The 56,092-nt window shown below is 68.9% G+C and carries 54 protein-coding genes and 4 pseudogenes (1 of these 58 cut by a window edge); 24 read left to right on the top strand and 34 right to left on the bottom strand.

The window, feature by feature from the left end; translation table 11 throughout:
* The 3 genes from WFK95_RS22435 to WFK95_RS22425 all read right to left on the bottom strand — a co-directional run.
* On the bottom strand, positions 1-404 hold the 5' end (the start) of the coding sequence (locus WFK95_RS22435; protein ID WP_336672041.1) for a DUF475 domain-containing protein. It extends 745 nt beyond the left edge of the window; 404 of the gene's 1,149 nt are visible here — the first part of the coding sequence; the start codon lies at positions 402-404; its stop codon lies beyond the left edge, outside the window.
* 95 nt (positions 405-499) lie between these two features.
* On the bottom strand, positions 500-1,075 hold the full coding sequence (locus WFK95_RS22430) for a TerD family protein (RefSeq protein ID WP_224652068.1): 576 nt from the start codon (positions 1,073-1,075) through the stop codon (positions 500-502).
* Between the two features lie 102 nt (positions 1,076-1,177).
* Complete coding sequence (locus WFK95_RS22425) at positions 1,178-1,753, bottom strand: TerD family protein (protein ID WP_224652065.1); 576 nt, start codon at positions 1,751-1,753, stop codon at positions 1,178-1,180.
* A 186-nt stretch (positions 1,754-1,939) separates the two neighbouring features.
* On the opposite strand from WFK95_RS22425, the gene WFK95_RS22420 reads away from it, so the two are divergent.
* From WFK95_RS22420 to WFK95_RS22405, 4 genes are read left to right on the top strand one after another with little or no spacing between them, the layout of a single operon-like run.
* A complete protein-coding gene (locus WFK95_RS22420; protein ID WP_336672040.1) occupies positions 1,940-3,244 on the top strand; it encodes a TerD family protein in 1,305 nt (434 codons plus the stop codon).
* Between the two features lie 43 nt (positions 3,245-3,287).
* Positions 3,288-3,908: an AIM24 family protein gene (locus tag WFK95_RS22415; RefSeq protein WP_224652119.1), complete on the top strand. Its 621-nt coding sequence runs from the start codon at positions 3,288-3,290 to the stop codon at positions 3,906-3,908.
* A 5-nt stretch (positions 3,909-3,913) separates the two neighbouring features.
* Positions 3,914-4,615: an AIM24 family protein gene (locus WFK95_RS22410; RefSeq protein ID WP_224652117.1), complete on the top strand. Its 702-nt coding sequence runs from the start codon at positions 3,914-3,916 to the stop codon at positions 4,613-4,615.
* Positions 4,612-5,379 carry an AIM24 family protein gene (locus tag WFK95_RS22405; protein ID WP_224652116.1) on the top strand — a complete coding sequence of 256 codons (768 nt, stop codon included), beginning with the start codon at positions 4,612-4,614 and terminating at the stop codon, positions 5,377-5,379. Before WFK95_RS22410 ends, WFK95_RS22405 begins: the two co-directional genes overlap by 4 nt.
* 13 nt (positions 5,380-5,392) lie before the next feature.
* Here WFK95_RS22405 and WFK95_RS22400 read toward each other — a convergent pair whose 3' ends face one another.
* The 3 genes from WFK95_RS22400 to WFK95_RS22390 form a co-directional block, all read right to left on the bottom strand.
* The gene (locus tag WFK95_RS22400; RefSeq protein ID WP_224652113.1) at positions 5,393-6,139 is read right to left on the bottom strand and encodes a DUF1542 domain-containing protein; all 747 of its coding nucleotides are present in this window, start codon (positions 6,137-6,139) and stop codon (positions 5,393-5,395) included.
* Between the two features lie 162 nt (positions 6,140-6,301).
* Entirely contained in the window at positions 6,302-7,399 is a 1,098-nt protein-coding gene (locus WFK95_RS22395) for an inositol-3-phosphate synthase (protein ID WP_336672039.1), read from the bottom strand.
* A gap of 11 nt (positions 7,400-7,410) precedes the next feature.
* Positions 7,411-7,947, bottom strand: coding sequence for a PadR family transcriptional regulator (locus WFK95_RS22390; protein WP_068526204.1), 537 nt, complete (start codon positions 7,945-7,947; stop codon positions 7,411-7,413).
* 229 nt (positions 7,948-8,176) lie between these two features.
* On the opposite strand from WFK95_RS22390, the gene WFK95_RS22385 reads away from it, so the two are divergent.
* The 3 genes from WFK95_RS22385 to WFK95_RS22375 all read left to right on the top strand — a co-directional run bounded on the left by WFK95_RS22385 (position 8,177) and on the right by WFK95_RS22375 (position 13,072).
* Entirely contained in the window at positions 8,177-8,575 is a 399-nt protein-coding gene (locus WFK95_RS22385) for a DUF5318 family protein (RefSeq protein ID WP_068526203.1), read from the top strand.
* 64 nt (positions 8,576-8,639) lie between these two features.
* Positions 8,640-11,390, top strand: a complete 2,751-nt coding sequence (locus WFK95_RS22380; protein WP_336672038.1) for a transglycosylase domain-containing protein — start codon at positions 8,640-8,642, stop codon at positions 11,388-11,390.
* Positions 11,387-13,072, top strand: coding sequence for a glycosyltransferase family 87 protein (locus WFK95_RS22375; RefSeq protein WP_443081586.1), 1,686 nt, complete (start codon positions 11,387-11,389; stop codon positions 13,070-13,072). Before WFK95_RS22380 ends, WFK95_RS22375 begins: the two co-directional genes overlap by 4 nt.
* A gap of 149 nt (positions 13,073-13,221) precedes the next feature.
* On the opposite strand, the pseudogene WFK95_RS22370 reads toward WFK95_RS22375, so the two are convergent.
* Together WFK95_RS22370 and WFK95_RS22365 are read right to left on the bottom strand one after the other, a co-directional pair.
* Positions 13,222-13,791, bottom strand: a pseudogene (locus WFK95_RS22370) (hypothetical protein); the annotation flags it as partial.
* Positions 13,792-14,355: 564 nt separating this feature from the next.
* Positions 14,356-15,198 carry a CPBP family intramembrane glutamic endopeptidase gene (locus tag WFK95_RS22365; protein ID WP_336672037.1) on the bottom strand — a complete coding sequence of 281 codons (843 nt, stop codon included), beginning with the start codon at positions 15,196-15,198 and terminating at the stop codon, positions 14,356-14,358.
* A 113-nt stretch (positions 15,199-15,311) separates the two neighbouring features.
* On the opposite strand from WFK95_RS22365, the gene WFK95_RS22360 reads away from it, so the two are divergent.
* Positions 15,312-15,860: a hypothetical protein gene (locus tag WFK95_RS22360; RefSeq protein WP_336672036.1), complete on the top strand. Its 549-nt coding sequence runs from the start codon at positions 15,312-15,314 to the stop codon at positions 15,858-15,860.
* 10 nt (positions 15,861-15,870) lie between these two features.
* On the opposite strand, the gene WFK95_RS22355 is transcribed toward WFK95_RS22360, so the two are convergent.
* Positions 15,871-17,361: an aldehyde dehydrogenase family protein gene (locus WFK95_RS22355; RefSeq protein ID WP_336672035.1), complete on the bottom strand. Its 1,491-nt coding sequence runs from the start codon at positions 17,359-17,361 to the stop codon at positions 15,871-15,873.
* 79 nt (positions 17,362-17,440) lie between these two features.
* Here WFK95_RS22355 and WFK95_RS22350 point away from each other — a divergent pair, with 79 nt between their 5' ends.
* The 3 genes from WFK95_RS22350 to WFK95_RS22340 all read left to right on the top strand — a co-directional run bounded on the left by WFK95_RS22350 (position 17,441) and on the right by WFK95_RS22340 (position 19,725).
* The gene (locus WFK95_RS22350; protein ID WP_336672034.1) at positions 17,441-18,430 is read left to right on the top strand and encodes an NAD(P)H-dependent flavin oxidoreductase; all 990 of its coding nucleotides are present in this window, start codon (positions 17,441-17,443) and stop codon (positions 18,428-18,430) included.
* A complete protein-coding gene (locus WFK95_RS22345; RefSeq protein WP_336672033.1) occupies positions 18,427-19,188 on the top strand; it encodes an enoyl-CoA hydratase-related protein in 762 nt (253 codons plus the stop codon). Before WFK95_RS22350 ends, WFK95_RS22345 begins: the two co-directional genes overlap by 4 nt.
* Before the next feature lie 66 nt (positions 19,189-19,254).
* Positions 19,255-19,725 carry a DUF805 domain-containing protein gene (locus tag WFK95_RS22340; RefSeq protein ID WP_336672032.1) on the top strand — a complete coding sequence of 157 codons (471 nt, stop codon included), beginning with the start codon at positions 19,255-19,257 and terminating at the stop codon, positions 19,723-19,725.
* A 101-nt stretch (positions 19,726-19,826) separates the two neighbouring features.
* On the opposite strand, the gene WFK95_RS22335 is transcribed toward WFK95_RS22340, so the two are convergent.
* Positions 19,827-21,998, bottom strand: coding sequence for a 3-hydroxyacyl-CoA dehydrogenase NAD-binding domain-containing protein (locus WFK95_RS22335; RefSeq protein WP_336672031.1), 2,172 nt, complete (start codon positions 21,996-21,998; stop codon positions 19,827-19,829).
* A gap of 33 nt (positions 21,999-22,031) precedes the next feature.
* Positions 22,032-23,240 carry an acetyl-CoA C-acetyltransferase gene (locus WFK95_RS22330; RefSeq protein ID WP_336672030.1) on the bottom strand — a complete coding sequence of 403 codons (1,209 nt, stop codon included), beginning with the start codon at positions 23,238-23,240 and terminating at the stop codon, positions 22,032-22,034.
* A gap of 112 nt (positions 23,241-23,352) precedes the next feature.
* Here WFK95_RS22330 and WFK95_RS22325 point away from each other — a divergent pair, with 112 nt between their 5' ends.
* Complete coding sequence (locus WFK95_RS22325) at positions 23,353-24,936, top strand: AMP-binding protein (protein ID WP_336672029.1); 1,584 nt, start codon at positions 23,353-23,355, stop codon at positions 24,934-24,936.
* A gap of 103 nt (positions 24,937-25,039) precedes the next feature.
* Here WFK95_RS22325 and WFK95_RS22320 read toward each other — a convergent pair whose 3' ends face one another.
* A complete protein-coding gene (locus tag WFK95_RS22320; RefSeq protein ID WP_336672028.1) occupies positions 25,040-25,984 on the bottom strand; it encodes an oxygenase MpaB family protein in 945 nt (314 codons plus the stop codon).
* Positions 25,985-26,111: 127 nt separating this feature from the next.
* Here WFK95_RS22320 and WFK95_RS22315 point away from each other — a divergent pair, with 127 nt between their 5' ends.
* A complete protein-coding gene (locus WFK95_RS22315) occupies positions 26,112-27,296 on the top strand; it encodes a TetR/AcrR family transcriptional regulator (protein WP_336672027.1) in 1,185 nt (394 codons plus the stop codon).
* Positions 27,297-27,306: 10 nt separating this feature from the next.
* On the opposite strand, the gene WFK95_RS22310 is transcribed toward WFK95_RS22315, so the two are convergent.
* The 12 genes from WFK95_RS22310 to WFK95_RS22255 form a co-directional block, all read right to left on the bottom strand.
* Positions 27,307-28,224, bottom strand: a complete 918-nt coding sequence (locus WFK95_RS22310) for an oxygenase MpaB family protein (RefSeq protein ID WP_224645560.1) — start codon at positions 28,222-28,224, stop codon at positions 27,307-27,309.
* A gap of 10 nt (positions 28,225-28,234) precedes the next feature.
* The gene (locus WFK95_RS22305; RefSeq protein ID WP_224645561.1) at positions 28,235-28,429 is read right to left on the bottom strand and encodes a hypothetical protein; all 195 of its coding nucleotides are present in this window, start codon (positions 28,427-28,429) and stop codon (positions 28,235-28,237) included.
* Complete coding sequence (locus tag WFK95_RS22300; RefSeq protein WP_224645562.1) at positions 28,429-28,644, bottom strand: hypothetical protein; 216 nt, start codon at positions 28,642-28,644, stop codon at positions 28,429-28,431. The genes WFK95_RS22305 and WFK95_RS22300 overlap by 1 nt, the downstream gene beginning before the upstream one ends.
* A gap of 18 nt (positions 28,645-28,662) precedes the next feature.
* Positions 28,663-29,550 carry a hypothetical protein gene (locus WFK95_RS22295; protein WP_336672026.1) on the bottom strand — a complete coding sequence of 296 codons (888 nt, stop codon included), beginning with the start codon at positions 29,548-29,550 and terminating at the stop codon, positions 28,663-28,665.
* A 14-nt stretch (positions 29,551-29,564) separates the two neighbouring features.
* Positions 29,565-30,524: an MlaD family protein gene (locus WFK95_RS22290; RefSeq protein ID WP_336672025.1), complete on the bottom strand. Its 960-nt coding sequence runs from the start codon at positions 30,522-30,524 to the stop codon at positions 29,565-29,567.
* On the bottom strand, positions 30,521-31,564 hold the full coding sequence (locus WFK95_RS22285) for an MlaD family protein (RefSeq protein ID WP_336672024.1): 1,044 nt from the start codon (positions 31,562-31,564) through the stop codon (positions 30,521-30,523). The genes WFK95_RS22290 and WFK95_RS22285 overlap by 4 nt, the downstream gene beginning before the upstream one ends.
* Positions 31,561-32,670: an MlaD family protein gene (locus WFK95_RS22280; protein ID WP_336672023.1), complete on the bottom strand. Its 1,110-nt coding sequence runs from the start codon at positions 32,668-32,670 to the stop codon at positions 31,561-31,563. The genes WFK95_RS22285 and WFK95_RS22280 overlap by 4 nt, the downstream gene beginning before the upstream one ends.
* Entirely contained in the window at positions 32,670-33,734 is a 1,065-nt protein-coding gene (locus tag WFK95_RS22275) for an MlaD family protein (protein ID WP_224645567.1), read from the bottom strand. Before WFK95_RS22275 ends, WFK95_RS22280 begins: the two co-directional genes overlap by 1 nt.
* Positions 33,722-34,741 (bottom strand): MlaD family protein, encoded by a 1,020-nt coding sequence (locus tag WFK95_RS22270; RefSeq protein WP_336672022.1) that lies wholly within the window; start codon positions 34,739-34,741, stop codon positions 33,722-33,724. The genes WFK95_RS22275 and WFK95_RS22270 overlap by 13 nt, the downstream gene beginning before the upstream one ends.
* A 1-nt stretch (position 34,742) precedes the next feature.
* Positions 34,743-35,912, bottom strand: coding sequence for an MlaD family protein (locus WFK95_RS22265; RefSeq protein WP_336672021.1), 1,170 nt, complete (start codon positions 35,910-35,912; stop codon positions 34,743-34,745).
* A gap of 4 nt (positions 35,913-35,916) precedes the next feature.
* Positions 35,917-36,774 (bottom strand): ABC transporter permease, encoded by an 858-nt coding sequence (locus WFK95_RS22260; protein ID WP_224645570.1) that lies wholly within the window; start codon positions 36,772-36,774, stop codon positions 35,917-35,919.
* A gap of 63 nt (positions 36,775-36,837) precedes the next feature.
* A complete protein-coding gene (locus tag WFK95_RS22255; protein WP_224645571.1) occupies positions 36,838-37,692 on the bottom strand; it encodes an MlaE family ABC transporter permease in 855 nt (284 codons plus the stop codon).
* 202 nt (positions 37,693-37,894) lie between these two features.
* Here WFK95_RS22255 and rpsF point away from each other — a divergent pair, with 202 nt between their 5' ends.
* The 4 genes from rpsF (at position 37,895) to rplI (ending at position 39,545) form a co-directional block, all read left to right on the top strand.
* Positions 37,895-38,179 carry a 30S ribosomal protein S6 gene (gene rpsF / locus WFK95_RS22250; protein ID WP_068570214.1) on the top strand — a complete coding sequence of 95 codons (285 nt, stop codon included), beginning with the start codon at positions 37,895-37,897 and terminating at the stop codon, positions 38,177-38,179.
* 29 nt (positions 38,180-38,208) lie between these two features.
* The gene (locus WFK95_RS22245; RefSeq protein ID WP_224645572.1) at positions 38,209-38,742 is read left to right on the top strand and encodes a single-stranded DNA-binding protein; all 534 of its coding nucleotides are present in this window, start codon (positions 38,209-38,211) and stop codon (positions 38,740-38,742) included.
* A 78-nt stretch (positions 38,743-38,820) separates the two neighbouring features.
* Positions 38,821-39,078 carry a 30S ribosomal protein S18 gene (gene rpsR / locus WFK95_RS22240; protein WP_068526176.1) on the top strand — a complete coding sequence of 86 codons (258 nt, stop codon included), beginning with the start codon at positions 38,821-38,823 and terminating at the stop codon, positions 39,076-39,078.
* Between the two features lie 14 nt (positions 39,079-39,092).
* Complete coding sequence (rplI, locus tag WFK95_RS22235) at positions 39,093-39,545, top strand: 50S ribosomal protein L9 (protein ID WP_336672020.1); 453 nt, start codon at positions 39,093-39,095, stop codon at positions 39,543-39,545.
* A gap of 64 nt (positions 39,546-39,609) precedes the next feature.
* On the opposite strand, the gene WFK95_RS22230 is transcribed toward rplI, so the two are convergent.
* Positions 39,610-40,110 carry a hypothetical protein gene (locus WFK95_RS22230; protein ID WP_224645574.1) on the bottom strand — a complete coding sequence of 167 codons (501 nt, stop codon included), beginning with the start codon at positions 40,108-40,110 and terminating at the stop codon, positions 39,610-39,612.
* 587 nt (positions 40,111-40,697) lie between these two features.
* On the opposite strand from WFK95_RS22230, the gene dnaB reads away from it, so the two are divergent.
* A complete protein-coding gene (dnaB, locus tag WFK95_RS22225) occupies positions 40,698-42,065 on the top strand; it encodes a replicative DNA helicase (RefSeq protein WP_224645676.1) in 1,368 nt (455 codons plus the stop codon).
* A gap of 360 nt (positions 42,066-42,425) precedes the next feature.
* Here dnaB and WFK95_RS22220 read toward each other — a convergent pair.
* The 3 genes and pseudogenes from WFK95_RS22220 to WFK95_RS22210 all read right to left on the bottom strand — a co-directional run.
* Positions 42,426-43,058, bottom strand: a pseudogene (locus tag WFK95_RS22220) (AAA family ATPase); the annotation flags it as partial.
* Complete coding sequence (locus tag WFK95_RS22215) at positions 43,055-45,202, bottom strand: helix-turn-helix domain-containing protein (RefSeq protein WP_336672019.1); 2,148 nt, start codon at positions 45,200-45,202, stop codon at positions 43,055-43,057. The pseudogene WFK95_RS22220 and the gene WFK95_RS22215, both read right to left, overlap by 4 nt.
* The gene (locus tag WFK95_RS22210) at positions 45,199-45,840 is read right to left on the bottom strand and encodes a TnsA-like heteromeric transposase endonuclease subunit (RefSeq protein ID WP_336672085.1); all 642 of its coding nucleotides are present in this window, start codon (positions 45,838-45,840) and stop codon (positions 45,199-45,201) included. The genes WFK95_RS22215 and WFK95_RS22210 overlap by 4 nt, the downstream gene beginning before the upstream one ends.
* Here WFK95_RS22210 and WFK95_RS22205 point away from each other — a divergent pair.
* The 3 genes and pseudogenes from WFK95_RS22205 to WFK95_RS22195 form a co-directional block, all read left to right on the top strand.
* Positions 45,794-46,177 (top strand): annotated as a pseudogene (locus WFK95_RS22205) (ATP-binding protein); the annotation flags it as partial. The gene WFK95_RS22210 and the pseudogene WFK95_RS22205 sit on opposite strands and share 47 nt — an antisense overlap.
* Positions 46,174-48,789, top strand: coding sequence for a TniQ family protein (locus tag WFK95_RS22200; RefSeq protein ID WP_336672017.1), 2,616 nt, complete (start codon positions 46,174-46,176; stop codon positions 48,787-48,789). The pseudogene WFK95_RS22205 and the gene WFK95_RS22200, both read left to right, overlap by 4 nt.
* A 465-nt stretch (positions 48,790-49,254) precedes the next feature.
* Positions 49,255-50,307: a hypothetical protein gene (locus WFK95_RS22195; RefSeq protein ID WP_068563588.1), complete on the top strand. Its 1,053-nt coding sequence runs from the start codon at positions 49,255-49,257 to the stop codon at positions 50,305-50,307.
* On the opposite strand, the gene WFK95_RS22190 is transcribed toward WFK95_RS22195, so the two are convergent.
* The 3 genes from WFK95_RS22190 to WFK95_RS22180 all read right to left on the bottom strand — a co-directional run bounded on the left by WFK95_RS22190 (position 50,282) and on the right by WFK95_RS22180 (position 51,931).
* Entirely contained in the window at positions 50,282-50,905 is a 624-nt protein-coding gene (locus tag WFK95_RS22190; protein ID WP_068570220.1) for a hypothetical protein, read from the bottom strand. The genes WFK95_RS22195 and WFK95_RS22190 overlap by 26 nt on opposite strands.
* Complete coding sequence (locus tag WFK95_RS22185) at positions 50,902-51,273, bottom strand: hypothetical protein (RefSeq protein WP_068526168.1); 372 nt, start codon at positions 51,271-51,273, stop codon at positions 50,902-50,904. The genes WFK95_RS22190 and WFK95_RS22185 overlap by 4 nt, the downstream gene beginning before the upstream one ends.
* 304 nt (positions 51,274-51,577) lie before the next feature.
* Positions 51,578-51,931, bottom strand: coding sequence for an Rv2640c family ArsR-like transcriptional regulator (locus WFK95_RS22180; RefSeq protein ID WP_068526167.1), 354 nt, complete (start codon positions 51,929-51,931; stop codon positions 51,578-51,580).
* A 95-nt stretch (positions 51,932-52,026) separates the two neighbouring features.
* Between WFK95_RS22180 and WFK95_RS22175 the strand changes: the two genes are divergently transcribed.
* Positions 52,027-52,488 (top strand): ArsI/CadI family heavy metal resistance metalloenzyme, encoded by a 462-nt coding sequence (locus WFK95_RS22175; protein ID WP_068526166.1) that lies wholly within the window; start codon positions 52,027-52,029, stop codon positions 52,486-52,488.
* Positions 52,489-52,656: 168 nt separating this feature from the next.
* On the opposite strand, the gene WFK95_RS22170 is transcribed toward WFK95_RS22175, so the two are convergent.
* The 3 genes from WFK95_RS22170 to merA are packed head-to-tail and all read right to left on the bottom strand — an operon-like array spanning position 52,657 to position 55,234.
* Positions 52,657-53,112, bottom strand: coding sequence for a hypothetical protein (locus WFK95_RS22170; RefSeq protein ID WP_126195754.1), 456 nt, complete (start codon positions 53,110-53,112; stop codon positions 52,657-52,659).
* Positions 53,109-53,771, bottom strand: a complete 663-nt coding sequence (merB, locus tag WFK95_RS22165) for an organomercurial lyase MerB (protein WP_074850279.1) — start codon at positions 53,769-53,771, stop codon at positions 53,109-53,111. Before merB ends, WFK95_RS22170 begins: the two co-directional genes overlap by 4 nt.
* 38 nt (positions 53,772-53,809) lie before the next feature.
* The gene (gene merA, locus WFK95_RS22160; RefSeq protein ID WP_068526164.1) at positions 53,810-55,234 is read right to left on the bottom strand and encodes a mercury(II) reductase; all 1,425 of its coding nucleotides are present in this window, start codon (positions 55,232-55,234) and stop codon (positions 53,810-53,812) included.
* A gap of 65 nt (positions 55,235-55,299) precedes the next feature.
* Between merA and WFK95_RS22155 the strand changes: the two genes are divergently transcribed.
* Positions 55,300-55,689, top strand: a complete 390-nt coding sequence (locus tag WFK95_RS22155) for a heavy metal-responsive transcriptional regulator (RefSeq protein ID WP_068526163.1) — start codon at positions 55,300-55,302, stop codon at positions 55,687-55,689.
* 46 nt (positions 55,690-55,735) lie between these two features.
* Positions 55,736-55,972: pseudogene (locus WFK95_RS22150) on the top strand (metalloregulator ArsR/SmtB family transcription factor); the annotation flags it as partial.
* Between the last annotated feature and the right edge of the window lie 120 nt (positions 55,973-56,092).

Raw genomic sequence — 56,092 nt, 5'->3', positions numbered from 1 at the left:
ATGCCGCCGAAGCCAGCGATCTGCGGGTGTGCGGCCTCGATCAGCGTCTGGTAGCTGGCGCTGCCGTCCGGGAAGTAGTGGGCACCGTCGGCCGGCGGGTTGAGCGCCAGATCGAGGGCCTGGGCGGGGTTCAGGCCGGCGGTGATCCACACGATCGCCAGCGGGAACACCAGCCGCATGCCGAAGACCGCGATGAGGATGCCGACCGTGAGGAACATGCGCACCCAGAACTGGCTCATGCGCTGCAGGACGGTCGCGTTGATCACGGCGTTGTCGAACGAGAGGCTGACCTCGAGGATGCCCAGGATCAGGGTGAGGATCAGGGCCTCGGGGCCGCCGTAGAAGAACGCGGCCACGAGGGCGGCGATCGTGACGAAGAAGGAGAGTCCGAAGATGCGGAACACATCGGCCTTTCGACTGAAGGGGTGCGGAGCGCGAGGACCCGGCGTGCGGGGGTCCGCTCGCCGGGTCTACGCGCTGTGGCTCGAGAGGTGCAGTACTAGACGTTGACGCCGTAGTCGCGAGCGATACCCGCGAGGCCCGAGGCGTAGCCCTGGCCGACGGCCCGGAACTTCCACTCCGCGCCGTTGCGGTACAGCTCGCCGAAGACCATCGCGGTCTCCGTGGAGGCGTCCTCGGACAGGTCGTAGCGGGCGATCTCCTGGCCGTTGGCCTGGTTCACCACGCGGATGAAGGCGTTGCGGACCTGGCCGAAGGACTGGCCGCGGTTGTCGGCGTCGTAGATCGAGACCGGGAAGACGATGCCCTCGACGTTCGGCGGGATCGCGGCGAGGTTGACCTTGATGACCTCGTCGTCGCCGTCGCCCTCACCCGTGAGGTTGTCGCCGAGGTGCTCGATCGAGCCGTCCGGCGTCCGCAGGTTGTTGAAGAAGACGAAGTTCTCGGGCGAGGCGACCTTCTTGTTGGCGTCGATGCCGATGGCGCTGGCGTCGAGGTCGAAGTCGGTGCCGGTGGTGGTGCGCAGGTCCCAGCCGAGACCGACGGACACCGCGGTGAGGCCGGGGGCCTCCTTGGTGAGCGAGACGTTGCCGCCCTTGACGAGACTGACACCCATACCTGGTTCCTCCTGGTAGCACGACGACGCCGACCGCCCCCGCGTGTGATTCGAACTATACCGACGTTTCGGATACCCGATCCGGACGAAGTTCGCGAAAGGTCAGATGTTCACGCCGAAGTCGCGGGCGATTCCCGCGAGGCCCGAGGCGTAGCCCTGGCCGATGGCCCGGAACTTCCACTCGGTGCCGTGCCGGTACAGCTCGCCGAAGACCATGGCGGTCTCGGTGGAGGCGTCCTCGGACAAGTCGTAGCGGGCGATCTCCTGGCCGTTGGCCTGGTTCACCACGCGGATGTACGCGTTGCGGACCTGGCCGAAGGACTGGCCGCGGTTGTCGGCGTCGTGGATCGAGACCGGGAAGACCACCGCGTCGATCTGCGGCGGCACGCCCGCGAGGTTGACGTTGATGACCTCGTCGTCGCCGTCGCCCTCACCGGTGAGGTTGTCGCCGGTGTGCTCGATCGAGCCGTCGGGCGAACGCAGGTTGTTGTAGAAGACGAAGTGCTGATCGTCGAGCACCCGCTTGGCGGTGTCCACCGCGAGGGCGCTGGCGTCGAGGTCGAACTCGGCGCCGGTGGTGCTCCGCGCGTCCCAGCCGAGGCCGACGGCGACCGCGGTCAGGCCGGGCGCCTCCTTGCTGAGCGAGACGTTTCCACCCTTGCTGAGGCTGACTCCCATGTGATTCCTCCCGAGAAAAAGGCGACGGCGCACCGCCGCCCGCTGACGTGGTCGCGAAATTCACAGTACGCGATCTCGGGCGCGCGGCGCCGGGTTCGACGGGGCCGCCCCGATGGTGAGCGACGTGTCACTCGCTTTTCACGTCCTTCCGCGCCGATTCGCCGGATTCTTGCAACAATCGACATCGTGACGTCACTCGCACGCGGTCAGAACGCGGCCCTGTCCCAGACCTCCGTCCCGGTCTCCATCTCCGGTGTCGCCCCGGGCTCGGTGGACTTGTTCGCCATCCAGGTCACCGACGACGGACGGGTCCGCAGCGACGCCGACCTGGTCTTCTTCAACAGCCCCACGTCGCCCGAGGGGGCCGTGCGGCTGACCGGACCGGACGTCCTCACCCTCGACCTCGCGCTGGTCCCGGCGTCGATCAGCACCGTCCGGCTCGCCGTCGCGCTCGACGACAAGGTGCCCGGGTCGCTCGCCGCCATCCCCGGGCTGAGCGCGCGGGTCGGCGCCGACGACTGCCCCGCCACCGGCCTGACCAGCGAGCGGGCCGCCGTGCTCGCCGAGGTCTACCGGCGGAACGGGGCCTGGAAGGTGCGCAACGTCAGCGCCGGCTGGGACCGCGGCCTGGTCGCCCTGCTCACCGAGCACGGCGTCACCGTCGACGGTCCGCCGCCCGCCGCCGCGCCGCCCGCGCCCCCGGCACCGTCGTACCCGCCCGCGCAGCCGGCGTACCAGCCCCCGCCGGCCCAGCCGACCTACCAGCAGTCGCCCGCGTACCAGCCGCCCGCGTACCAGCCGCCCGCCTACCAGCAGCCGCCGGCACCTGCGTACCCGCCGGCCCAGCCCGCCTACCAGCAGCCCCCGGCCCCGGCGCCGGCCGCGCCGCCGGTGAACCTCTCCAAGATCACGCTGACCAAGTCCGCGCCCACCGTCTCGCTGGCGAAGTCCTCCGAGCGGCCGACCGGCACCATGCGCGTGAACCTGAACTGGACCCAGGGCAAGAAGGGCCTGTTCGGCGGAGGGAACGCCGTGGACCTGGACCTGGCGTGCTTCTACGAACTCCGCAACGGCGACCGCGGCGGCGTGCAGGCGCTCGGCAACTCGTTCGGCAGCATCGACCGGCCGCCGTTCATCCAGCTCGACGCCGACGACCGCTCCGGCCGGTCCCAGGGCGGCGAGAACCTGCACATCAACCTGGCGCACCTCGACGACTTCGTGCGGATCCTGATCTTCGCCTACATCTACGAGGGCACACCGAACTGGGCGTCCGCGAACGGCGTCGTCACCCTTTTCCCGCCCGGCGGGCCCGAGGTGGAGGTGCGCCTCGACAACCCGGACCGGCGCGCCATCTCCTGCGCCATCGCGCAGCTGCACGTGGTGAACGGCGAGCTCACGGTGACCCGCGAGGTGCAATACATCCACGGCTCGCAGCGCGCCGTCGCCGAGGCCTACAACTGGGGGCTGAACTTCACGCCCGGGAGGAAGTGACGCCCCCTACAGTGGCGGCGTACGAGGACGGGGAGGGGAGCCCATGCAGCTGAGATCGAAGACGAAACGCGTCGTCGAGGCGCACCTGAACAACAGCTCGATCCGCGCGATCAGCGGCTCGATGATCGCCTACGAGGGCCAGGTCAGCTTCAAGTCGGCCGGCTTCGGCGGGGGCGACGGCGTGGTGGCCGGGCTCAAGCGCCGCGCGACGGGCGAGGGCCTCTCGCTCATGGAGTGCACCGGCACCGGGGTGGTGTACCTGGCGCAGGACGCGGCCACCGTCACCGTCGTGGACCTGAACGGCGAGACCCTGCAGGTCGAGTCCGAGCAGCTGCTCGCGCTCACCCCGCAGCTCTCGACCAACGTGACCTTCGCCGGCGTGCGCGGCGGGGCGTCCGGGCAGGGCCTGTTCACCACGACGGTGACGGGGCACGGCCAGGTCGCGCTGCTCTCGCTCGGCGGGCCGCTGATCCACCTCGAGGTCTCGCCGCAGTACCCCCTGGTAGTGGACCCCGACGCCTTCGTCTGCGCGCGGGGGCAGCTCTCGCAGTCCTTCGTGACCGACGTGTCGTGGCGGTCCGTCATGGGCCAGGGCGGCGGCGAGGCCTTCTCCCTGCGCTGGGACGGCTCCGGCGTGGTCTCGATCCAGCCGGCGGAGAGGTAGGCGCGGTGTTCACCAAGGTCAACGGCAAGGTCGTCTCGATCGACCTCACGCGCTCCGGCCCCGTCATCGCACGCCGCGGCGCGATGCTCTTCTACACGGGGAACGTCTTCTTCCAGCCGCACCAGATCCCCGGCATGGGCGGCGGCATGGGCGGCGCGCTCGGCGGCATCGCCGGGATGGCCGGCCGGATGATGCAGGGCGAGCACGAGGCGACCATGGTCGCGCAGGGCAACGGCACCGTGCACTACGGCTTCCGCGGCCTCGAGGTCGAGGTGGTGGAGATGCCGCAGGGCGGCGACCTCCGCGTCGAGGCCTCCCGGCTGCTCGCCTACACCCAGGGCCTGCAGGCCTCGATCGTCTCCACCTCCGCGTCGGGCGGGGGCGGCGGCGGGGGCGGCATTATGGGCGCGCTGCGGTCCGCGGCGAGCGGCGTCGCGACGGGGCAGGGCATGTTCACCACGCAGCTCAGCGGCGTCGGAGCTGCCGCGATCCTCGGGCATGGCGGCTTCATCACGCTGGAGGTCGCGCCGAACCGTCCGGTCACCGTCGACCCGCAGGCCTTCGCCGCGGCGCTCGGCCCGGTCCAGACCAACCTGCGCTCCACCGTGAGCCTACGGAACATGGGCCGCACCGGCGGCGAGGCCTTCCAGCTCGACTGCACCGGTCAGGGTGTCGTCTACGTCCAAGCATCGGAGCACCGCCTGTGAGCGAACTCGACACGGTGTGGAACCCGCACACCCTCCCCGCGGGCGGCGACAACGTCCCGGGCAACCAGTACTCGTACTGCATCGACCTGATCAAGCCCTGGTTCCTGTCCAAGGGCGCGATGATCGCCCACTACGGGCAGATGACCTTCACCTCCCTGCAGCACGGGCTGCAGGGGCAGCTGCTGCAGATGGTGGCGCAGCAGTTCTCGGCGCCGCTGTACCTCGGCGACTACGTCGTGGCCGAGGGCCACGGCAAGCTGATCATCGGCGACCGCGGCAACGACATCAACGCCTACGACCTCGAGGACAACGGCAACCTCACGATCCGCGCCGCGAACCTCCTGGCCTTCGAGCCGAACCTCTCACTGCAGCAGTCGATCGTGCCGGGCTTCGTCACGCTGATCGGCACCGGCCGGTTCCTCGCCTCGTCGAACGGGCAGGTCATGTTCGTCGAGCCGCCCGTGCGGGTGGACCCCGAGGCGCTCGTCGGCTGGGCCGACTGTCCCTCACCGAGCCACCACTACGACCAGGCGTGGGTGACGAGCTTCGTCGCCGCCGCGGGCCGCGCGTTCGGCGTGAGCTCGGGCGAGGAGCGGCAGTTCGACTTCACCGGCTCCGGCACGGTGCTCGTGCAGTCCAGCGAAAAGGTGCTCGACGACCGGCACGTGGTCCGCAACATCACCGGGCAGCTCCCCGGCCTCTCCGCCGGCGGCCTGCGCGAGATCAACGCGTCCGTTCAGCAGCAGCTGGGGCAGCAGCAATAGCCCGGGCCGGCGGTCAGAAGCCGCCGAAGTCGCCCCCGCCGAAGTCCCCGCCGCCGAAGTCACCGAATCCGCCCCCGTCGGAGCCGAAGTCGCCGCCCCCGTCGGCACCGGCGTCGGCGGCGCCGTCGACCCCCGGGTCGGCGAGGACGGCCGGGCCGACCCCGGCCATCCCGACGAACATCGAGCTGAACAGCAGGTAGCTGCCCATGCCCCAGGCTCCGGCGACGAGCGCGGGCTTCCACCAGGGCTCGCTGTACCAGCCCGCGGGCACCGGCCGGCCCGCGACGACGCCGCCGGGGTAGTAGTTCGGGGTGCGGTCCGACGGCGACGGCGAGGCGGTGAGCGCGCGGCCGTCGACGTCGACCGTCCGGTCCTCGGAGACGGAGCCCGCGGTGCGCTGGCCGTCGAGCTCGGGGATGGGCGGGCCGGGGTCCATGTCCATCGCGACCCGCGCGGCGCGCGCGTAGTAGAGGCCCTCGAGCGCGGTCTGCTTGGCGAGGCGGGCCTGCGCGGGCGTGTTCGCGCCCCCGACCTGCGCGCCGGCGGCTGTGTACCGCTCGCCCGCGTCGGCGAGCGCCTGCCGGGCGGCGTCGTTCGAGCCGACGAGGTTGTTCACCTGGCCGGCCAGCCGGTCGATGGCGGCGCGGGCGTCCGCCTGCGCGTCGGAGAGCGCGGTCGACCGGTTCCGGTTGCCGCGGATCACGAGCAGCACGATCAGGGCGAGGACGGCGACGGCGACGAGGATCAGCACGGGGTCCATGACCCGACGGTACCGAGATCGCCCGCTGCAAGGCTGACGAGAAGCTGTGCGATCCGGACTTTTCGCCCAGGGCGAAGGGGGTCGCTCGGGCACGACGAGGGCCCGCCACCCCACGGGTGACGGGCCCTACGACGGTGGCCGGACGTGCCGGCCGGGCGGGGACTAGTCCGCGCCGATGATGAACTCCTCGAGCTGCTTACGCGCGACGTCGTCGGCGATCTGCTCGGGCGGGGACTTCATCAGGTACGCCGAGGCGGGGATCACGGGGCCGCCGATGCCGCGGTCCTTGGCGATCTTCGCGGCGCGCACGGCGTCGATGATGATGCCGGCCGAGTTGGGGGAGTCCCAGACCTCGAGCTTGTACTCCAGGTTCAGCGGCACGTCGCCGAAGGCGCGGCCCTCGAGGCGCACGTACGCCCACTTGCGGTCGTCGAGCCACTCGACGTAGTCCGACGGGCCGATGTGCACGTTCTTGTCGTGCACCTTGCCCGAGAGCGGACCGGTCAGGTTCGACGTGACGGCCTGCGTCTTGGAGACCTTCTTCGACTCGAGGCGGTCGCGCTCGAGCATGTTCTTGAAGTCCATGTTGCCGCCGACGTTGAGCTGGTACGTGCGGTCCAGCGTGACGCCGCGGTCCTCGAACAGCTTCGCCATCACGCGGTGGGTGATGGTGGCGCCGACCTGGCTCTTGATGTCGTCGCCGACGATCGGGACGCCGGCGTCGCGGAACTTCGCGGCCCACTCCGGGTCGGAGGCGATGAACACGGGCAGCGCGTTGACGAAGGCCACGCCCGCGTCGATCGCGCACTGCGCGTAGAACTTGTCGGCCTCCTCGGAGCCCACGGGCAGGTAGGAGACGAGGACGTCGACCTCGTTGTCCTTGAGCGTCTGCACCACGTCGACACCCTCGCCCGGCGCCTCCTCGATGGTCAGGCGGTAGTACTTGCCCAGGCCGTCGAGGGTGTGGCCGCGCTGCACCGTGACGCCGGTGGGCGGCACGTCGGCGATCTTGATGGTGTTGTTCTCGGACGCGTTGATGGCGTCGGAGAGGTCGAAGCCGACCTTCTTGCCGTCCACGTCGAACGCGGCGACGAACTCGACGTCGCGCACGTGGTACGGGCCGAACTTCACGTGCATGAGGCCCGGCACGGTGGCGTCGTCGGCCACGTCCTTGTAGTAGTGCACGCCCTGCACGAGCGACGAGGCGCAGTTGCCCACGCCGACGATCGCGACGCGCACCTTGGTGGAGTTGTCAGTCACCGTTGTTCCCTTCAGTCGGTGTCGGTCTTCGCGTCGGAGCGGGATTCGGCGGCGATCAACTCGTTGAGCCACCGCACCTCGCGCTCCGTCGTTTCCAGTCCCAGCTCGTGCAACTGCCGCGTGTACGTCTCGCTGGTCCCGCCGGCCGCAAGGGCCCGGCGGAGTTCCTCGCGCCGCTCCTCGACCTGCCGGCGGCGACCCTCGAGGATGCGCAGCCGGGCCTGGGCGGGAGTGGCGGTGAAGAAGGCGAGATGCACGCCGAACCCGTCGTCCGTGTAGTTCTGCGGACCGGTGTCGGCGACCAGGGCGGAGAACCGCTCCTTGCCGGCCGGGGTCAGTCCGTAGACACGGCGCGCGCGGCGCTTCGACGGGCCCGGTCCGTCCTCCTCGGCGATGTACCCGGCGTCCTGCGCGCGGCGCAGGGCGGGGTACAGCGATCCGTAGGAGAACGCGCGGAACGGGCCCAGCAGTTCCGTCAGCCGCTTGCGGATCTCGTAGCCGTGCATGGGGGAGTCGTGCAGGAGTCCCAGAACTGCGAGTTCGAGCACTGCTGCCTCCTTCCGTGCGCGGCGTCGAGCGGCTGACGCGAGTGGATCTATCTCATCAATCGATCGGCAGTTGTATCGCGCCGATATATAGAACGATACCTCAGGGGTGAACCGACGATGAACGACAGGCGGCGCGACGCGGGCTCCGGGGCCCGCGACCGGGGCGGACGGTCCCGGGCGGTATGCCCTTGTCGCGGCGTCTCCCGGCCCGGACACGTACATTGGATCCGTGCGGACGCAGAGGCAAACGGTGGACTACGCGCTGCAGCGGCGATCGCTGCTCGCGTCGGTCAACGCCGGGCGCACCGCCGTCAAGGCGGTGTGCGACGCCGATCCGTACCTCTTGCGTGCGGCCAAGTTCCACGGCCGGCCGTCCGAGGTGCTCTGCCCGATCTGCCGCAAGGAGCAGCTGACCCTGGTGTCCTGGGTGTTCGGTGAATCCCTCGGCGACGCCTCGGGCTCGGCCCGGACGGACGCCGAGCTCAGCGAGATGGAATCCACACGGGTGGAGTTCTCCGTGCATGTCGTGGAAGTGTGCAGGTCGTGCAACTGGAATCATCTGGTGCAGTCGTACGTGGCGGGCCTACCGCCGCGACCGCGGCGCAAGCGCCGCGCGGCCCCCGGCTGAACGAGCGGCGGCCGGACCGGCACGGAACGTACGAGACGACGATGAGACGAGCGGAGAACCAGCGGTGACGAACCCGGGTGGCAAGGACGAGCGGAACGGGGCGGCCGGAGGGCCGTCGCGGCCCGGAGGCCCCACCCCGCCGGTTCCGCCGCGCCCCGCGACGCCGCAGGCGGCGCCCACGACGCAGTTCCCCGTGGTCCCGCCGAGCGGCAAGGACGCCCCGGCCCCGCCCGCCGCACCGACCCCGCCCGCCGCCCCGGGCGCGGGCCGCGCACCGTCGAGCCCGGCCCCGTCGAGCCCGGCCCCGTCGGGCCCGGGCGAGCCCCGCACCGCCTATCAGCCGCTCTCCGGCCGCCCCGTCGACGGTGCCGAGCTCGCGGCGGAGGCCGACCGCGGCGCCCCGTCGCGCCCGGCCGCGCCGGCCGAGCAGCCCGTCGTGATCCGCAAGGCGGCCCCCGCCGCGCCCGCCCCCGGCGGTGACGGACCGGGCGGTGACGGCCCCGGCGGCGATGGCCCCGGTGGTGACGGGCCGGGCGGCGGCGACGGTGACGGCCCCGACGAGCCGGACGACGGCGACCATGACGACTCCGACAAGAAGGGACTGCGAGCGCTCGTGAGCGGTTCACTGTTCCGACGCGTCGTGACCGGCGGCGTGGCCGCGGTCGCGCTGATCCTGGTGGTCGCGCTGCTGGCTTTCCTCGTCGGCTACTGGCGCACCGACGTGCCGCAGCCGGGCGAGATCCAGACCAATCAGGTCGCGACCATCGTCATGAAGGACGGCAACACGCCCATCGCGCGCGTCGTGCCCCCCGAGGGCAACCGCGAGATCCTGCCCGCGCAGGACATCCCCGACGTCATGAAGAACGCGATCATGGCCGCGGAGGACCGCGACTTCGCCACCAACCCCGGCTTCTCCCTCAAGGGCTTCGCGCGGGCCGTGTGGAAGCGCATCCCGGGCGTCGCCGGCGACGGCGAGGACGCCGGCGGTGGCTCCACCATCACCCAGCAGTACGTGAAGAACGCGCTGGTCGGCGACGAATCGTCGCTGTCGCGCAAGTGGAAAGAGCTCATCATCTCCACCAAGATGTCCAACTCCTGGTCCAAGGACGACATCATGGCGGCGTACCTGAACACGATCTACTTCGGCCGTGGTGCGTACGGCATCCAGGCGGCGTCGAAGGCCTACTTCAACGTCAACGCCAAGGACCTCAAGGCCGAGCAGGCCGCGCTCCTCGCCGGCCTCGTCCGCGGACCGTCGCTGTACGAGCCCACGACCCACCTGGCCGACGCCACCGGCCGCTGGAACTACGTGCTCGACGGCATGGTCGACATGAAGACCCTCGACCCCGCGCAGCGCGCCAAGCTGCAGTTCCCGAAGACGATCGCCCCGGGGCGCGGCGCCGGCGACGACCTGTCCGCGGGCCCGAACGGCCTGATCAAGACGCAGGTGCTGCGCGAGCTCAAGGACGCCGGCATCGACGAGTCCACGCTCAGCACGCAGGGCCTGAAGATCACCACGACGATCGACGCGCAGGCGCAGGCCGCAGCGGTGAAGGCCGCGGCGAACATGACCGAGAACCAGCCGAAGGACCTGCGCACGGCGATCGTCTCCGTCGACCCGAAGACGGGCGGCGTCCTCGCCTACTACGGCGGCAGCGACGGCAACGGCTACGACCGCGTCCAGGCCGGCCTGCAGACGGGCTCGTCGTTCAAGGTCTTCGCGCTGGTCGCGGGCCTGGAGCAGGGCATCGGCCTCTCCCGCGTCTACTCCTCCTCGCCGTTCAAGGCGCAGGGCGTCACGGTCAACAACTCCGACGGCGAGTCCTGCGGCAGCTGCAACCTGGCGACCGCGATGAAGATGTCGCTGAACACGGTCTACTACCGCCTCATGATGGACCTGAACAACCAGGCCCAGGACGTCGCCGACGCGGCGCACAAGGCGGGCGTCGCCGAGAGCTTCGGCAACATCCAGAAGACCCTGCAGCAGTCCGACGGCAGCGGCGTCGAGGGCGGCGTCGTCCTCGGCCAGTACCAGAGCCGCCCCATCGACATGGCGTCCGCGTACGCGACCTTCGCCGCCGAGGGGATCTACCGCGCGCCGCACCTGATCTCCAAGGTGACCACCGCCGACGGCCGCACGCTGCTGGACCGGCAGAACGATCCGGGCGAGCGCCGCTTCAGCAAGGACGTCGCCAACAACGTGACCGCGGCGCTGCAGCCCATCGCCTCGTACTCCAACGGCAACGGGCTCGCGGGGGGCCGCGCCTCGGCCGCCAAGACCGGCACCGCGCAGTACCAGGACACGGGCCAGAACAAGGACGCCTGGATGGTGGGCTACACCCCGTCGATCTCCACCGCGGTGTGGGTCGGCAACGACAAGGGCGGTCCGATCACCAACGGCTGGGGCGGGCCCATCTACGGCTCGGGCGTCCCGTCGACCGTGTGGAAGCAGACGATGGACGGCGCCCTCTCGGACACCGATTACGAGTCCTTCCCGACCCCCGGCATGATCGGCGGCCAGGCGGGCGTCCCGGTGGAGACCCGGGTGCGGCCCTCGTCGACGGGATCGGCGTCCGCGTCGGCGTCGGCGGGCGAGAGCGGGTCGGCGACCCGAACCGTGCCGGGCCTGCCCGGCGTGCCGCTGCCGACCTTCCCGTGGGACCCGACGACGCAGCCCGGCGGCGGCAACCCGACCAACCCCGGTGGGCAGACCACGCGGCCCCGGCCGGGCGCCGGGACCGGTAACGGCAACGGGACGGTCCCCGGCAACGGCGGCCGCACGGTGGCACCGCGGGTGACGAACCCGGTGCCGTGACGGAACCCCGCGCGACGGCCCCGGAGGCGGACGACGACGATCGCCTCCACGTCAGCCCCGGCCCGTTCGACCCGGCCACGGTCATCGAGCCGGACCGGGACGTGCCCAGTCACACGGATGCCGTCGCGCGGGACTTCTCGACGGTGCTCGGCGGCCCGGTGGGCGCGCACGCGCTCGTCGGCTTCCAGCGCTTCTTCACGCCGCTGCGCCTGATCCTGCTGGTGGCGGTGCTGTTCCTGGCCCTGGGCTGGACCACCAAGGCCGGCTGCCTGCAGCAGAAGTCCGACGGCGGGCAGCTGGTGCTGGACTGGTCGGGCAACCGGCCGTACGCCGCGATGTGCTACTCGGACACCGTGCCGCTGTACGGCGCGGAGCGCCTCAACGAGGGCCTGATGCCCTACGTGACCCAGTTCTTCGACACCGACCCCACGGGCGCCCGCCAGGAGCGCTACATGGAGTACCCGGTGCTCACCGGCATGTACCAGTACGCGTCCATGAAGGTCGCCAAGGTGTGGGTGACCCTGCACGAGAAGTGGGGCGTGCCCGCGGCGATCGAGGTGGTGCTGTTCTTCACCGTGGCCGCCGTCGGGCTGGCCCTGTTCTGGCTGATCGCCGTGTGGGCCACGACCCGGTTAGCCGGCGGCGCGGCCTCCCCGTCGCGCCCCGCCGCGCGCCGCCCGTGGGACGTGATGCTCATGGCCGCGTCGCCGCTGGTGATCGTGCACGCCTTCACGAACTTCGACGCGATCGCCGTGGCCGCGATGGCCGTGGGGATGCTGCTGTGGTCGCGCGAGAAGCACGCCTGGGCCGGACTGGTCCTGGGGCTGGGCACCGCGGCGAAGCTCTACCCCGCCTTCCTGCTGATCGTGCTGTTCTTCCTGTGCCTGCGCGCCGGCCGGCTGCGCCCCTGGTTCACGGCGACGGCGGTGGCGCTGGCGACGTGGATCGCGGTGAACCTGCCGATCCTCGTGGCCGCGCCGCGCGGCTGGTGGGAGTTCTTCCACCGCAACTCGATCCGCGCCGTCGACATGGACTCCATCTACGCCGTGATCAGCTCCTTCACCGGCGGCTGGGTGTTCGGCGGCCAGGGCCCGCGCGGCGGCGCCTCGTCGCTGGCGAACGGGATCACGCTGCTGCTCTTCGTCGCGGTCATCGCGGGCGTCGGCTATCTCGCGCTGAAGGCGCCGCGGCGGCCGCGCGTCGCGCAGCTCGCCTTCCTGCTGGTGGCCGGCTTCCTGCTGGTGAACAAGGTGTGGAGCCCGCAGTACTCGCTGTGGCTGGTGCCGCTGGCCGTGCTCGCGATTCCGCACACCCGGATCCTGCTCGCCTGGATGACCATCGACGCCCTCGTCTGGGTGCCGCGGATGATGTACTTCCTCGGCATGCAGAACAGGGGCCTGCCGGAGCAGGCCTTCACGGCCACCGTGCTCCTGCGAGACCTCGCCGTGATCGGCCTGTGCGCGCTGGTGATCCGGCAGATCTACCGGCCCGACGAGGACCTGGTCCGGTCGACGTTCCCGGGCCCGTACTCGCCGCCGCTCGACGACCCGGCGGGAGGCGTGCTCGACGGTGTGCCGGACTCCTCCTCGCTGCGCAGCCGCAGCGCGCAGCGCGGCAAGTACCAGATGAAGACCACCAGCAGGGCGGCCCGGCCCCAGACGCCGATCCAGACGCCCCACTGAACCCACCAGGTGATGGGCAGGTGGGCCGCGTGCTCGGAGAAGTAGTTCCACACCGTGAGCTCGAGGCTCAGGTCGAACAGCAGGTACGCCGCGATGAGCCGCCAGTCGACCTTGAGCAGGATGAAGAAGGGCAGCAGCCACAGCACGTACTGCGGCGAGTGCACCTTGTGGAACAGCATGAACGCGGCCAGGATCGCGCCGCTCACGCCGAGCCACGGGTACACGCCGGTGCTCCGGTAGCGCAGCCAGCCGTACACCAGCAGCGCCGCGATCGAGATCACGATGAGCAGCGGTGAGACGGAGGAGACGAAGGCGTCGTAGTCCTTCGGGTCGTCGAAGGCCTTGAGCACGCCCCAGTACCAGATCGAGTTGGTCGACAGGTCGGCCGTGCGCAGCTCCTGGAATTTCAGCGACGCCCGCCAGCCCTCGAAGCCGAAGACCATGAAGGGCACGTTGATCGCGACGGCCACCACCACGGCCGTCGCGGCCGTGGCCGCGGCGCCCACCCAGTCGAGCAGGCGCCAGTCGACGCGGGCGCGCCGCCCGGGACCGTCGGGCAGGGCGACGGTGCCCGACCTGCCGTGGGTGAGCACGTACAGCACCAGCGGCGCGACGAACAGGCCCGGATAGATCTTGAGGTCGAAGCCCACGGCGAGCACCGCGGCCGTGGCGATCGCGGGGATCCGGATCGACCCGCCGGTCCTGTCGGCCCAGGCCATGATGCCGAAGCCGACGGTCGCCGCGGCGACCACCGGTAGCTCCATGTTGTGGAAGGCGTAGAGCGCCAGCGGCGGCGCCACGGCCCACAGCGCGGCGGTGCGGCCCGAGACCTTGGCCAGCACCCAGCCGGTGAGCAGCCCGAACGGGGCCAGCAGCAGCGCCATGTGCAGGAGGAACTCGGCGTCGTTGTGCGCGCCGATCGCGCCGACCCAGAACAGGAGGCCGCTGAGCACGGGGTACTCGATGGCGCCGCCCTGCAGCTTGCCGTCGCCGTCGATCCAGCCGGTCAGGTACGGGAAGACGTGGTTGTTGACCTCGCGGCCCGTCCACAGGAATTGGATGTCGGAGTAGCAGATCCGGCCGGGCGTCGACGCGAAGCCCTCGGAGCGGCCGAACTCGTCGAAGGGCGCGCCGGTGCACTGCGCCTTGATCTGATAGCCGATGACGAGCGCGAGAACGGTGAGACCGAGCACGGTCCACGCCACCCGATCTGGGCGGAAACTGGGCCGGGACATGCGCCCCACCCTATCCGCCTGCGCGGACGGCCCAGGTCGACGGTGCCGTCACGATCCGCACGCGAGGAACTGCAGCGGGTTCGCGTTCCACACGCCGTGGATCACCAGCAGCGGCCACATCACGCGGTACCGCAGCCACAGGAAGCCCAGGAACAGCCCGCTCACGCCCTGGTTCGCGAGCACGTTCATCGCGTCCAGGGGTAGGTCGCCGGAGCCCTGGATGGCGACGTGCCAGGACGCCCACACCAGCGCGGAGAGCGCGACGGCCGCCCACGGCCCGAGCACCGCGTGCCAGCGGGTGAGCAGCCACCGCCGGTAGAACACCTCCTCGAGCAGCGCGTTGATCGCGAAGCCGACGAGCAGCAGGAGCGCCGCATCGAGCAGCGGCACCCCGGCGAGGAAGTTCTCGCTCCGGTCGCTCAGCGCCAGGTACACGGCCAGGTAGGCGATCACGGCGGGTACCGGCGTCCACCCGGCCCGCGCCGTCGGGTCCGGCCAGCGGCGGCCCCACCGCCGGTCGAGCGCGAAGACCGCGGCCGGCACCGCGAGCAGCAGCCCCAGCTTGAGCGCCGTGTACTTCGGCTCCTCGGGGCCGAGCACGATCAGCGCCGCCGCGAAACCGACGCCGCAGGCCAGCAGGATCCAGGCCTGGGGCCGCGGGTTCGACGGTGCGGCCGTCCCGGTCCCGTCCGCCGCCGTGCCGCGCGCGCGGACGGCGAGCGCGACGAGCAGGCCCGCGACCACCGGGGCCCAGGGCTGCCACCACGGGATCGTGTCCGGCGAGTCCGCGGTGTACCGCAGGCCGCGCCCCGTCGTCGCGGCGACCAGGGAGGAGCCGGCGATCGCGCCGATGCCGAGCACCGCCACCGTCCGCCCCGCCCACGCCTTCACGCCCCTACTGTGCGTGCGGCGACGAGGAATGTCCAGACCTGTGTTAACGATCTTGTGCCGCCGGTCGATCAGGGGGTAGCCGGATCACGGGGAGACGGTGGGGAAGATCTGTCATGCATCGATCGATCGGAATCGCCGCCGCGCTGCTGTGCGCCGCGGGCCTGGTGGCGGGGTGCGGGGACGACGGCCCGTCGGCCGCCCCGACGGTGACCGTCACCGCGGGGCCGAGCGCGACCGTGGGCGCGCAGGGGCCGGGCACGGGCGCACCGTCGGGCGGGACGACGGTGACCGCGACGGCCGGTACGACCCCGGCCGCCCCGACGCCGCTGCCGGTCACCGGCACGGGCGTCACCCGGGTGGTCACCGAGTCGGGGAAGACCACCTGCAACGTATACGCCGAGTACGTCGACTGCCAGTCGCCGGACTTCGGCCGCACCTACCGGACCGAGGCGGGGCAGCCGGCCACCGGCTTCCGTTACTCCGTCAGCGGGCTGGAGTGGCACTACGGCAACATGTCGGTCGCCACCCCGGCCACCACGGTCCGGTACGGGCACGTCTACACGGCGTCGGGGTGGACGATCGCGGCGTCGGCGGGGAAGACGGTGTTCACCCGCGGCACCCGCGGCGTGAGCGTGGACGTCGCGAACACCACGACCTTCTGAGCCGCGGCGCTCAGCGCCCGTAGAGGTGCTTGAGCATCATCCGCACGGAGTTCATGTCGCGCTCCTTGCGGGTGAAGGAGAGCAGGTCCATCGGGAGCGCGAACTTCTGTGCGGCCACGGACTGGGGCCGGCTGAACTCGCGGAGCCCGTCGGCGCCGTGGATCCGGCCGAAGCCGGAGTCGCCGATGCCGCCGAAGGGCAGCGCGGGCACGGAGGCGAAGGACAGGAACGAGTTCACCGCGACGGCGCCGGTCCGCAGCCGGCGGGCCAGTTCCTGGCCGCGGGCGAGGTTCTTCGTCATGATCGCGGCGGAGAGTCCGTACGTGCTGTCGTTGGCCTTGTCGATCGCCTCGTCGATGTCCTTGACGCGGGTGACCACCACCGTGGGGCCGAAGGTCTCCTCGGTGACGGCGGTCGAATCGTCCGGGACGTCGACGAGGAGCACGGGCTGGACGGTGCGCTCGCCGACGGACTCCCGGCCGCCGACGAGCGCGCGGCCGCCGCGGCTGAGCGCGTCGTCGATGTGCGAGGCGATGATCTGCAGCTGCTTGGGCATGGTCGCGGGGCCGTAGTCGACGCCGTCGGACTCGCCGCCGTGGATCTCGCGGGACGCGGTGGCCAGCTTGTCGACGAACTCGTCGTACCGGTCCGCGACGACGTACACCCGCTCGACGCCGGCGCAGGTCTGCCCGCCGTTGCCGTAGGCGCCGAACGCCGCGGCCTTGACGGCGCCGTCGATGTCCGCGTCGGCGTCCACGATCATCGCGTCCTTGCCGCCGCCCTCGATCGTGACGGGCGTGAGCGTCTCCGCGCACGTGGCCATGACGGTGCGCGCGGTGCGGGCCGAGCCGGTGAACGCCAGCTTGTCGACGCCCGCGCGACAGAGCGCGGCACCGGTGTCGCCGTAGCCGTGCACCACCTGGAGCATGGGCTGGCCGGGGCAGGCGGCGGCCCAGGTGTCGGCGAGGAACCGACCGACGGCCGGCGTCAGCTCGCTGGGCTTGAAGACGATCGCGTTGCCCGCGGCGAGGGCGTACGAGATCGAGCCCATCGGGGTGTAGACGGGGTAGTTCCAGGGCCCGATCACGCCGATCACCCCGAACGGCCGGTGCTCGACGGTGGCGGTCAGGTTGGCGCCCATCATGCCGGTGCCCACCTTGCGCCGGCCGAGCACCTTCTCGGCGTTCTTCGCGGCCCAGTCCAGGTGGACGATCGCGAGCATGACCTCCAGGAGCGCGTCGTCGTGCGGCTTCCCGGTCTCGGCGGCGACGACGCCGGCCAGCTCCTCGGAGCGGCGGGCGAGCTCGCTGCGGAAGCGCAGCAGCCAGTTGCGCCGGGCCTTGGGCTCGAGGCCGCCCCACCACGTCGCGGCGCTCCGGGCGGTGTCGACCGCGGCGACGACGGCCGCGGCGTCCGCGATGGGGAAGCGGGCGACCTCCGCGCCGGTGCGCGGGTCGGTCGAGATCAGGTCGCCGGTCGCGGTCTTCGACGGTGCGGTCATGACGGGTCCTCCAGGATCGGAACAGGTATCTGACGAATATGTTAGAGACTGTTCTCTCATCTGTGCTAGCTTTCGGAACATGTTCTCCACACGCTTCACCGAGCAGTTCGGCGTCCGGTACCCGATCGTCCAGGGCGGCATGATGTGGGTGGGCCGCGCCCGCCTCGTCGCGGCGGTCTCCGAGGCCGGCGGCCTCGGCATCCTCACGGCGCTCACCCAGCCCTCGCCGCAGGAGCTGCGCGAGGAGATCGCGCGCACGCGCGAGCTCACCGCGAGCCCCTTCGGCGTGAACCTCACGGTGCTGCCGACGATCGATCCGCCGCCCTACGACGAGTACCTGCGCGCGGCGGTCGAGTCGGGCGTGAAGATCATCGAGACGGCCGGCTCGAACCCCGCGAAGTTCCTGCCGTACCTCAAGGACAACGGCGTCAAGGTGATCCACAAGTGCACCAGCGTCCGGCACGCGCTCAAGGCGCAGGCGATCGGCGTCGACGCGGTCTCCATCGACGGCTTCGAGTGCGCGGGTCACCCGGGCGAGGACGACATCCCCGGCCTGGTGCTGATCCCCGCGGCGGCCGACGCGCTGGAGATCCCCATCCTCGCCTCCGGCGGCATCGCCGACGCCCGCGGCCTGGTCGCCGCGATCGCGCTCGGCGCCGACGGCATCAACATGGGCAGCCGCTTCCTGTGCACCATCGAATCGCCGATCGCGCCCGAGGTGAAGGCGCAGATCGTCGAGAACTCCGAGCTGGACACGAAACTCATCTTCCGCACGCTCGGCAACACCGCCCGGGTCGCCAAGAACTCGGTGTCCGTCGAGGTGGTCGAGACCGAGGCGCAGGGCTGCGAATTCGAGGACATCCGGCACCTCGTGGCGGGCGCCCGGGGCCGGAAGGTCTTCGAGGACGGCGACGTCGAGGCCGGTATCTGGAGCGTCGGCCTGTGCCAGGGCCTGATCCGGGACGTGCCCACGTGCGGGCAGCTCATCGAGCGGATGATCGCCGAGGGCTCGTCCATCATCGAGCGGCGGCTCGCGCCGCTGGCCAAGGTCGCGGAGGGGGTGGCATGAGCGAGGACTTCCGGCGCGTCGCGGAGGGCGGCGTCCTGACGGTGACCATCGACCGCCCGCAGCGCATGAACGCCTTCGGCATTCGCGCCGCGTGGGAGCTCGCGCGCATCATCGAGGAGGCCGACGCCGACCCCGCGATCCGCGTCGTCGTGGTCACCGGCGAGGGCCGGGCCTTCTCCACCGGCGCCGACCTGGCCGGCGAGGCCGCGGAGCCGCAGGAGGCGCTCGAGGCCGTCAACGCCTACATCCGGGCGATCGTGGGCGCGTCGATCCCGGTGATCGCCAAGGTGAACGGGCCCTGCGCGGGCATGGCGGTGGGCCTCGCGCTCTCGGCCGACCTGACCTTCGTCGCCGACACCGCGTACTTCCTGCTGCCTTTCGTGGGCATCGGGCTGCTGCCCGACGCCGGCACCACCGCGCTCGTGCCCGCCGCCATCGGACGCACCCGCGCGATGGGGATGGCGCTGCTGGGCGATCGGGTCTACGGGCCGCAAGCGCTCGCCGCCGGGATGGTGACCGCCGTCCACCCCGCCGAGGAGCTCGACGGTGCCGTCGCCGCGGCCGCCGCGAAGCTCGCGTCCGGCCCGCGGGAGGCCATCGCCGCCACCAAGCGCGCCGTCAACGCCTCCACCCTCGCCGGCCTGGACGACGCCCTGCGCCGCGAGACCGAGTCCCAGGTCATCCTGCTCAAGACCGAGGATCACCGCGAGGGCGTCGACGCCATGCTCAACAAGCGCCCCGCCCGCTTCACCGACTGAGCCGGGGCCGCGACGCCGTCTCCCGGAGTAGCATCGAATCAGGTGGTCACGAGCTCGGGGGATGCTATGACGTACGACCAGGTGGGCACACGGCGGGACCCGGAGGACATGTCGCTGCCGCTGCGCGGTGCGAGCTTCGGCGACGCGGTCCGGCGCTACGGGAAGGGCTACTTCCAGTACTCCGGACGGGCGTCGAAGAGCGAGTACTGGTGGCCGATGCTCGCGGCGGCCCTGGTGATCCTCGTGATCCTGGCGGTCGTCGCCGTCGCCGGGGCGCTCGGTGCCGACGGTGACGGCACGCCGCTGGTGGGCGTGGGCGGCGTCGTGGTCTTCGCGGTCGTCATCGTCTACGCGATCGGCGCGATCGCCCTCACCATGCGGCGCTTGCACGACATCGACCGGTCCGGGTGGTGGGTCCTGGCGATCTTCGTCGCCGGCTTCATCCCGGTGCTCAACATCGTCGCCTCGGTCGCGGGCATCGCGATCGGGCTCATCGACGCCGAGCCCGCCGGCGCCCGCTTCGACGCGCAGTCGTAGCCGGGGATCCGGTCTCCGCCGGACGGTCGCACAACGAAAGGTCCGGCACCACCCTGACGGGTGATGCCGGACCTCTCAGTAGTGCAGCGGCTCAGTGAGTCCTACTCGTAGGTCTCGCCGGCCTCGGCCTTGGCGACCAGGGAGGCGGGCGGGGTGAACTGCGCGCCGTACTTGGTCAGCTCCTGCGCGCGCGCGACGAAGGCCTTCGGGCCCACGGTGCCGTCCGGGGCGGTGTAGCCGTTGATGAATTGCAGCACGCCGCCGGTCCAGGCGGGGAAGCCGATGCCGAAGATCGAGCCGATGTTGGCGTCGGCGACGGAGTCCATGACGCCCTCGTCGAAGCAGCGCACCGTCTCGAGCGACTCGGCGAACAGCATCCGGTCGATCATGTCCTGCAGCGGGATGTCCTGCCCGGCGGGCAGGAGGTCCTTCAGCCCCGGCCACAGGCCGGTGCGCTTGCCGTCCACGTAGTCGTAGAAGCCGGCGCCGTCCTTGCGGCCGGTGCGGCCCGCGTCCACCATCGCGTCGACCACGGCGTCGCTGCCGTGCGCGGGCAGCGGGTTGCCCGCGGCCTCGGCGGCGGCGCGGGTCTCCTTGCGGATCTTCTGCGGCAGGGTGAGCGTCAGCTCGTCCATGAGCTGCAGCGGCGCGGCCGGGTAGCCGGCCTGCTGGCCCGCCTGCTCGATCAGCACCGGGTTCACGCCCTCGCCGACCGCCGCGATGGCCTCGTTGACGAACGTGCCGATCACGCGGGAGGTGAAGAAGCCGCGCGAGTCGTTGACCACGATCGGGGTCTTCTTGATCTGCAGCGTGTAGTCGATGACCTTGGCCAGCACCGCATCCGAGGTCTTGGCGCCGCGGATGATCTCGACCAGCGGCATCTTGTCCACGGGGGAGAAGAAGTGGATGCCGATGAAGTCCTCGGAGCGCTTGACGCCCTCGGCGAGGATGGTGATGGGCAGCGTCGAGGTGTTCGATCCGAGGATGGCGTCGGGCTCGACGATGTCCTCGATCTCCTGGAACACCTTGTGCTTCACCTCGACCGACTCGAACGCGGCCTCGATCACGAGGTCCACGCCGGCGAAGTCGGCGGGATCGACGGTGGGCGTGATGCGCGCGAGCAGCTCCGCCGACTTCTCGGCGGTGGTGCGGCCCTTGGTCAGCGCCTTCTCCTCGAGCTTCTCGGAGTAGGCCTTGCCCCGCTTGGCGGCGTCGAGGTCGATGTCCTTGAGGACGACCTCGATGCCCGCCTTGGCGGAGACGTACGCGATGGCCGCGCCCATCATGCCGGCGCCGATGACGCCGACCTTCTTGGCGGTGTACTTGTCGTAGCCGTCGGGGCGCGAGCCGCCGCCGTTGATGTGCTGCAGGTCGAAGAAGAACGCCTTGATCATGTTCTTCGAGACCTGGCCGGTCGCGAGCGAGATGAAGTAGCGGCCCTCGATCACGCTGGCGGTGTCGAAGTCCACCAGGGCGCCCTCGACGGCCGCGGCCATGATCGCGCGCGGCGCGGGCATGGGCGCGCCCTTGAGCTGCTTGCGCAGGTTCGAGGGGAAGGCGGGCAGGTTCGCGGCGATCGCCGGCGAGTTCGGCGAGCCGCCGGGGATCTTGTAGCCCTTGACGTCCCAGGGCTGCACGCCGCCCTCGGGGTTGGCCTTGATCCACGCCTTCGCGGCCGGGATCAGCTCCTCGACGGTGCCCACGACCTCGTGGACGAGGCCCACCTCCTTGGCCTTGGCCGGCTTCATGCGGGTGCCCTGCAGCAGGACGCCCATGAGCGCGCCCTGCAGGCCCAGCAGCCGCACGGTGCGGGTCACGCCGCCGCCGCCGGGGAGCAGGCCCAGGGTGACCTCGGGCAGGCCGATCTGCGAGCCGCGCGCGTCGGCGGCGATGCGGTGGTGCGTGGCCAGCGCGATCTCCAGGCCGCCGCCGAGGGCGGCGCCGTTGATCGCGGCGACGACGGGCTTGCCGAGGGTCTCGAGGCGGCGCAGCGCGGCCTTCATCGACTCGACGTTGTCGCGCAGGGTCGCGGCGTCCTCGGGCCGCGCCTGGCGGATCTGGTTCAGGTTGCCGCCGGCGAAGAAGGTCTTCTTCGCGGAGGTCAGCACGACGCCCGTGATGGAGTCCTTCTCGGCCTCCAGGCGGTCGATGGTGGCGCCCATCGACTCGCGGTACAGGTCGTTCATGGTGTTCGCGGAGCTGGAGGGGTCGTCCATCGTCAGGGTGACGATGCCGTCGGCGTCCTGTTCCCAGCGGATCATGTTCTCAGCCATGTCTATTGTTGTCTCCGTAGTCTTTCCGGCCGGTCAGAGGCGCTCGATGATGGTGGCGATGCCCATGCCACCGCCGATGCAGAGGGTGATCAGGCCGTAGCGGCCGCCGGTGCGCTCGAGCTCGTCGAGCACGGTGCCCACCAGCATCGCGCCGGTGGCGCCCAGCGGGTGGCCCAGCGCGATGGCGCCGCCGTTGACGTTGACCTGCTCGCGATCGAGCTTGAAGTCCTTCATCCACTTCATGACCACGGAGGCGAAGGCCTCGTTGAGCTCCCAGACGTCGATGTCGTCCTTGGTCAGGCCCGCGAGCGCGAGGGCCTTCTCGGTGGCCGGCGTCGGGCCGGTGAGCATGATCGTCGGGTCCGAGCCGGTGACGGCGGTGGCGACGATGCGGCCGCGCGGGGTCAGGCCCGCCTTCTTGCCGCCCGCCTCGTTGCCGATCAGCAGCAGGGCGGCACCGTCGACGATGCCCGAGCTGTTGCCGCCGGTGTGGACGTGGTTGATCTTCTCCACGGTGTAGTACTTCTGCAGTGCGACGGCGTCGAAGCCGCCCATCGCGCCGATGCCCTCGAAGGCCGGCTTGAGCTTGCCCAGGCTCTCGGCGGTGGTGCCGGGGCGGCGGTGCTCGTCGTTGTCCAGCACCGTCAGGCCGTTGAGGTCCTTGACGGGGACGACCGACTTCGCGAACCGGCCCTCCTCCCAGGCCTTCGCGGCGAAGGCCTGCGACTGCGCGGCGAACTCGTCGACGTCGTCGCGGGAGAAGCCCTCGATGGTGGCGATGAGGTCGGCGCCGATGCCCTGCGGCACGAAGTAGGTGTCGTAGTTGGTCGTGACGTCCTGGAACATCGCGCCACCGTCGGAGCCCATGGGCACGCGCGACATGGACTCGACGCCGCCGGCGAAGACGAGCTGGTCCCATCCGGAGCGCACCTTCTGCGCCGCGGTGTTGGTCGCCTCGAGGCCCGAGCCGCAGAAGCGGTTGAGCTGCACGCCCGCGACGGTGTCCGGCAGGCCCGCGGCCATCGCCGCAGCGCGCGGGATGACGCCGCCCTGCTCACCGACGGGGGAGACGACGCCGAGCACGATGTCGTCGACATCGGCCGGGTCGAGGGTGGGGAAACGGTTCTTGACCTCGTCGATCAGGCCGACGACGAGGTCGATCGGCTTGGTCGCGTGGAGCGATCCGCCGCGCTGCTTGCCGCGTGGCGTACGGATGGCCTCGTAGATGAAAGCGTCGGACACGGTGTTCCTTCCTGGTGTGCTGTCCGTTAGGGATGATTACAAGTGAATCACTATTCTCTAACTTTCGGCGATTCTGCTCCCGACGAACATGTTCTAGAACACAATCGCATACATGACCGCACTTGAGAACATCGCCTGGTTCCCCCGGACTGAGGAACCCCGCAGCTCGCAGCGCAACACCTGGAACAACAGCGTCCGCAACCACGCCGTCATGCGCGGCGATCAGGTGGCCCTGCGGTACCTCGACAAGGAGGTCACCTGGGCGGGCCTCGCCGAGCGGGTGGGGGCTTTCGCCGGCGCGCTGCGCGAGCGCGGCATCGGCGCCGGCGACCGCGTGCTGATCCTGGGCCTGAACCGCATCGAGTACGTCGAGGCGGCGCTCGGCGTCACGGCCCTCGGCGCGATCGCGGTCCCGGTCAACTTCCGGATGGCGCCGCCCGAGGTGGCCTTCCTGGTGCAGGACACGATGTGCAGCGCCGTCGTCTACGAGGCGCTCTTCGACCCGCTCATCGCGGGCGTCGCCGGGACCGGCGCCGAGTTCGGACTGCGCATCCGGTTCGACGGTGCCGACGAGGCCGCCGGCGCCCTCGGCTACGACGACCTCGTCGCGGAGGGCCGCCCCGACCCGCACGCCGACGTCCCCGAGGACTCCCCGGCGCTGATCATGTACACCTCGGGCACCACCGGCCGCCCCAAGGGCGCGGTGCTCACGCACGTCAACATGACCGCGCAGGGCTGGACCAACCTCGTCGCGCCGGGCGTCGTGGACCCCGACGCCGTGGGCGCCGTCGCAGTCCCCCTGTTCCACATCGCCGGCTTCGGCGTGCTGGCGACGGCCTTCCTGCAGGGCCTGACCTCGGTGATCTTCCCGCTCGGCGCGTTCGACCCGGCGCAGACCCTGGACGCGCTGGAGCGAGAGGGCATCACCAGCATGTTCATGGTGCCGATGCAGTGGCAGCTCGCGGTGAACGAGCAGAAGCAGCGCCCGCGCAACCTCAAGCTCAAGTTCGTGTGGTGGGGCGCGGCCCCCGCCAGCGAGACCCTGCTCCGCGAGCTCGCCACCACCTTCCCCGACGCCGAGATCTGCGCCGTCTTCGGCCAGACCGAGATGTCGCCCGTCACCTGCGCGCTCTCGGGTGCCGACGCGCTGCGCAAGTTCGGCTCCGTCGGCAAGGTGGTGCGCACCGTCGCGGCCCGGGTCATCGACTCCGAGGGCAACGACGTGCCGCGCGGCGAGGTGGGCGAGATCGTCTACCGCGGACCCAACATGATGTCGGGCTACTGGAACAACCTCGAGGCCACGAAGGAGGCCTTCCACGGCGGCTGGTTCCACTCGGGCGACCTCGTGCGGATGGACGAAGAGGGCTTCGTCTACGTCATCGACCGCGCCAAGGACATGATCATCTCGGGTGGCGAGAACATCTACTCGGTCGAGGTGGAGAACGCCGTCGCGGCGCACCCCGATGTCACCGAGGTGGCCGTGATCGGCAAGCCGGACGAGCGCTTCGGCGAGTCGGTCGTGGCGGTGGTGCAGCTGCGCGACGGTGCCGCGCTCACCGTCGAGTCGCTCTCGGAGTTCCTCAACGACCACATCGCCCGCTACAAGCACCCGCGCCACGTCGTCGTGATCGAGGCCCTACCGCGCAACCCCACGGGCAAGGTCACCAAGCCGGTCCTGCGCCAGCAGTTCGGCTGAGCTCCCGGTCCGACGGTGCCGTCCGGCCCCGTCGGACCGGCGACCGGGACGACAGAGCCGGGGTCCTCGAGCGAGGGCCCCGGCTCCGTCGTGCGGACTCGGCTCAGACCAGCCGACGACCGAACTTCGCGCGCAGGCGCATGTCGACGAGGAGCAGGTGGTACGGCAGGCGCCGCAGAGCGAGCGGGGTGAATCGGTTGCTGAAGGCGACGAGGCGCCACAGGGCGTCGAAGCGCCGCTGGTCGCGGTCGGTCCACTCGACCTCCATCGCTTCCCGGAACTTGGGCGCGAGGAAGCCGGCGGTGAGGAAGCGGTTGAACGACTTGACCGGCTGCGGCAGGTCGCCGACGAAGGTGAAATCGACCAACTGGCGCAGGTACTCGCGGGCGGGTCCGTCGGGGTTGATCTTCGTCGCGCACAGCTCGATCCACAGGGCGTCGAACTCGTCGGGGGTCGCCGGCCAGAGGTCGGCGGGGACCTGGAGCGTGGTGCCGAGGGGTGCCGCATCGCGGTAGAACAGCGCGCGCTGCTCCCGGTTCATGCGGCCGCGCAGCAGCTGGTGCGTGTCCTCGAAGCCGATGTACAGGCACATCGCCACCCACAGCTGCAGGCCGCGGTCCATGGCGTTGTACTTGACCGGGCTCGACGCGGTGCTGCGGACCTGCCGGTGCGAGGTGTTCACCGCCTCCCGGTAGCGCAGCTTGTCGGTCGCCGTCCCGAGCACCGCGACGGCGAGGTAGGTGATCGTGGTGCGGGTGCGCTTGACGGGATGCTTGTACAGCGATCCCGAGTCGACCTTCGACTCCATCACGCCGTAGCCGACGGGCTTGTTCACCAGCTGCATGATCACGTTGGCGGCGCCCGCGCCGAGCGAGGTCACGTCCGCCGCGTCGGACAACGTGGTGAGGACGTGCGCCGGGCGGACGGGCGTACTGACGGCGATGCGGTAGCCCTCCGAGACCGGGTCGACGGCGCGCGTGGGCGGTGCGGATGGTGCGGCGCCGGTCGCCGGGGCGGTCGTGGCGTTCGGCTCGGCGCTCGTGGTCATACGGTCCTCCCAGTTGTTCCACCGATTCGGTGTGTGAATGTTCACTTACTTATAGTGTTGACGGTACACCGCGGACGGGCGCGCGACAGTGAGTAGCCTCGATGCGGACGGTGGAAGAGGAGTTGACGTGACCCAGGCGCGGCGGAAGCGGCCCAAGGACCGGCGCGAGCAGATCGCGCGGGTCGCCGCTGAGGACTTCTCCCGGCGCGGCTATCACGGCGTCGGGATCGAGGAGATCGCCGCGTCGCTCGACATCAGCGGTCCCGCCGTCTACCGGCACTTCCCCAACAAGTACGCGCTGCTCGAGCACGCCATCACCTCGGCCTCCGATGCGCTGTGCCACGCCGTCGACGACGCGGCCGAGGCCACGGCGGGGAAGGAGCCCGGGGAGCGCGTGGACGCGATCGTCGAGGCGGCCCTGGGGGTCTCCTTCGAGCGCCGCAACACCGGGGGGCTGTTCCGGTGGGAGCAGCGCCTCCTCGAGGGCGAGGACCGGGCGCGGATCCGCGAGCAGCTCACCGCGATGATCGGCACCGTCGCCGATGCCGCGCAGCCCGCGCTCCCGGGCGTCGCCCGGGCCGAGATCGACCTGCGCAGCGTCGCGCTGATCAGCGTGACCGGCAGCGTCACCGCGCACCGGACGGTCCTGGCCCAGAAGCGGGCCGAGGCCGTGCTCGGCGCGGCCGCGCGGCAGGTGCTGGCGCTGCCCGCGCCGCGCGTGCCCTACACGGTCGCGCCGCCGGCCGAGCCCGCGCCCGAGGCGGGCCGCCAGGAGCAGGTGCTGGTCGAGGCGATCGAGCAGATCTTCCAGCACGGCTTCCACAACGTGAGCATGGGCAAGATCGGGACCGCAGCGGGGATCGTCCCGTCGGGCATGTACCGCTACTTCCCGAGCAAGGCCGGGATCCTGGTGAGCGCCCTCGATCAGGCGGCGGAGGGCGTCGCGGGGGCGATCGCGGAGGTCTCCACCTCGGTGCAGGACCCCGCGGACCGGCTCGCCGCGCTCGCGCAGGCCTACGTGCAGCTGTCCTTCCTGCGGTCGAAGCTGATGACCGTCTACTTCCGCGAGATCGGCAACGTCCCGGACGCCGACCGCAGCCGGCTCGCGGGCATCCAGCGGGCCAACATCGCGGCGTTCGCCGACGCGGTGGTCGCCGTGCGACCCGAGCTCACGTCCGCGGAGGCCACGTTCCTCGTGCACGCGGCGTTCGCCGTGGTCTTCGACGTGGGCCGCACCCGGCGCTTCGACACGGACCCCGCCTTCCAGGCCGAGGTGTACGCCCTCGTCTGCGCGGTGCTGTTCCCCGCCTGACCGCGCGCGCTCAGACGAGGGACTTGCCGGCGCCGATCCGCAGGCGCACCTCCAGCAACACCGATCGCGTCGGTCCGAACCGCAGGAACCGCGGGATGAAGCGGTTGACGAAGGCCACGAACGCGAAGAGGTTGTCGAACCGGCGCTGATCCGCCGCCGTCCACTCGACGTGCATCTGTTCCCGGAAGTACGGCGCGAGGAACCCGGCCGTGAGGAACTTCAGCAGGCCGCCGAACACCAGCCGCATCGGCCAGTTGATCATCCGCAGGTTCAGGAGATCGTCGATGTACGCCGCGATGGGCTCGTCCAGGCGGGTCTCGGCGCACGCGCGGACCCAGTACTCGTCGAACTCGGCGCGCGTCGCCGGCCACATGTCGCGCGGCACCTGCAGGGTCGTGCCGAGCGTCGCGCAGGACTGGTAGAAGCTCTCCGCCTGATTCTCGGGGAGCTTGCCGTTGAGCATCTGGTACGTGTCCTCGAATCCGACGAACAGGCACGAGGCGACCCAGAGCTGCAGGTTCCGGTCGAAGGCGTTGTACTTGACCGGGGCTCCCGGTTTCGACTGCACGTGCCGGTGCACCGCATTGACCGCCTCACGGTAGGCCTCCTTCTCCGCGTCGGTGCCGAGGATCGCGACCGCGAGGTACTGGGTCGTGGTGCGCGCGCGCTTCCACGGGTGCTTCATCAGTGCGCCGCTCTCCACCGGGGATTCCGCAACGCCGTGCCCCACCCCGGGGCTCATCATCTGCATCGCCACGTTGGCGGCGGCGCCCGCGAACCCCCAGAAGTCGAGCGCATCGGTGACCGCCAGCTCCCGCTTCGTGTACCTGCGGTGGGTGCTCGGTATCGCGATCCTGGTGCGCTCGAGGGTGAGTGGCGCACCGTCGGGCGAGCCGACGTCGCCGGCGGGGCTGGGCGAGCGTGACATGGCGGTGCTCCTATCGGGTCGGCGGGAGGGTCGCGAGGTGGTCGTTGAGCCGGACCAGCCCCACGACCGCGAGGGCGGCGGCCGCGAGAACGACGGCGACGAGCAGCAGCCAGGCCGCGATGCGGACGACGGCAGGCACCTGCTGCCGTCCGCCCAGGATCTTCACGTACTGGACCACCACGTCGATGATCCACACCAGGGCCATCACTGCATCGTCACGTTCGAGAAGAGCAGCACCGGCCAGCAGACGATGGCGCCGAGGAAGGAGATGATGCGATCGATTCCACTGAGGTTCCCGAGGTGGTCCATGTGCGTCAGCGACCAGACCAGGCCGATGATCCCGTAGGGGATGCCGACCAGGATCAGGAAGCCGAGGAACTCCGAGACCTTCATCTCGTAGTCGAGGAAGCGCTGCAACATCGTTCGTCCTCCGGACGGTCAGTTGGGGGTGCCCGACGGTGCCGGGAGTGCGGGCATGGTCGGGGTGGCGGGAGGCTGCGGGGTGGCCGCGGCGGACGGGTTCGCGGACGGTGTCGTGCCGGTGCCGCCGAGGCCGTTGAGCACGGCGTTGGGGTTCGCGGGATCGCCCGCCTCCGTGATGATCCAGTCGCGGTTCCGGTCGAGGCTCACCGAGTAGGTGCTGGTGCTGATGGTGCCCTGCGGGGCCTGGACGTTCTGCGAGGAGACGTCGACGGCGACCTTCACCTGATAGATGCCGTTCACTTCGGAGGTGGTCTTGGCGAAGGACGCCCGCCCGCTGGAGGTGAGCCGCAGCGGCGTGACCACCTCGCGCATGACGTCGAGGATCGAGTCGAACTTCTTCGCCAGTTCCGGTGTTACCCCGGCCTTCACGCCGTTGAGCCACGGGGTCAGGTCGCGGTAGTCCATGGTCGCCGCCTTCACGGCGTAGTCGGAGGCGATCTGCTCCGCCCGGGCGCGGTCCGCGGCCTCCTGGCGCTCGGTGGAGAGCGTCCGGGTCTGCAGATACAGGAGCACGGAGACGGCGACGAGCGCCACGACGACCACCGTCGCGAGCACGGTACGCAGTGTGCCCGACGTCGTCCGTCCGGCGGGCGCGGGGGATTCCGTACGCGCCTTCGTCCGTGCGGCGCCGGACGTGCCCGCGGGTCGGTCCGCCGACGGCGGCTTCGTCGTCCGATTCTTCTCGGTCGAGACCACGGGGCCCGGCGTCGCGTCGGCGTCCTCCGTGGAGTCCGTCGAGTCCGCGGCCTCCGGAGCGGCCTCGGCTTCGGCGGCGGTGCCGCGGGGGTCGGTCTCGGGCGTGCCGGCGGCGGCCTCGTCGGGGCCGTCGTGCTCCTGCGCCATGGGGTCCTCTCGAGTCAGGGGCGGGGAAGGGTCAGGGTGACGCGGGCGGCACCGTCGGTACCGGCCACCTGCAGGGCGTTCGACAGGAGCGTGCTGAGATCGATCTGGGGCACCGTGCGATTGAGCGCCGAGAAGATCGAGATGAACGGCCCGCCGGTGGTGGCGAGCGCGGGTAACAGCTCGTCCAGGTACGGCTTGAGCCGCCTGAGGAAGGGGTCGACGGTGTTCACGAACGGGTCCGGCGCGTTGAGCGTCAACACCATCCGCTGCACGGCCTGCACCGCACTGAGCACCACGTTCCCGGTGTTCTCGAACTCGGCGCCCAGGCGCTGCACGGCGTTCGCGGTCCAGTCCAGATCCGCCGAGTAGACCTGCGTGTTGGCGAACATGCTGCGGATCGCCGGCATCCGGCTGAGCACCGTCGAACTGAGCAACTGGCCCGCCCGGCTGAGCGTGGTCAGGTCGTCCTCGCGGCCCGACGTGGCCTGCCACGCCGTCTCGACGATCCCACCGAGAGCTCCCGCGTCGGCCGTGCGGTTCAGCGCGGCGAGCGCCTGGAAGACGTCGCTCACGGACCGCGATTGGGTGACCGCGGTCGCCGGGATCTCCGCGCCGGACGCGAAGACGGCGCCGCCGGAGGAGCGGGGCGCGAACTCCACGTAGGGCTCGCTGAGAGCGCTGAGCTGCTCGACCGACAGGGCCGAGTCGACGGGGATGCGGTAGTCCGACGGGTAGCGGAGCGCGATCCGCACCCCGTCGGTCGACGGCTCGACGGCGGTGACGTCGCCGATCCGGACGCCGCGCAGCAGGATCGGCGAGCCGGTCGCCAGCTGTCCGGTGTGCGCGAGCTTGAGGGACAGCGTCGTGTACGTCACGCCCGGCCGCAGCCCCATGTACCCGACGAGGAGGATGAACAGCCCGACGAGGAGGACGACGGTGAAGGTGACCGCATTGGCGAGGAGTTCCTTCTTCATCGCACCGCCCCGATCATGCGCATCGCGCGGAGCGCCTGCTCCGCCTTCTCCGCGGTGGGTACCGCGGGCCCGTCGGAGACCTTCACGACGTTCACCTTGGGGCCGTGCTCGACCCACGGGATGATGGTGTCCCGAAACAGGTTCCGCAGGTTGATGAGGTTGTCCGGACGGGTGGCGCCCACCGGCCGGTCGAGGAGCAGCAGCGGGCTGACGACCTGGGTGAAGAGGGCGGCGAGGTCACGGATGCCGGGGGTCAGCGGTGCGGCGTTCTTCAGCAGTGGCGCCAGCGAGGCGTAGACCTCGGTCACGCGGGCGGTCTCGGAGATGATGCCCCAGCGGCGGAGGCCCTCGGGCGCGAGGTACTCGCTGAGCATCGCGTGCTCGGCCGCGAGCGATCCGGTGACCCCGACGACGGAGCGGAGCGCGGTGTCGAGCGAGCTCGTGTCGTTGGCCCAGGCCATGATCGTGGACGCCAGGTTGTCGGTGATCTTGCGGGTGCGTGCCGGATCGTCGGGGAAGGCTCCGTCGATCCGCTGGATCGTGTTGCCCAGCTGCGAGACTCCGCCGCTGCCGAGGAAGCCCGACAGGCTGGTCATGAGGTCCTCGATGTGATCCGGCGGGCGGCTCTGCGCGAGGGGGATGAGCCCGCCCGCGCGCAGCGGTTGCGCGGTCGAGGTGGGCGCCGAGACGAGGGCGATGTAGACATCGCCGAGGAGCGTGTCCTGCCGCAGTTCGGCGGTGGTGTCCGTGGGGATGGTGGCCGGCTCGCTGATGTTCAGGGTCGCGACGGCGCGGTCGCCGTCGAGCCGAACCGATTCCATCCGGCCCACGGAGCGGCCGTTGAACCGGACCTGCGCCTGGTCGGGGAGGTTGAGGGCGTTGGAGAACTCCACGCGCAACGGCCATCCCGAGGTGGACCAGGTGGTCGGATCGGGCAACGTCGACGGGCTCGCCCGGAGCACACCGACGACGCCGAGTCCGAGGACGACCAGCAGGAGAAGGCCGCGGGTGATGCGGCTGCGCAGTGTGGGGCGGTTCATCGGGCGGCTCCCGTCCCGCGGAGGATGGCCGAGATCAGGTCGACATCGATGTGGCCGGGGTCGACGACCTTGCACTGGCCCGGTGCGATCCGGTTGACGTTCGCACAGGTCAGTTCCGGGTTGCGGGCGACCATCTTCGTCGGCGGCGGGGTGAAGACGATCTTGAGGCCGAGGGTGCGCTGGTCGAAGGAGACGTTGAAGGCGTCGATCAGCGGCGGGAGGAAGCCGAGGAGATCGCCCCAGTTCTTGACGCCGGCGCTGACCAGCCGCGACGCCGGAATGACGGTGTCCAGGATCGGCCAGAGATTGTGGCCGTAGTGGGAGATCAGGTCGCGCAGCAGCTTCCCGAGCGGGATCAGGGCCTCGGCGAGGGTCTCGGTCGTCTTCGCGGTCGGCACGATGATGTCGGCGAGGCCGTCGGGGGTGGTCAGGAGGAGCTGCTTGAGCGGGTTCCAGTTCGCGGTCATGCCGCCGGTGAGGGAGGAGAGCGAGTCGATGCTGCGGCCCACGTCGCCGATACCCGGCCCCGGATCGTCGAGCAGCGCGGCGAGGCTCTCGATGACACCGTTGACGTCGGGCCCGGTGCCGTCGACGGCCGCCGCGAGCGAGGTGAGCGAATCCTGAACCTGCTTGGTCTGCTCGGGGCCGCCGCCGGTGGTGAGCTTGGCGGCCGCGTCGCCGAGGGAGCTGAGGCTGCGGCTCAGGGACTGCGGGGTCTTGGTGTCCGTCAGGCACGTCCCCGCCTGCAGCGCGGGGCCCTTGCGGGCATCGTCGATGAGCGCGAGCTGTCGGGAGGCGATCAGCGAGGCGGCGACGGTGACCGCGCCGGTGCCGGAGCTGACGGCCTGGTCGGCGTCGACGTCGAACTCCACTCGGGCCGCGGCGTTCTCGGGGCTCACCGCGGTGACCCTCCCGATCGGAACGCCGAGCCGGGTCACCGGGTTGCCGACGTAGAGCCCGATCGCGTCGGGCATCAGCGCGCAGTACCGCGTCTGCGCCTTCTCGGGAGTCTGCGCGACGTACAGCGCGCCGGCGATGATCGACCCGACCACCGTGATCGCGATCGCGGTGACCAACCATTTCGAGCCCAGGATCTTGGAGATCATCAGCACGGTGCCCCTTCCAGCGGGATGCAGTACTGGGACGAGATCGTGGGGACGGAGCCGTCGAAGACGATGGTGCCGTCCGGTTTCACCGAGGACTGGATCCGCCCCAGCAGGGCCATCGCGTCGTCGATCATCTTCTGGTACTTGGTGAGCAGTGCGCCGATCTGGCCCGACATGAGGTTGAACTGGGCCTCCATCGAGGCGAGGTTCTCCTGGTAGAAGTTCGCCGGCGGAATGATCCGCTTGAGCACGAGATCGAGCGAACTCATGAAGCGCTTGTACCCGGCGACGTTCAGGCGCGCGGTGGAGAAGTAGATGTTCATGTCGCGCATCACCTGGGTGAGGACGTCGCCGTTGCGGTCGATGGCGGCGGAGTACTCGGACAGCGTCTGCACGAAGCCGCCGACCTCGTCCTTCTGCGTCGAGATGCTCTGCACCACGCCCTGCAGGGTGGACAGCAGCTCCTTCATCTGCCCGGAGTTGCCGCTCGTCGCCCGCTGGATCTGGGCGAGCGACTCGCGCAACGGCGTCGGGTCGATCGCGCGGATCTTCGGATCGGCCTGCTGGAAGGTCTCCACCAGGCTGTACGGGATTCGCACGCGGGCCGGCGGGATCGCCGTAGCGCCCAACGAGGAGGTGCCGATCGAGTCGATGTCGACGAAGTACCCGCCGACGCCGGTCAGCATCTTCACCGCCACCCGGGACTGATCGCCGATGTGCACCTTCTTCTTGATCCGCAGGCCCACGTTCACGTGGCCGCCCTCCAGTGCCACCCCCGCGACGGAACCTACGGAGACGCCGGCCACGCGGACGTCGTCGCCCGGGCGGACCATGCCCGCTTCGGGGAAGTTCGCGGTGTAGGTGGTGGTGCCGATCGGACGGACCGCGAGCACCGAGCTGGCGATCATCAGCACGAGCGCGAACGCCACCCCGAGGACGCCGAAGGTGAGCTGCCGCTTCTTCGAACTCGGCTGCGCCCAGGCCTCCTCGATGCCGGAGGCGAGCTTCGTCGCGATGCCGTAGCCGTCGCGCAGCAGGTTCACGGGCAGGTTCAGCGCTTGCACAGCGTCACCTTCGATCCGCGGAGGAAGACGAGGACGCCGGCCGGTAGCTGGGCCTCGCCGCGGCTGCAGCCGGTGTCCCCGCCGGCGGAGGGGACCTGCTGCTGGGTCAGGTTCGCGAACAGTCCGGGGAGCAGCGCGGCGAGGTCCACGAGGCTCTGCAGGCGCGGTAGTTCGGGGCGGGCGAGCTCGAGGAGCGAGCTGCCGGCGGGCTGCAGGCCCGCGCCGCGCAGGAGCGAGTCCGCGGCCGAAATCAGTTCGGCGCCCTGATCGGACAGGATCTTCGTCGACGGCGCCGCGTTCCGCATCACCTCGCCGATGCCCTTCAGATAGCCGATCACGGTGGGCAGGGAGCCGGACCTCCCGCCGAGGCTGTCGTTGATCGTCTTCAGGTTGCGCACCAGGGTCTGGAGGAGCGCGGAGCGGTCATTGGTGAACCGGCTCAGCGTCTGCAGCGCGTCGAGCAGCGGCCCCAGGCCGGAACCGTCGCCTTCGACGACGGCCGCGATCGACTGCGCGAGATGGTTGATCTGCTCGGGCTGCATCGCGGCGAGGACCGGCTGCAGGCCGTTGAAGATCGTCGTGACGTCGAACGAGGGCACCGTCCGGTCGGTCCCGATCGTCGACTTCGGGTTGACGGTGCCGGCCTGCGCGTCGCTCGGCGAAAGGTCCAGATACCGCAGGCCGGTGAGGTTCTGGAATCGGATCGACAGCGTGGTGGCGGTGGTGATCCGCTGGTCGCGGTTGACTGTGAACGCGACCCGCGCCAGCGAGCCGCGCGTCGCGTCGTCCTGATCGAGCGTGACATCGCTGACCTTGCCCACCTGCACCCCGAGCAGCCGGACGTCGTCGCCGGAACGGAGACCGGAGGCGTTGGTGAACATGGCCGTGTACGGCGACTGTGCGGCCTGCGCGGGTCGCGTGAGCGCGCGGACGGTGAACGCCCCGCCCACGGCGATGAGGACGACGAAGATGAGCAGCAGGGTTCCGGGATTGCGGGCGGTGCGCACGTCAGCGGCCCCTCGTCGTGGTCGGCGCGGTCGTGGTCGGTGCGACGCCGGTGGTGGCGGTCGCCGTCGCACCGGGCGATGGTTTCGGCGCGGGAGTGACCTTCGGCGGGGCGGGCCTGCCGGGCGGGGTCACGGAGAACTGGGGTACGGGCGGCAACAGCGACGCGATCGCGGGGAACTGCTGGAACGTGACGTCGAGATTCAGGACCGGACCGGATCCGTTGTCCGGCATGGACCGCCGGATCCGCTCGATGAGCTCCTCGAGCTGGCGGCCGTTGCGCGCGGCGTCGGGGAAACTCGTGACCGCCCGGGTGGCGAGCTCGCGGACGGGCACCAGGACCTCGGTGAGCGCGGCGACGTTGGGCGCGCTGAGCAGAGCCGTGAGTGCGGGTGAGAAGTCGTGGGAGATGGCGTCGATCGTGCCCTTCTGCCGCTCCGGGTAGCCGGGGGTGTCCGGACCCGACCAGGACCAGAGCGCGCGCAGACCGGGCAGCATCCGCTTGACCGACGAGTCCAGTGCGCTGAGCGTCGACGCGATCGTCGGCAGTGTCTCGGACGTCGGGATCCGCTGCGTATCGGCGTTCGCCTCCGCGATCGCGCCGACCGCGCCGAGGAAGGGCAGGAACTGCCGCGTCGTGGTGTCCAACTGGGCGATGAGCTCGGCCATGTGCGGGCGGAAGCTCTCGCGCTCCATCGTGCTGAGGGACCGGAGCAGCGACGCCATGGTGCCGTCGTCGGGGGCCGAGAGCGGCTCCCAGGAGGCGCCCGAGGTGAGGGCGCGGCCACCCCGGCCCGGGGTGAGCGCGACGACCGTGATGCCGAACATGTTGCCCGGCGCGAAGGCGACCTTGACGGCGTCGGTCACCAGATCGTCGGCGGCGCCGTTGAACCGCATGGCGACACCGAGGCGGCCGGCGCCGCGGTCGACGATGTCGGTGACCTCGCCGACGCGGAGTCCGTCCATCTCCACGGCGGTACCCGGCCCGACGCCGGGAGCGACGTTGCGCACCACCAGGGTCAGGGTCTTCGGCGGCGTGGTCATGATCGCGCGGACCGCCCAGATCGTGGTGGCGGCCAGGACCACCACGAGGACCGCGGCGATGCCGCGGCGCAGCAGCACGGGGCCGGGCGTCATCATGCCCGTCACCGGCGAGGGCCATCGCGTCGTCACGTCGTCACCCCCGGAAGACCAGTTCGCTGCTGGCACCCCAGATGCCCAGGGTCATCAGCATGTCGAGCACCACGATGGCCACCATCGAGGCGCGGACGGCGCGCCCGGACGCGACGCCCACGCCCTCGGGCCCGCCGGCGGCGAAGAAGCCCTGGTAGCAGTGGATGAGGATCACGGCACAGATGAAGACCACGACCTTGGCGATGGAGGCGATGAGGTCGGAGGGCGAGAGGAACTGCTGGAAGTAGTGCTCGTAGGTGCCCGCCGCGTCGCCCTGGGCCAGCGTGACGATCGTGCTGCTGGCGAAGAAGCTCACGATGATCGCGATGAGGAAGATCGGCACGATCGCGACCACGCCGGCGATCATGCGGGTGCTGACCACGAAGGAGATCGAGCGGAGGCCGAGCGCCTCCAGCGCGTCGATCTCCTCGGTGATCCGCATGGCGCCGATCTCGGCGGTCATGCGGCAGCCGGCCTGGACGGCGAAGCCGGCGGCGGCGAGGATCGGCGCGAACTCGCGGGTGTTGGCCAGCGCCGCGATGACGCCGGTGAGCGGGCCCATGCCCAGCAGGTCGAGGGAGGCGAAGGCCTGGATCGCCACGGTGCCGCCGACCGCGAGGCCCAGGACCACCATCATCAGCGACGTTCCGCCGCCGACGATCACCGCGCCGCGGCCCCAGGTGAGGTCCGTGATGGTGCGGACCGTCTGCTTGGGGTAGTTCCGCAGCGCGTGCGGGATGAGCGTGACCGAGGCGACGACGAAGGACACCATTTGGCCGAGGCGCGCGAGGGCACCGCGCAGCGAATCCGTCAGCCTGCCGAGGGTGCGGAACCCTCTCGGGCGGTAGGGCGCGATCGTCACGGAATCAGCCGACCTCTCGTGCGGGACGGAGAGGGATGTGTGTGAGGTGCGTGGAGGTGCATGTCAGCCCACCCTCATGGGGAAATAGGTCGTGTAGATCTGGGTGAGCGCGAAGTTGAGCACGATGATCCCGACGGTGGAGACCACGACGGTGGTGTTCACGGCGTCGGCGACCCCGCGCGCGCCGCCCTTCGCCTCGAGACCGTGCTGGCAGCCGAGGACGGCGATCATGATCCCGAAGATCACCGCCTTGAACAGTGCGAACCCGAAGTCGCGGGTGGTGGCGTAGGCGCCGAAGCTGAGCCAGTAGCTGCCCGGCGTGACGTCCTGTCCGGCGATGGCCAGGTAGTACGCGGCGCCGATGCCGACGACGGTGATGAAGACGCAGAGCAGCGGCGCGACGAAGGCTGCCGCCAGAATGCGCGGCACCACGAGCCGGCGGACGGGGTCGATGCCCATGACGCGCATGGCGTCGACCTCCTCGCGGATGGTGCGGGAGCCGAGGTCGGCGGCGATCGCGGAGGCGCCGGCGCCGCCCAGCAGCAGCCCGGCCGCCATGGGGGCGGCCTGCTGGATCACCGTGAGGCCGCTCGCGGCGCCCATCAGCGAGCCCGCGCCGATCTGATTGACGATGCTGCCGATCTGGATGGTGACGATGACGCCGAACGGGATGGCCATGAGGAAGGCGGGGATGGCGGTCACGCTCACGAGGAACCAGGCCTGAACGACGATCTCCCGGAATTGGACGCGGCCCCGGAGGAGGTCGGCCACCATGGACACCAGGGAGTGGAGGACGAGTTCGACGGTGCGACCGAGGGTGCGGACCGGGCCGAGCGCGTTGTCGTCGAGATTCCTGCGGAGTGCGTCGAGTGCGCCGGGTCGCGCGGTGGGCGCTTCCTGAGACGATCGCGATGCCATAGCTCACCTCCTTCCTGGCACATGTTAGGGAATGTTCTCTATCTCGGCAGGGTTTTGCGATGATTTTCCGGGCCGACTCGTCAGTCGACTGATTTCGCTGGTGGCAGGGGGTTGGGGTACCCTGGTCCGGTTGCCTTGAGGGCAACGCTCCTGCCGTGGAGAGTCCACGGCCGCATAGTCCATAGGAGGAGGCGAAAAGCCCATGCGTAATTACGAACTGATGGTGATCCTGGATCCGAGCCTGGATGAGCGCACCGTCGCGCCCTCGCTGGAGACCTTCCTGAACGTGGTCCGCAAGGACGGCGGATCGATCGGGAACGTCGACATCTGGGGCAAGCGCCGTCTTGCTTACGAGATCTCGAAGAACGCCGAGGGCATCTACGCGGTGATCGATCTGACCGCCGAGCCGGCGACCGTCAACGAGCTGGATCGTCAGCTCAAGCTGAACGAGTCGGTGCTTCGCACTAAGGTGCTGCGGCAGAACTAGTCGCGCACTAACTACAGGGAGAAGACACCATGGCAGGCGACACGATCATCACGGTCATCGGCAATCTGACGGCGGATCCGGAGCTGCGCTTCACCCCGTCGGGTGCGGCGGTGGCCAACTTCACCGTCGCCTCCACGCCCCGCACGTTCGACCGGAACTCGAATGAGTGGAAGGACGGCGAGGCGCTGTTCCTGCGCTGCAACATCTGGCGTGAGGCGGCGGAGAACGTCGCCGAATCGCTCACGAAGGGCACGCGCGTCATCGTCTCCGGCCGGCTCAAGCAGCGGTCCTACGACGATCGTGACGGCAACAAGCGCACGGTGGTGGAACTCGAGGTCGACGAGATCGGCCCCTCCCTGAGGTATGCGACGGCGAAGCCGACGCGCACGCAGCGCGGCGGTGGCGGCGGCGGTTTCGGTGGCGGCAACCAGGGCGGCGGTGGCGGTTACAGCCAGCCCGCCCAGCAGGCTCCGCGCCAGAACCAGCCCGCAGACGATCCGTGGGGCAGTGCCCCCGCGGCCGGGAGCAGCTTCGGCGGCGGCAACGACGATCCGCCGTTCTGATCCCCGGGATCGAACACTGTGAAGGGCGCAACCGGCTCGCCGGGCGCCCAGTAGACCTCATCAAGGAGTACCAACACCATGGCCGGTAAGGGCAATGGCCGGAAGGTGCGCGTCGAGAAGGCCGTCAAGGCCAAGGCGTGCACGTTCTGCAAGGAGAAGAACACCAAGATCGACTACAAGGACACGACGCTGCTGCGTCGGTTCCTGTCGGAGCGGGGCAAGATCCGCAGCCGTCGCGTGACGGGCAACTGCGTCCAGCACCAGCGCGACATCGCGATCGCCGTCAAGAACGCGCGTGAGGTGGCCCTGCTGCCGTTCACGTCGACGACCCGCTAAGGAGGGGTGAAGAAATGAAGCTCATCCTCACCGCCGACGTCGACAACCTGGGCGCCCCCGGCGACACCGTCGAGGTCAAGGACGGCTACGGCCGTAACTACCTGCTGCCCCGCGGCCTGGCCATCGTCGCCACCCGTGGCGCCGAGAAGCAGGTCGAGGGCATCCGCCGCAGCCAGGAGGCCAAGCGTGTGCGCGGCCTCGATCACGCCAACGAGCTGAAGCAGGCCATCGAGGGCCTGGCGTCCGTCTCGCTGACCGTGAAGACCGCTGAGTCGGGCAAGCTCTTCGGCTCGGTCACCGCTGCCGATGTCGCAGCCGCGCTCAAGTCCGCCGGCGGCCCCGCCGTCGACAAGCGCAGCATCGAGCTGCCGCAGGGTCACATCAAGTCCACGGGCTCGTTCCCCGTGGTCGTGGTGCTGCACCCGGACGTGCGCGCGAAGTTCGCGCTCACCGTCGCCGCGCAGTAGTCGCACAGACGAGAAGAACCCCCATCGCCTCCGGGCGGTGGGGGTTCTTCCGTGTCCGGGTCGGTCAGACGGTGATGGTGCCGACGCAGGGGGTGCTGGTCTGGGTGCCGATCCACTCGCTGCCCGCGCCGGCCTTGATGACCAGGTTGAACGTCACGGCGCCCTTGCCGGTGGTGATGGGCGTCTTGTTCAGGGTGGGCAGGGGGCCGACGCCGTTGAGCTTGGCGCTACCGAACTTGCCGGAGGTGGTGTTGTTCCACGACAGGCTCGCGGACGAGGCGAACTGGCTCAGGACGAGGTCGCGGGCGCCCGCGTTGCCGGTCGCGGAGACCAGGATCTGGCCGGGGGCGCCGACGGTGGCGGTCACCTTCCAGGTCAGCATCTGGCCTCCGACCACGAACATGGGGTTCGCGCTCGTGCAGGTGGCGGACACCGAGGCGGGCTTCGGCTTCGGCTTGGGGGCGGGGGTCGGGGCCGCCCCCGCGGATCCGATGGCGCACGTGGCGACGGCCGCGAGCGCGACCGCGACGCCGGCCGTGCGCGCCGAGATCGTGGAGGTGTTCATCGGGTGGATCCTTCCGCAGTGATTGATGCACCGATCAGAATACGCGGCCACCGGGGCCGGAAGAAGGTGCACCGGTGTTGCGTGACGCGTTCGCGCTGGTAGGGGGCACGGCAGGTGACCGGTCGGTAACAACTGAGGGTGGTTTTCGCAGCCCGACGGTGACCGATTCACTCACGACACGCCCGAATGTCAAGTCGGTGCGACACGCGGAGGAATCTCGATCCACAACGGTACCCACCCTCATTACCCGATATGAACTGGGGCGACGCCGAACGCCCTCCCGAGTTTCCACAAGTTTTCCCCATCGGTCCACACCGGCGTCCCCACCCTGACCGCGCGCCATCCACAATCCACTCACAGATCCATCCACAGCTCCGCTTTGCGGTGTCGAGCGGAGGGCCTAGCGTTCACGTGCGTCGGTCGCGCTCCCGTGCGAGGTTTGCTATTCGAAAACCTGTCAGGGGTCCGCGGTAGACCGATCGCAGTACGGGTGAGTCCTCGCCGCCGCTCGGCGGCCGGGACGCGAGAGAGGTGGGTGCGCGGTGTCGGTCACGGACGAGCAGGAGTTCACTCCGGGGCCCGGGCCCGTGGGTCGTCCGGAGCCCCGGCCCGACGGTCCGCCCGCCGAGGACTTCGGCCGCCAGCCCCCGCAGGACATCGCCGCCGAGCAGTCGGTGCTGGGCGCCATGATGCTCTCCAAGGACGCCATCGCGGACGTCCTCGAGGTCATCAGCCCGGGCGACTTCTACCGTCCCGCGCACCAGTCGGTGTACGACGCGATCCTCGACCTCTACGGCGCGGGGGAGCCCGCGGACGCGGTCACGGTCTCCGCCACGCTCGACCGCAAGGGCGAGCTCAAGCGCGTCGGCGGCGCCCCCTATCTGCACACCCTGATCTCCACCGTGCCCACCGCGGCCAACGCGGGCTACTACGCGGAGATCGTGGCAGAGAAGGCCATCCTGCGGCGCCTCGTCGAGGCCGGGACCCGGATCGTCCAGTACGGCTACTCGGGGTCCGACGGTGCCGACGTGGCCGAGGTCGTGGACCGGGCCCAGGCGGCCGTCTACGACGTCACCGAGCGCAAGGCCTCCGAGGACTACGTGATCCTCGAGGAGCTGCTGCAGCCCACGATGGACGAGATCGACGCCATCGCCTCCCGCGGCGGCGTCAGCATGGGCGTGCCCACGGGCTTCACCGACTTCGACGCGCTCACCAACGGCCTGCACTCCGGCCAGATGATCATCGTCGCCGGCCGTCCCGGTGCGGGTAAGTCGACGATGGCGCTCGACGTGCTGCGGTCCTGCACCATCGAGCACCAGATGCCAGGCGTCCTGTTCAGCCTCGAGATGAGCAAGACCGAGGTGGTCATGCGCCTGCTCTCCGCGGAGGCGCGGATCAAGCTGGCCGACATGCGCTCGGGCAAGATGTCCGACGACGACTGGACCCGCCTCGCGCGCCGCATGTCGGAGATCTCCGAAGCGCCGCTCTTCGTCGACGATTCGCCGAACCTCACGATGATGGAGATCCGCGCGAAGGCCCGCCGGCTCAAGCAGCGGCACGACCTCAAGCTCATCGTCATCGACTACCTGCAGCTGATGACGTCGGGCAAGAAGGTCGAATCCCGTCAGCAGGAGGTCTCGGAGTTCTCCCGGCAGCTCAAGCTGCTCGCGAAGGAGCTCGAAGTCCCGCTCATCGCCGTCGCACAGCTCAACCGTGGTCCCGAGCAGCGCACCGACAAGAAGCCCCAGGTCGCCGACCTCCGTGAGTCCGGCTCGCTCGAGCAGGACGCCGACATGGTCGTCCTGGTGCACCGCCCCGACGCCTACGAGCGTGACGACCCCCGCGCCGGCGAGGCCGACTTCATCCTCGGCAAGCACCGCGCCGGCCCCACCGCGACCGTCACCGTCGCCCACCAGCTGCACTACTCCCGCTTCGTGGACATGGCCAAGGGCTGACAGCGTCCTGCTGTAGGGTCCCAGATTTCGTGGCGGAATCCCAAGATACATGGCGGAGAGTTGGCGGATCCGCCAACTGTTTGGGACACGCCGGGCTGCGTCCCCGCATCGAGCGGGCGGAGGTGGCACCGTCAAGGCATGTCGCCCGGCAGCTCCGCGGGGACCGCGGTAGAAGTTTCGTTCCGCCGCGGTGAGGATCTCTGTGAGCGGACCGTGGAGTGGCACGCGGCCGCAATGGAAGACCTTCGCGCGGCAGCGCCGTGGCGTACATTTCGCTTCACTACTGCCCTCGGAGAACAGTCCCCGCGCCTCCAAACCGACGCCAGCGAAGATCACCGTCAACGGGAACTCGTTGGCGATGTACTTGAAGTGGTTGCTGACCTCGACACCGGAGGTGGACTGCAGCCGCAGGAAGTGCAGATCATCGACGATGAGGATCTTCGTTTCGCATGCCAGCACGCAGTCCAGGGCTCGGTGGGCGAAGTCGGCGGCGTTGCCGCGGCGGCCGCCTGGGTGGGCGTAGAACGCGAGCATCGCCCGGTTGAACTCGCGTAGGCCAGTGTTGCCGGTCAGTCCCACCCGGCACACCGGCCACCGTTCATGGCCTTCCTCGGTCGTAGTGCCGTTCTCGGCTACTTCGCGGCGGTGGAACGCGCGGGCGAAGCTCAATACCGCGGTGGTCTTCCCTAGTCCGGGTACTGCGTCGATCGCAACGGCGCCTTTCGGTTTGTCTCCGTCCTGGGCGTTAGAGTCGATGACATCCCAGAGGTTTTCGTGCACCTCGACGAGCTGTCTGGTCTTGAGGGGCCCGAGGTTCGCGTGCCACTCGCGGCGCTCACGGTCGTAGTCGGTGCGCTCCTTGTCGGTCAGTCTGTCGAGTTCATCGCGGTTCAACGCCTCCGGTGGAACACGTGCGGGGGTGTTGACGAACTTCTGCCACCCTTCCTTTCGGGCGAGGGTCAGATTGTCGAGTGTCGCGGCGGTTTCGGTCATACGTCCTCCAGCGCGTCGGAGTAGAAGTCATCGATGTTTTCCTGGTCGAATCGATCGTCGTCACCTTCCTCGCCGGCGTAGTCGAGACCGCGATCAATCGCGGTGTCCTCTGCTTGCACATCGCTTTCGTCCTGGTCGGGAGCGAGCACGCGGGCGACCGACGGCAGTCGATCCACACGCGCTTCGCCCTGCGGTCGCTGCGACAGTTCGCTCTCGCGTGACATTCTCAACGCAATGCGCCGTTCCACTCGGGTCGAGCCCAGGCCGATGTTCCACCGCTCCAACAAGTCAGCTACCGCAAGGCGGTCGTTGGGGAATCGGTACTTCGATGCTGCTAGCTTCCTTGCGTAGAGCAGTGCATCCTCGCTGAACGGCATATCGATCGACGGTGCGTGCTCCCACACCAATGTGTGCCAGGTCCGCTCATCTGGGCGCCGGAAGTACACCTTGGTGATGTCGTCGGGATCGCAGTGGATCGGCCATCGTCCCTTGGCCTCGCCGGTGAACCGGCTCGCGAGGTTACGGTAGCCGTTGAGCCCGTCTCCGTTGTAGCGGCGGCCTCCGATCTCGACACCGTAGTGAAGAATCTTCCGCCATACCGGCTTGAGGAACTCGAATGCCAGGTCCGGATCGCGAGGCGCCTCAATGTATCCGGCGCGAGAAACACCGTGCTCGAACATCGCGGCGGGCGACATACGTAAGCCCGGAACTCGCGGGTCGAGCAGGCTCGAATGCTGGCGGTGGTGGTAGACCTGCGCAACCCACTCGCGGATGATGCTTTCGAGCTCGTCGATGTAGAAGAACGCTCCGCCCTCAGGATCCTCGCCGCGGGAGTGGACATCAGGTCCCTTGTACCCCGGCAAGGCCTGGAGGAGATCTTCACGAATAGTACGAAAGAACCGCTCAACTGGCCCTTTGTCACGGCCGGTTCGGAGCCGAGCTGGCTGCACCGAAATCCCGAAGCGCTGGCACACGCTCATCACGTGGTTCGAGAGGTAGACCTTGCCGTGATCCACCACCAGCGTCTCAGGGACAATCGCTGGTCCAGCGGCCGCATCCGCTGGCCGCTCCGCAGTCACATCCACAAGTACCGACCGCGGTACTCCGTGAGCTGGCCACACCGCGTACTCCGGCCAGTCCGCGCCGGCCGGACGTGGGTTGAAGACCTCGTACATCACGGTCGCTACATCAACCGATTTCGTGGAAACCGGGGTCAGTCGCAACCCGGTGATGCAGCGGGTGTACCAGTCCATCGCGACGGTCAGTTCCACCTGCACCCACCGCAGCGTCAGAGGATCAAGCCCGAAGACATCGAGCCTGGTTGTGTCCATCAGCATGTACTCGCCAGGCCGAGTTGGACGGAGCTTGCCGTACACGCCATCTGGCCGCTCAGCGATGTCGCGATTTCGCTTGGCAGACAGTCGAAATGTGGGATAGCGCTGTTCCAGATACTCGAGAACACGGAAAGCATTTGTCCGAGACGGGATGGCGACGACCCCTTCTCCGAATCGCGCCAAGACCCGTGCCTCCGCGCGTGCCATCACCATCGTGCGGGAAGGTTTCGACTCGGTGGCGTGCTCAACCATGACTTCGACAGCTGTGTCTAACCACCGCCGATCGACAGACGGGAAGGGATCCGCTTCTCTCGTACGTCGCGCGTCTACCAGGCCTGCGGGCCCTTCAGTGCGGAACTTGGACACCCACCGCTCCACAGATCGCAGGCCGACGCCGAGCTCGCGCGCCTTCGCTGCGTAGCGGTCGGTGAGCGGCCGGTCGACGGCAAACTCCGGCCTGGGCTCTCCCTTGCTCGCAGTCTCCACGCTGCCAGATCTGTAACCGGTAAGAATCTCCCGTACGTGCCCCGCGCGTTCCGTCACCTGCTGAAGCTCCGCCGCGGACAACTCACCGAAGATGACGCCTGCAGGCTCGGTTGCATCAGTGCTTGAGACGCCAGTGCCGGTCGGGAGGACCCGACCCCGGACCGAGGACAGCAGCTCCGCTAGGCCGACTCGCATGTACTGCCCTGCAGCGCTTTTCCCCAGCACATCGACGACGCCCTTAGCCGTGGCGAGCTCCACGATCTCGAACACCTCGCCGTCGTACATGTACCGCCCGCCAACCTCAACCCGCTCAACGCCACTCATAAGACCCCCGAAATCTGAGTTCGACTAGTGATTGCAGCGTCAATGTCGACGTGCAGGCGACGCCGCCATATCAAGTGCAGCACCGCCGCTCGCACGCACGCGTCAGGACGATCGGGCATCCGATCGATGAGATCACCAATCGTCAATCCCACCTGAGCGACCGCCTGAACCGCCTCGCAATGGTCTGGCGCGATTGCATTCTCGCGCCGATAGCCAGCGAGGAATCTGACATTGGAAGCCCTCTGCGGCGGCGGCTCGGTGGCGACCTCGTATCGCCACCCTTTAGCCTCAACGACATCGCGAGTCAAGTTCAAAACCCTTGCGACATCATCGTTATCAAGCCTTCGAGCAGGCTTCACGTCAACGACGACCGGGCCGGAATCAGTATCGAGCAGGAAGTCCGGAACATGCCTCCGCACGACACCATCGACCTCAGCCGCGAGAAGGAAGGGCTGAGCCACGATGCCCCGGACCTGATCGTCGAAGTCTGCGAGCATCAGGTTGGCGAGTTCCAGGCGGGACTCATAGATCACCAGATCGCGGGTAGTGCTCGACCAGTACCAGCCCGAATAGTGTTTCTGCCCCCGGTACGATGCTCTTCTCGCGCAGACCGGCCGGCGTACAACGCGGCTGACAATGGATCCTTTCGGTGTCACCAATGATGCTGGGCGCCGGGCATGGCGTCAGACGCTCAAGGCGATCGAGCAGCGGGTGGTTCTGGCCGAAAAGTATCCGGGCATGATCGCCGACGATCTCTCTGACTACCTGTATGCCCGGTGTACCGGCCAGATCGGCTCACTGATGACCCTGATCAACCGGGGATGTCAGCGCGCGGTCCGGACTGGGTATGAGCGCCTCGACGAGGAGCTGCTCGATCGGGTCAAGATCGACGAGGCATCGGAGAAGGCTCGCGAAGAACTGCGCCTGGCATTCGACAACGGCTGCCTGAGAACTCGCATCGGCAGGGCCGGATGACAGTGCCACGTTCGCTTCCCTTCAGGGTGGCCCCGGTGCCAGGCGAAGCGATCGATTCCTGGCTCGAAGCGATCGCCTTCCGCGCCGACTCAGCGTGGGGAGACCTTCTCGACGCAGTCGACATACCTGCGCCTGCAGGTCTTGGGTACCCGCCCTGGACGATCGCACTCAGCGAGGCCGAAGTAGCCAGCCTGTGTGCCGCCACGGGCAGCGACGTCGAATTTTCGATGATGACCCTCACCCGGTTCGACGGGACCGCGGTGCGCATCGACTCGCAGTCGCGGAGTTTGCGCCGCGAAGTGGCGTGGACCCGCCGCACCGGATCCCGCTTCTGCCCGCACTGCCTCCGAAGCAACGGCGGCCGATGGAAGCTCGAATGGCGACTCGGCTGGGCGTTCGCCTGCACCGAGCATCGTTGTTTGCTGTCCGACGAATGCCCTCGCTGCCATAGAATTCCACGCCGCCGCCCGCTCCCGGGCCACTGCACCCCGATCCCCGGCCGATGTGCATCGCCGGCGCAGGAAGGAGGTATTGGACGGGAGGCCCGACGATGCGGCGCCGATCTCACGGCTGCCGAGGTCCTCGACCTTCCTGGTGCGCACCCCGCTCTTCGGGCACAGGCCCTCATTGATCGAATCATCGACGACGGAGTCGTGCGGTTCGGGGTCTACGCGCGCCTTCCACAGCCTGCGGCATCTGTGCTTGCCGACATTCGCGCCATCGGCGGCCGAGTACTGTCCTACGCCACCGACGAAGAGCTCTTAGCGCGAGTGGGACCCGAACTGGCGGCTGAGTACCGGGCAGTCGATGAACAAGGTGGTGCACGATCCGGACAAGTCCGACAGAGCCGCACGAAGCCGGCCCTCGAAGCGCCAGCGAGAGCCGTCACAGCTGCGATTGGTGTCAGTGCCGCGATCGACGTTCTGCACTGCTCGGACCTCGCAGCCGCAGCTGATCGCCTGCGATGGTTAGTGACCTCGGCCCGGGAGACGGGCCTCAGTGTTCAACCGACGAACATCGGCTGGGGGACGCGAATCTCACCAATCCTGACCGGTGTCCAGCTCGCCGCGCTATCCCCGATGCTCGACCCGTCCGACCAACTTCGCTACCGCACTCACTCCGACCTTCCCGCCTTGGTGACCAGTGGGCGCGCAGAGCTACTAGCGCGTCACACGCCGACGCAATTTTGGGCCGGAATCAGTTTGCCCTTCACGGTCCCGGCGGCGAGGCGCACAATGATGCGCCTGGCATTGTCTGCGGCCGTACAGTTGGTGGGCACTCGGTTGAATCTGACGGCCGCTGGTCAGCAGGTCGGAGGTCACCTGGCTGGCCATGCCCTATCTCGATTCCTACAGATTCTGGAGTCCGATCAACACTGGAGCGATGTGTGCGCGGGTCTGACACGCGTTGCCGATTACGTTGTTGAGCGCGGCGTACCGATCGACTATCAGCGCCGACGGGCACTCGATTGCACCGGTTTGCTTCCGGACGATGAGTGGAGGCAGATCTGCCACCGCACCGGAACGCTGTCACAGGGCGGCTCCGCCCGGGCGGCTGTCGTTCGGGCGTTTCTTCGCGAGGAGCTCACAGGCGTCCCCACGGTTGACGGGTCCGCAGACTTGCTCGCTAAGATGGCCGCGTTTCCCCGCCATCTGACACCCGGCCTTCGGGACGAGCTGATCAACCACGCACGGGTGTTCTTGGACGCCGCGGGCATCGATGAGGAACCAATTGTCTGGGAGCCGCCAATTGAGCTCCTCGCTGGTCTCGACCTCCCTGGCCCGCGACCAGGACTGATCGACCGTGATCGCCTTCGAAAGCTCATCCGAGAACGCGGCCTTCCCATCGGCGCCGCCGCCCGCGACCTCGGCACCACTGGCGAGGCGGTTCGCCTTGAGCTGATCGTCAATCCCCTCCCAGTCGATACCGGCCGCCGGCAGTACGCCAGCGCTCGAACGCAGCTCCCCCCGGAGGCTTTGACCCAGCTCTATCATCACGATCGCCTCACCTTGCGACAGATCGCTAACCGTATTGGAGTCAGTCGTCAGGTGATCCGTCGACTCCTCACCGAATACGAGATCCCGACGATCCCCGCTACCGAGCGCGCGACGATCATCGTCGACCGCGACTGGCTCTACCAGCAATATGTCACCAACAGCAGGGCTCTCCCTGACATAGCCCGAGAACTGGGCATGAGCACGGCGAACCTGGCTCGGTGGGCGAACAAACACGAGATTCCGATGAGACCCCGCGGCGGACCCAGCCACACCGCGGCCCTCGACGCCGCGGCCGCCGCGAAAACGGTACCGCCGATCTTGCGCACAGCTGTTGCGGCCCAGGGCGGGCGCGACCGACTGGAACGAGCGAAAGCAGCATCGCGATTCCCCACGCTGACCGAAGCTGCACACGCGTTAGGAACCAGCCAGGCAACCCTCACGAACCAGTTTCTCCGGCTCGAACGCGAGACCGGCGGAGCTCTGTTCGACCGTGCCGAGCGCAATCGCCCAATGACCCTGACCGCCCACGGACGGAGGGTGATCGCCGCCATTCGAAAGCTGGACGGAACGGCTAGCGAGTCTCCCGGTGGGCAAAGCGGTGCACCAAATTCCTGAACCTGGCCTCTCAGGTGGCGAAGAAGGGGTTCGGAATGCCCTAGCCTCCACGCATGTCCTCGCGTCGGTAGGGCCAGGAACGAACCGCGATTTCACGTCCGGAACCTGTCATGGTGAGGCTCTAGAATAGAGACAGCTGAAGCCCGGCTCGTTTGCCGACGAACCGGGCTCTGCTGAACAACTGAATCACCGCTCCGAGGGTTCGTGCCCTCAATACCGTGACCGTTGCGAATGTCTTTGGATGACGCCTCCGATGGTAGACGGTGTGCGCGGGTTCGCCAAACACCGGAACGGTCGGTGTGGGCGAGCGATGCGGACCTCGGCGTGGTGGCTCATCCACAACGCCTTGAGGAGGCACCGTTGACCAACGACAGTCGCGACTTTGATCGCACTACCGATTCCACCAGCACTACTAGGGCTGGTGGGGCCCGGCCCATTCAGGTCGGACAGCACCGGCTCGAGGGCATGCCGACGGACCTGTTCGTTCAGGTCCCGACGACCTTGATCGACCCGACCCGCGCTCTGATCGCGTCGGAAGGTGTCGGCGCGGTCTACACCGTGCCGTGGCAGTCCCGGAACCACCGCACCGCGGTGGCGAGCACCGCGGCGGATCAGACCCGCAAGAAGTGCCCCGACGCAGCCCTGCTGCTCGACGCGAACCTCTACAGCGGCCGGCAGCGGAAGATGGCGACGGCGGAGCCGACCCGCGACTGGATCACCGTGCAACGTAGCGCGGGCCTGACGTGGGCATTGACCGATTCCGGCTATGTGGCCAAGGGCGACACCGCCGGGCTGCGGACCACCTTGAAGACGGCGGCCCGCTTCGGTGGACAGGTGATCGCGGCGCTGCCGATCGCGAGCTGGTGGCTCTCGCACGCCGCCGATTCGCTCCGGTCTGAGATCAACGCGCACGGCATCCCCGTGGCGTTGATGGTCGAGGACACCGACGACCCGTTCGACCGGACGAACGTCGTGACCGGGCTGGTGCACGTCCTCACGGCAGATGTCCCGGTGCTGCTACTGCGCAGTGACACGGCGGGATTGGGGGCGCTGGCGTACGGCGCCGCGGGCGCGGCGCTGGGTTCGTCGACGACGTACCGGCACATCTACCCCGACATCGGCGGGGGCGGCAGCAGCGGGTCGGTGTCGTTCATCCTCCCGGAGCTGCTGGCGTACACGTCGCTGACCGCGTTCGAGCGGCACTACCTCAAGGACGAGTCCCACGCCGCGTGGTGCTGCGACTGCGCACTCTGCGGTGGGCGGGACCTGACCTGGATCCGCACCGCCGACATCCCGAAGGCAGCAGCGTTCTCCCATTCGGTCTCCGCGGTCGCGATGCTCGGTCGCGGATTGGCCACCGCTATCGCCGCGCACAACGGCCCGCAGGCGTGGACGGCGATGTGCGAGGCCGCCCACGAGAGCAACATCGAGATCGAGCAGCTCACCGGCGGGGACTGGAAACGTAAACGAGCCCTGTCCGCGTGGATCGGCGCTACGCCGGAGCCGGCTGCGGCGTGATCGACACCCCTGTCGCGAGGGCGTGAGCGAAGAGCCGCTCCTCCCAGTACCGCACCGCGACGATCCGCGGCGGATCGGCGACCTTCGATCCCCGCACCAGCAGTTCCTCGCCGGCGTGAGAGGTATGCACGACACTCACGTCGGCGAGGTCCGCCGCCGTCAAGCTCAGCGCCGTGGGGCGCCGCTCGGTCAGCACCACGGTTTCCCCGAACCCGCGAAGTTCGCTGGCGACGTACAGGGCCCTCTTCCACTGCCCGGTGGCGACGAACCCGACGATGCTCAACGGTGCCGCTGGCGGCGCGCCAGCGCCTTCCGCCGGGCACATCTCCCACAGCTCGAGGACCTGCGCGTCGAGCATCGGTCCCGCCCCGGCCGACATCCGTTCGGCGATGCTCGGCGACCATCGGACCACCGGATACCCGCGAAGCCCCGACAGTTCGGTCCGTGGCAACACCGACACTGAGCGATCGAGGACGAGCTCCGCAGCTGCGACCACGGCCGGGTCGACCAGATCCGCCGGCGCGACGGCAGGGACGTCGAACAGGGGGAGCTGACCCGCCTCTGCGTGGATTGACCGGGTACGTCGCCGCGCCGTCACTGGTCTTCCTCTCCCACGGGCGCGGGCTCCGGCGCGATGACCCGCGACGCGGCGAACAGATGAATGCGGTCCTCCAGGGCCAGGAACGCCACGACGCTCCCAATGTCCAGACCGACCGAGTCGAGGACCGCCGCCGGCAGCGCGATCTGTCGCGACGTCCGCAGCCGCCGCGGACGATCCGGGTTACCTCGTACGGACGGCTTCGTCCCGCGCGGGCCGCGAGTGGGAATGATCTCGACGATCCTCTGGTCGGCGACGACACCGATCCGGACCCACGAAGGCTGCCGCACTCCGGACGCCTTCGCCACCTTCGCTGGGATGGTGATCCGGCGGAAGCTGTCGATCGTCCGGGGACCCGTGGGAAGCATACTGCTGATTTTAGCAGTCAAGGACCGAACAGTCACTGGTACTGCGGATTACAGCGCATGTTCCTCGTGCCGACCGCTGTCCCGCTAAGGCACGGAAGCGCCGTCGTCGAGGGCTTCGAGGACGGCGCGGAGGAACTCAGCCGCAGTGAGGGGGATGCCGCGTTCGCGGAGCTGTTGCTCTAGCTGCTGCTCGATGTGGTCCACGCGTGTCGATCCTGCCGCAGGCGATCGTGCTGGTGCTGTGCCGGGGAGCCTCGCGACGGTGTCGTGCAGCCACTACCTGCGCGCGAGAGGCGCGTTCGCGCTAGCAGCACGTGGCCAGGACGGCCCGGAGCGCTTCAAGGGAGTCAGGTTCGGCCCGGTAGAAGACGTTGATCCCGCGCCGCTCGGAGCTGACGAGGCCGGCCTTCTTGAGCTGGCTCAGGTGGTGACTGACGGTCGCCGACGACAGGCCCACCGTGTCGGCGAGGTCGCCGGTGCTGATTTCGCCTGGACGTGCGGCCATGAGGATCGAGATCAGCTGGATCCGGGCCGGGTCGGCGAGGGCCTTGAGGCGCAGGGCGAGCTCGAGTGCCGCGGCCTCGTCCATCACGCCGGCGGCCAGCGGAGCACAGCAGATCGGGGCGCTGATGTCGACGACGGGGAGCGTCTTGGGCATACGCTTCAATCTACCTACTCGTTGACATATGTCAAAGCGTGGTCTAGAACTGAACGAGCAACAGTTAGATGTATGTCGAAGCCTCGGAGGTTCTCATGTCCCGCGTCCAGCTCGCCCTCAATGTCGATGACCTCGATCAGTCGATCGCGTTCTACACCAAGCTGTTCGGCACGGGCCCGGCGAAGGTCAAGCCCGGTTACGCCAACTTCGCCGTCGCCGACCCGGCGCTCAAGCTGGTCCTGCTGGAGAACCCCGGCCAGGGCGGCAGCATCAACCATCTCGGCGTCGAGGTGGACTCCAGCGACAAGGTGCACGCTGAGATCGCCCGCCTCACCGAGGAGCAGCTGTTCACCGAGGAGGAGATCGGCGCCACCTGTTGCTTCGCCACCCAGGACAAGGTCTGGGTCACCGCCCCCGACGCCGAGCGTTGGGAGGTCTACACCGTCCTCGCTGACGCCGAGACCTTCGACGGCGGACACACTCCGGCGACGACAGCCGAGGACTCCGAAGCGACGCCGGCCGCGTGCTGCACCCCTGCGGCGGCGAACTGCTGCTAGTCCGCCCTCGATCGATGGCCGTCACCGCTTCGGGTGGCGGCCATCGACGCGGTTACCAGAGAGCGCTGGCGCGAAACGCAGTAGCGGGCCGCACTGCGCTGTACCGGCTGGTTCTCGCGGTCGGCGTCCCCCTGGGCGGAGGCTGCGCTGGAGGAGAGGCATCTGCGGTTAGGCGCAGTCGCGTGGGTGGAATCCCTCGATGCGGTCGATCGGGGTAAAGACAGGGCAACCGACTTGGTCGTTTCGGTTGAGGATCACGTTCGATGCCGCCATCACTTCGCAGGCTGCGAGCCCGCGGCTAGCGGCGAGCAGCATGGAAAGCCCGTAGAACGTTGCTGCCGCCGGCGGGGTGAGCGCGAAGAACGCGAAGAAGACCAGCGTGTTAGTGGCCATGGCCCACGCGCCTGTGACCCGCAGTGGTGCCGAATCACGACCCCGAAGTACAACCGCGAGGGTGATCGCGGCAGGGACCAGTGCGACCGCGATGATGAGGTCGATTGTGGAAGGTCCGATGATGATCCCGGCTCCCACGAAAGCGGCACCGATCACTGTCCGGGCGGCGGTGCCCCATCGGCCGATCTCTCTTGTCCTGCGTGCGAGGGGCGATTTCACTGTGTTGGTCATTGGGCGGTTCCTTCGTGCTGATCCGGCGAGCAGCATCCGGCCTGTCGGGCTGTGTCCGGGCTGATGAGCGCTTGTTCAGCGAGAGCTTTCCCGAGGGCGTGCGCGTGGGTGATGTCGAGGAGTTGGTTGCCGGGATTTTCGCGCGTCCACGTTTGGGCATCGTGTGGGGAGGCGAAGAAGTGCACTTGGTTGCAGAACGACGTTCGAAGCGAGCTGAGGTCATCGGGGTCGACGAGCGATAGCACTGCGGTGTCGGGTTCGATGCTGGTCACGGTGTCTGCCGTGACAGAGATTCTGATCGTTTGACCGCTCGCGGGTGAGGTCGACTCGATGGTGGCTGACTGGTTTAGGAGTGTGGGGAAGATCAGGGTGTCGAGTGCGCACCACGTGAACAGTTCGTGACCTGCGACGGTGAACCGATGCGGGGTCGGACGGAGGGTCAGTCCTTGCCCGACTATTTGGTCGCGATCGTCGTATTCGGTGTCGGAAACGGATTGGAGTCGTTCCCGTACATCGGGTTCCGACAGTCCGGCCGCAGCTGCTAAGTCCTCTACGCTGACGGGGTTTCCCTTGGAGAGGAGCCTGAGTAGGGGAACCAGGACTGCCGGATCGAGGCCGGACCCCTCGGGGGTGATGAGTCGATCGAGTGGATTGGTCATTGTCTGGGACTTCGCTTGCGGATCGGTGGAATCAGGAATTAGGAAGCGCAGCAGGAGAGCTGGGCGATGTCGGTGCTGAAGGATTGTGCGGCGATTTTGATGCCCTCGGCCATGGTCAGGTAGGGCGCCCATGTCCGGGCGACCTGCTCGACGGTCATCCTTGCTTCGAGGATGTAGACCCCAGCGGCGGCGATCTCGCCGGCACTATTCGCGACCGCCGAAATTCCGAGGACTCGATGACTATCGGAGTCTGCGATGAGCTTGATGAAGCCTCGGGTATCTCGGTCAACTTGGGCCCGGGGTACGTGAGTGAGCGGAAGAAGCGAGCTCGTGTACCGGATTCCGCTTGCGAGGGCCTGCGTCTCGGTCATACCGACGCTCCCGATTGCCGGACTGGTGAACATCACGCGCGGCAGGTGCGTGTAGTCCAACGACCGCGGGGTCTGTCCGAACATGTTGTCGGCGACCGTTGTGCCTTGCGCGGCTGCGACATAGACGAACTCGGGATGGCCGGTCACATCGCCCGCTGCCCACACACGCGGGTTTGATGTTCTGAGCTGATTCGACACGAGGATCGCGCCGCTGGTGCTCGTGTCGACTCCAACCGTCTCCAGATTCAAACCTCTAGTATTCGGGGTTCTGCCCGTCGCGACGAGCAGCTTCGCCGCACGGAAGTCGCCTTGTCCACCAGGGCTGGAGGCGGTCACGACGACCTCACCCGCCTCGGTGTCGACCGAGGTCGCGGTCGCGAGCTGCACTACCTCGATGTGCTCGTCAGCGAGCGCTTCCAGGAGAGCATCTGCGACGTCAGCATCTTCGGCCGAAGCGATCCTGGACCGCACCAAAACGGTTACCTTCGCCCCCAGTCGCGCGAAGAGTTGCGCCTGCTCGAGCGCGATGAACCCGCCGCCGATCACTAGGAGTGATTCCGGGACTGCGGTCAACTCCATCGCGGTCGTCGACGTCAGGTAGTCGACCAGATTGAGTCCGGGAATCGACGGAATCGACGGTTGGGCCCCTGTTGCCACCAAGTACCGTCGAGCAATTATCGTCTCGGTAGTCCCATCGGGAGCTGTGACCACCAGCGATGGCGCTGCCCGCGTTCCCGCGAACGCGGCCGCACCCTGGACGCGGCGCCAGCCGTACGAGTCCGCAACGGCAACGTACTTCTCTGACCGCATCGACTCTGCCAAGCGCCGTGTCCCCGCCGCCAGGGCGGCCATATCTACCGGCACGGCGGTCGCACCGACCCCCGGGAACCGGCCAGCATCAGAGACCGTGTGCTGTGCCTGCGCCGCGGCGATCAACGCCTTCGACGGCACGCAACCGGTATTCACACAGGTGCCGCCGAAAGTGCCTCGCTCGATCATCACCACGGACTTGCCCATGGCTGTTGCGCGGATCGCCGCCGCCATCGCTGCAGCACCCGAACCAACGATCGCAAGATCAAACTCTTCACTCATGTCACCATCATCAACCCTCCAGTACCCTTGAAGGTCAAGCCCAGAATCCGGACAGGGAGGACCCGATGCGGATCGGAGAACTCGCCCGCAAATCTGGCGCCACGCCATCGACGCTGCGGTACTACGAGGAAGCGGGGCTCCTCCCTGAACCGGGACGTACCGCCGGTGGATACCGCAACTACACCCCCGACGCCATCGGCATCGTGCAATTCATCAAGAGGGGGCAGGCGGCGGCACTCACTCTCGCGCAAGTCAAAAGAATCATCGACATACGCGGCACCGGCCAAGCCCCATGTGATCACGTACGCGACCAGCTAGACAGGTCGATCCACCACCTCGATCAACAGATCGCGGAACTGATCGCACTGCGCGACAACATCACCCACCTACGCCAAGCTGCCGAACACACCGATCCGAAGTCGTGCGCTAGCGAAGATATCTGTCGCTACCTATAACCCAGACACGCTTGTGTCCAACATCGATATCTGTCAATATTGATGTGTGTCGAATTCGATTCCGTTGACCGATGTGACCGTGCGGTGCTCACCGCTGGTCCGTGAGCCTCTGTCGGAGGGGCAGTCCGTCGACCTCGCGGCGGTGTTCAAGGCCCTGGCCGACCCGGTCCGGCTGCGCCTGTTCAGCCTGATCGCCAGCCACGAGGGAGGCGAGGCTTGCGTGTGTGACATCTCGCCGGCGGTGGACGTCTCGCAACCGACGATCTCGCACCACCTCAAGGTCGGGACTGGTGCGCCGACATCGATGACGGCAACAAGCCTGGGATGACGTCGGGGCAGTCGGCGGAGTTGCGGGAGGCCAACAAGCGAATCCGGTTGTTGGAGCAGGAGAATGAGGTCCTGC

It is taken from the genome of Tsukamurella sp. USMM236 (genome assembly GCF_037148755.1).
Taxonomy (GTDB): domain Bacteria; phylum Actinomycetota; class Actinomycetes; order Mycobacteriales; family Mycobacteriaceae; genus Tsukamurella.
This window is presented reverse-complemented; position numbering and strand designations above follow the sequence as displayed.

Coding starts and splice junctions, on each gene's coding strand:
- WFK95_RS22415 (WP_224652119.1), top strand. CDS start 3,288: ATGCAGCTGAGATCGAAGACGAAACGCGTCGTCGAGGCGCACCTGAAC.
- merA (WP_068526164.1), bottom strand. CDS start 55,234: ATGAGTGAAGAGTTTGATCTTGCGATCGTTGGTTCGGGTGCTGCAGCG.
- rpsF (WP_068570214.1), top strand. CDS start 37,895: ATGCGTAATTACGAACTGATGGTGATCCTGGATCCGAGCCTGGATGAG.
- WFK95_RS22175 (WP_068526166.1), top strand. CDS start 52,027: ATGTCCCGCGTCCAGCTCGCCCTCAATGTCGATGACCTCGATCAGTCG.
- WFK95_RS22300 (WP_224645562.1), bottom strand. CDS start 28,644: ATGTTGCAGCGCTTCCTCGACTACGAGATGAAGGTCTCGGAGTTCCTC.
- WFK95_RS22215 (WP_336672019.1), bottom strand. CDS start 45,202: ATGAGTGGCGTTGAGCGGGTTGAGGTTGGCGGGCGGTACATGTACGAC.
- WFK95_RS22295 (WP_336672026.1), bottom strand. CDS start 29,550: ATGGCGCAGGAGCACGACGGCCCCGACGAGGCCGCCGCCGGCACGCCC.
- WFK95_RS22180 (WP_068526167.1), bottom strand. CDS start 51,931: ATGCCCAAGACGCTCCCCGTCGTCGACATCAGCGCCCCGATCTGCTGT.
- WFK95_RS22155 (WP_068526163.1), top strand. CDS start 55,300: ATGCGGATCGGAGAACTCGCCCGCAAATCTGGCGCCACGCCATCGACG.
- WFK95_RS22305 (WP_224645561.1), bottom strand. CDS start 28,429: ATGGCCCTGGTGTGGATCATCGACGTGGTGGTCCAGTACGTGAAGATC.
- rplI (WP_336672020.1), top strand. CDS start 39,093: ATGAAGCTCATCCTCACCGCCGACGTCGACAACCTGGGCGCCCCCGGC.
- WFK95_RS22345 (WP_336672033.1), top strand. CDS start 18,427: ATGAGCGAGGACTTCCGGCGCGTCGCGGAGGGCGGCGTCCTGACGGTG.
- WFK95_RS22425 (WP_224652065.1), bottom strand. CDS start 1,753: ATGGGAGTCAGCCTCAGCAAGGGTGGAAACGTCTCGCTCAGCAAGGAG.
- WFK95_RS22230 (WP_224645574.1), bottom strand. CDS start 40,110: ATGAACACCTCCACGATCTCGGCGCGCACGGCCGGCGTCGCGGTCGCG.
- WFK95_RS22245 (WP_224645572.1), top strand. CDS start 38,209: ATGGCAGGCGACACGATCATCACGGTCATCGGCAATCTGACGGCGGAT.
- WFK95_RS22350 (WP_336672034.1), top strand. CDS start 17,441: ATGTTCTCCACACGCTTCACCGAGCAGTTCGGCGTCCGGTACCCGATC.
- WFK95_RS22430 (WP_224652068.1), bottom strand. CDS start 1,075: ATGGGTGTCAGTCTCGTCAAGGGCGGCAACGTCTCGCTCACCAAGGAG.
- merB (WP_074850279.1), bottom strand. CDS start 53,771: ATGACCAATCCACTCGATCGACTCATCACCCCCGAGGGGTCCGGCCTC.
- WFK95_RS22200 (WP_336672017.1), top strand. CDS start 46,174: ATGACAGTGCCACGTTCGCTTCCCTTCAGGGTGGCCCCGGTGCCAGGC.
- WFK95_RS22355 (WP_336672035.1), bottom strand. CDS start 17,361: ATGACCGCACCGTCGAAGACCGCGACCGGCGACCTGATCTCGACCGAC.
- WFK95_RS22325 (WP_336672029.1), top strand. CDS start 23,353: ATGACCGCACTTGAGAACATCGCCTGGTTCCCCCGGACTGAGGAACCC.
- WFK95_RS22335 (WP_336672031.1), bottom strand. CDS start 21,998: ATGGCTGAGAACATGATCCGCTGGGAACAGGACGCCGACGGCATCGTC.
- WFK95_RS22280 (WP_336672023.1), bottom strand. CDS start 32,670: ATGATCTCCAAGATCCTGGGCTCGAAATGGTTGGTCACCGCGATCGCG.
- WFK95_RS22400 (WP_224652113.1), bottom strand. CDS start 6,139: ATGGACCCCGTGCTGATCCTCGTCGCCGTCGCCGTCCTCGCCCTGATC.
- WFK95_RS22285 (WP_336672024.1), bottom strand. CDS start 31,564: ATGAACCGCCCCACACTGCGCAGCCGCATCACCCGCGGCCTTCTCCTG.
- WFK95_RS22255 (WP_224645571.1), bottom strand. CDS start 37,692: ATGGCATCGCGATCGTCTCAGGAAGCGCCCACCGCGCGACCCGGCGCA.
- WFK95_RS22320 (WP_336672028.1), bottom strand. CDS start 25,984: ATGACCACGAGCGCCGAGCCGAACGCCACGACCGCCCCGGCGACCGGC.
- WFK95_RS22340 (WP_336672032.1), top strand. CDS start 19,255: ATGACGTACGACCAGGTGGGCACACGGCGGGACCCGGAGGACATGTCG.
- WFK95_RS22170 (WP_126195754.1), bottom strand. CDS start 53,112: ATGACCAACACAGTGAAATCGCCCCTCGCACGCAGGACAAGAGAGATC.
- WFK95_RS22310 (WP_224645560.1), bottom strand. CDS start 28,224: ATGTCACGCTCGCCCAGCCCCGCCGGCGACGTCGGCTCGCCCGACGGT.
- WFK95_RS22360 (WP_336672036.1), top strand. CDS start 15,312: ATGCATCGATCGATCGGAATCGCCGCCGCGCTGCTGTGCGCCGCGGGC.
- WFK95_RS22290 (WP_336672025.1), bottom strand. CDS start 30,524: ATGAAGAAGGAACTCCTCGCCAATGCGGTCACCTTCACCGTCGTCCTC.
- WFK95_RS22195 (WP_068563588.1), top strand. CDS start 49,255: ATGCCGACGGACCTGTTCGTTCAGGTCCCGACGACCTTGATCGACCCG.
- rpsR (WP_068526176.1), top strand. CDS start 38,821: ATGGCCGGTAAGGGCAATGGCCGGAAGGTGCGCGTCGAGAAGGCCGTC.
- WFK95_RS22185 (WP_068526168.1), bottom strand. CDS start 51,273: ATGCTTCCCACGGGTCCCCGGACGATCGACAGCTTCCGCCGGATCACC.